General features: G+C 69.8%; 50 protein-coding genes and 1 riboswitch (2 of these 51 running past the window's edge). Of the genes, 32 read left to right on the top strand and 18 right to left on the bottom strand.

Translation table 11 applies throughout. The annotated features are described in order from the left end of the window. Positions 1–192, bottom strand: the start of a protein-coding gene (locus tag IE302_RS38270; RefSeq protein WP_191259344.1) for a TetR/AcrR family transcriptional regulator. The gene continues 507 nt to the left of window position 1, outside the view; only the first 192 of its 699 coding nucleotides appear in the window; its start codon is at positions 190–192; its stop codon lies off the left edge, out of view. A 75-nt stretch (positions 193–267) separates the two neighbouring features. On the opposite strand from IE302_RS38270, the gene IE302_RS38275 reads away from it, so the two are divergent. Beyond that, entirely contained in the window at positions 268–1,710 is a 1,443-nt protein-coding gene (locus tag IE302_RS38275; protein WP_191259345.1) for a carotenoid oxygenase family protein, read from the top strand. A 5-nt stretch (positions 1,711–1,715) separates the two neighbouring features. Here the strand turns inward: IE302_RS38275 and fdhD are convergent, their stop codons facing one another. Then, positions 1,716–2,546: a formate dehydrogenase accessory sulfurtransferase FdhD gene (gene fdhD, locus IE302_RS38280; protein WP_191259346.1), complete on the bottom strand. Its 831-nt coding sequence runs from the start codon at positions 2,544–2,546 to the stop codon at positions 1,716–1,718. A 101-nt stretch (positions 2,547–2,647) separates the two neighbouring features. Here fdhD and IE302_RS38285 point away from each other — a divergent pair, with 101 nt between their 5' ends. The 4 genes from IE302_RS38285 to IE302_RS38295 are packed head-to-tail and all read left to right on the top strand — an operon-like array spanning position 2,648 to position 6,355. Further along, entirely contained in the window at positions 2,648–4,009 is a 1,362-nt protein-coding gene (locus tag IE302_RS38285) for an L-lactate MFS transporter (RefSeq protein ID WP_191259347.1), read from the top strand. Further along, positions 4,006–4,134 carry an MFS transporter small subunit gene (locus IE302_RS43135; protein WP_005158479.1) on the top strand — a complete coding sequence of 43 codons (129 nt, stop codon included), beginning with the start codon at positions 4,006–4,008 and terminating at the stop codon, positions 4,132–4,134. Before IE302_RS38285 ends, IE302_RS43135 begins: the two co-directional genes overlap by 4 nt. 10 nt (positions 4,135–4,144) lie before the next feature. After that, positions 4,145–4,903, top strand: coding sequence for an SDR family NAD(P)-dependent oxidoreductase (locus tag IE302_RS38290; protein ID WP_191259348.1), 759 nt, complete (start codon positions 4,145–4,147; stop codon positions 4,901–4,903). Positions 4,904–4,951: 48 nt separating this feature from the next. Further along, positions 4,952–6,355, top strand: a complete 1,404-nt coding sequence (locus IE302_RS38295) for an LCP family protein (protein ID WP_191259349.1) — start codon at positions 4,952–4,954, stop codon at positions 6,353–6,355. Positions 6,356–6,361: 6 nt separating this feature from the next. Here the strand turns inward: IE302_RS38295 and IE302_RS38300 are convergent, their stop codons facing one another. Beyond that, positions 6,362–7,249, bottom strand: a complete 888-nt coding sequence (locus IE302_RS38300) for a hypothetical protein (RefSeq protein WP_191259350.1) — start codon at positions 7,247–7,249, stop codon at positions 6,362–6,364. Positions 7,250–7,450: 201 nt separating this feature from the next. Here IE302_RS38300 and IE302_RS38305 point away from each other — a divergent pair, with 201 nt between their 5' ends. Continuing rightward, positions 7,451–8,620, top strand: coding sequence for a hypothetical protein (locus tag IE302_RS38305; RefSeq protein ID WP_191259351.1), 1,170 nt, complete (start codon positions 7,451–7,453; stop codon positions 8,618–8,620). Between the two features lie 25 nt (positions 8,621–8,645). On the opposite strand, the gene IE302_RS38310 is transcribed toward IE302_RS38305, so the two are convergent. Continuing rightward, positions 8,646–10,952, bottom strand: a complete 2,307-nt coding sequence (locus tag IE302_RS38310) for an FdhF/YdeP family oxidoreductase (RefSeq protein ID WP_191259352.1) — start codon at positions 10,950–10,952, stop codon at positions 8,646–8,648. Between the two features lie 48 nt (positions 10,953–11,000). Beyond that, a complete protein-coding gene (locus tag IE302_RS38315; RefSeq protein ID WP_191259353.1) occupies positions 11,001–11,327 on the bottom strand; it encodes a hypothetical protein in 327 nt (108 codons plus the stop codon). A 134-nt stretch (positions 11,328–11,461) separates the two neighbouring features. Between IE302_RS38315 and IE302_RS38320 the strand changes: the two genes are divergently transcribed. Then, entirely contained in the window at positions 11,462–14,095 is a 2,634-nt protein-coding gene (locus IE302_RS38320) for a valine--tRNA ligase (RefSeq protein ID WP_191259354.1), read from the top strand. 70 nt (positions 14,096–14,165) lie between these two features. Here the strand turns inward: IE302_RS38320 and IE302_RS38325 are convergent, their stop codons facing one another. Together IE302_RS38325 and IE302_RS38330 are read right to left on the bottom strand one after the other, a co-directional pair. Continuing rightward, positions 14,166–15,041: an SGNH/GDSL hydrolase family protein gene (locus IE302_RS38325; protein WP_191259355.1), complete on the bottom strand. Its 876-nt coding sequence runs from the start codon at positions 15,039–15,041 to the stop codon at positions 14,166–14,168. 106 nt (positions 15,042–15,147) lie between these two features. After that, positions 15,148–15,777, bottom strand: a complete 630-nt coding sequence (locus IE302_RS38330; protein ID WP_191259356.1) for a class I SAM-dependent methyltransferase — start codon at positions 15,775–15,777, stop codon at positions 15,148–15,150. Positions 15,778–15,846: 69 nt separating this feature from the next. Here IE302_RS38330 and folC point away from each other — a divergent pair, with 69 nt between their 5' ends. From folC to IE302_RS38345, 3 genes are all read left to right on the top strand, one after another. Beyond that, positions 15,847–17,523: a bifunctional tetrahydrofolate synthase/dihydrofolate synthase gene (gene folC / locus IE302_RS38335; protein ID WP_191259357.1), complete on the top strand. Its 1,677-nt coding sequence runs from the start codon at positions 15,847–15,849 to the stop codon at positions 17,521–17,523. Further along, positions 17,520–17,918: a DUF4233 domain-containing protein gene (locus tag IE302_RS38340; RefSeq protein ID WP_191259358.1), complete on the top strand. Its 399-nt coding sequence runs from the start codon at positions 17,520–17,522 to the stop codon at positions 17,916–17,918. Before folC ends, IE302_RS38340 begins: the two co-directional genes overlap by 4 nt. A gap of 185 nt (positions 17,919–18,103) precedes the next feature. Next, on the top strand, positions 18,104–19,660 hold the full coding sequence (locus IE302_RS38345) for an alkaline phosphatase D family protein (protein ID WP_191259359.1): 1,557 nt from the start codon (positions 18,104–18,106) through the stop codon (positions 19,658–19,660). Here the strand turns inward: IE302_RS38345 and IE302_RS38350 are convergent, their stop codons facing one another. Next, positions 19,661–20,521, bottom strand: coding sequence for an NAD(P)-dependent oxidoreductase (locus IE302_RS38350; protein WP_191259360.1), 861 nt, complete (start codon positions 20,519–20,521; stop codon positions 19,661–19,663). Between the two features lie 112 nt (positions 20,522–20,633). Here IE302_RS38350 and IE302_RS38355 point away from each other — a divergent pair, with 112 nt between their 5' ends. From IE302_RS38355 to IE302_RS38370, 4 genes are all read left to right on the top strand, one after another. Further along, entirely contained in the window at positions 20,634–20,981 is a 348-nt protein-coding gene (locus tag IE302_RS38355) for a winged helix-turn-helix transcriptional regulator (protein ID WP_191259361.1), read from the top strand. A gap of 64 nt (positions 20,982–21,045) precedes the next feature. Further along, a complete protein-coding gene (gene ndk / locus IE302_RS38360) occupies positions 21,046–21,456 on the top strand; it encodes a nucleoside-diphosphate kinase (protein ID WP_005158515.1) in 411 nt (136 codons plus the stop codon). A gap of 55 nt (positions 21,457–21,511) precedes the next feature. Beyond that, positions 21,512–22,255, top strand: coding sequence for a maleylpyruvate isomerase family mycothiol-dependent enzyme (locus tag IE302_RS38365; RefSeq protein ID WP_191259362.1), 744 nt, complete (start codon positions 21,512–21,514; stop codon positions 22,253–22,255). 128 nt (positions 22,256–22,383) lie between these two features. Beyond that, complete coding sequence (locus IE302_RS38370) at positions 22,384–25,728, top strand: phosphodiester glycosidase family protein (protein WP_191259434.1); 3,345 nt, start codon at positions 22,384–22,386, stop codon at positions 25,726–25,728. Positions 25,729–25,983: 255 nt separating this feature from the next. Here the strand turns inward: IE302_RS38370 and IE302_RS38375 are convergent, their stop codons facing one another. Next, a complete protein-coding gene (locus tag IE302_RS38375) occupies positions 25,984–27,015 on the bottom strand; it encodes a M14 family zinc carboxypeptidase (protein WP_191259363.1) in 1,032 nt (343 codons plus the stop codon). Between the two features lie 118 nt (positions 27,016–27,133). Here IE302_RS38375 and IE302_RS38380 point away from each other — a divergent pair, with 118 nt between their 5' ends. Genes IE302_RS38380 through IE302_RS38390 form a run of 3 tightly spaced genes read left to right on the top strand, consistent with a single transcriptional unit; the run spans position 27,134 to position 29,695 of the window. After that, the gene (locus tag IE302_RS38380) at positions 27,134–28,048 is read left to right on the top strand and encodes an ABC transporter ATP-binding protein (RefSeq protein ID WP_191259435.1); all 915 of its coding nucleotides are present in this window, start codon (positions 27,134–27,136) and stop codon (positions 28,046–28,048) included. After that, positions 28,048–28,863 carry an ABC transporter permease gene (locus tag IE302_RS38385; protein WP_191259364.1) on the top strand — a complete coding sequence of 272 codons (816 nt, stop codon included), beginning with the start codon at positions 28,048–28,050 and terminating at the stop codon, positions 28,861–28,863. Before IE302_RS38380 ends, IE302_RS38385 begins: the two co-directional genes overlap by 1 nt. A gap of 1 nt (position 28,864) precedes the next feature. After that, positions 28,865–29,695 (top strand): ABC transporter permease, encoded by an 831-nt coding sequence (locus IE302_RS38390; protein ID WP_191259365.1) that lies wholly within the window; start codon positions 28,865–28,867, stop codon positions 29,693–29,695. A gap of 16 nt (positions 29,696–29,711) precedes the next feature. Here IE302_RS38390 and IE302_RS38395 read toward each other — a convergent pair whose 3' ends face one another. Continuing rightward, positions 29,712–31,172 carry a S8 family peptidase gene (locus IE302_RS38395; RefSeq protein ID WP_191259366.1) on the bottom strand — a complete coding sequence of 487 codons (1,461 nt, stop codon included), beginning with the start codon at positions 31,170–31,172 and terminating at the stop codon, positions 29,712–29,714. Positions 31,173–31,709: 537 nt separating this feature from the next. Here IE302_RS38395 and IE302_RS38400 point away from each other — a divergent pair. From IE302_RS38400 to proB, 5 genes are all read left to right on the top strand, one after another. Next, positions 31,710–34,841 (top strand): translation initiation factor IF-2 N-terminal domain-containing protein, encoded by a 3,132-nt coding sequence (locus IE302_RS38400; protein ID WP_191259367.1) that lies wholly within the window; start codon positions 31,710–31,712, stop codon positions 34,839–34,841. A gap of 169 nt (positions 34,842–35,010) precedes the next feature. Then, positions 35,011–35,325, top strand: a complete 315-nt coding sequence (gene rplU, locus IE302_RS38405) for a 50S ribosomal protein L21 (protein WP_005158538.1) — start codon at positions 35,011–35,013, stop codon at positions 35,323–35,325. 37 nt (positions 35,326–35,362) lie between these two features. Continuing rightward, a complete protein-coding gene (gene rpmA, locus IE302_RS38410) occupies positions 35,363–35,620 on the top strand; it encodes a 50S ribosomal protein L27 (RefSeq protein ID WP_007034782.1) in 258 nt (85 codons plus the stop codon). Between the two features lie 113 nt (positions 35,621–35,733). Beyond that, positions 35,734–37,197 carry a GTPase ObgE gene (gene obgE, locus IE302_RS38415; RefSeq protein ID WP_191259368.1) on the top strand — a complete coding sequence of 488 codons (1,464 nt, stop codon included), beginning with the start codon at positions 35,734–35,736 and terminating at the stop codon, positions 37,195–37,197. After that, positions 37,194–38,303, top strand: a complete 1,110-nt coding sequence (proB, locus tag IE302_RS38420) for a glutamate 5-kinase (protein WP_191259369.1) — start codon at positions 37,194–37,196, stop codon at positions 38,301–38,303. Before obgE ends, proB begins: the two co-directional genes overlap by 4 nt. Here proB and IE302_RS38425 read toward each other — a convergent pair. The 3 genes from IE302_RS38425 to IE302_RS38435 form a co-directional block, all read right to left on the bottom strand. Next, on the bottom strand, positions 38,300–39,085 hold the full coding sequence (locus IE302_RS38425; RefSeq protein ID WP_191259370.1) for a hypothetical protein: 786 nt from the start codon (positions 39,083–39,085) through the stop codon (positions 38,300–38,302). The two genes, proB and IE302_RS38425, sit on opposite strands and share 4 nt — an antisense overlap. 2 nt (positions 39,086–39,087) lie before the next feature. Next, the gene (locus IE302_RS38430) at positions 39,088–39,579 is read right to left on the bottom strand and encodes a SigE family RNA polymerase sigma factor (RefSeq protein WP_191259371.1); all 492 of its coding nucleotides are present in this window, start codon (positions 39,577–39,579) and stop codon (positions 39,088–39,090) included. Between the two features lie 79 nt (positions 39,580–39,658). Then, positions 39,659–40,294, bottom strand: a complete 636-nt coding sequence (locus IE302_RS38435) for a TetR/AcrR family transcriptional regulator (protein ID WP_191259372.1) — start codon at positions 40,292–40,294, stop codon at positions 39,659–39,661. Positions 40,295–40,381: 87 nt separating this feature from the next. On the opposite strand from IE302_RS38435, the gene IE302_RS38440 reads away from it, so the two are divergent. Continuing rightward, positions 40,382–41,656, top strand: a complete 1,275-nt coding sequence (locus IE302_RS38440) for an FAD-dependent oxidoreductase (protein WP_191259373.1) — start codon at positions 40,382–40,384, stop codon at positions 41,654–41,656. On the opposite strand, the gene argS is transcribed toward IE302_RS38440, so the two are convergent. The 3 genes from argS to IE302_RS38455 all read right to left on the bottom strand — a co-directional run bounded on the left by argS (position 41,651) and on the right by IE302_RS38455 (position 46,983). Next, the gene (gene argS / locus IE302_RS38445) at positions 41,651–43,375 is read right to left on the bottom strand and encodes an arginine--tRNA ligase (RefSeq protein ID WP_191259374.1); all 1,725 of its coding nucleotides are present in this window, start codon (positions 43,373–43,375) and stop codon (positions 41,651–41,653) included. The two genes, IE302_RS38440 and argS, sit on opposite strands and share 6 nt — an antisense overlap. A 71-nt stretch (positions 43,376–43,446) precedes the next feature. Then, positions 43,447–44,733 (bottom strand): MFS transporter, encoded by a 1,287-nt coding sequence (locus IE302_RS38450; RefSeq protein ID WP_191259375.1) that lies wholly within the window; start codon positions 44,731–44,733, stop codon positions 43,447–43,449. 144 nt (positions 44,734–44,877) lie between these two features. Beyond that, positions 44,878–46,983: a RecQ family ATP-dependent DNA helicase gene (locus IE302_RS38455; RefSeq protein WP_191259376.1), complete on the bottom strand. Its 2,106-nt coding sequence runs from the start codon at positions 46,981–46,983 to the stop codon at positions 44,878–44,880. A gap of 161 nt (positions 46,984–47,144) precedes the next feature. Here IE302_RS38455 and nadD point away from each other — a divergent pair, with 161 nt between their 5' ends. From nadD to IE302_RS38490, 7 genes are all read left to right on the top strand, one after another. Further along, positions 47,145–47,744 carry a nicotinate-nucleotide adenylyltransferase gene (gene nadD / locus IE302_RS38460; protein ID WP_081736408.1) on the top strand — a complete coding sequence of 200 codons (600 nt, stop codon included), beginning with the start codon at positions 47,145–47,147 and terminating at the stop codon, positions 47,742–47,744. 55 nt (positions 47,745–47,799) lie between these two features. Beyond that, positions 47,800–48,204 (top strand): ribosome silencing factor, encoded by a 405-nt coding sequence (gene rsfS / locus IE302_RS38465; protein WP_005158575.1) that lies wholly within the window; start codon positions 47,800–47,802, stop codon positions 48,202–48,204. Beyond that, positions 48,201–48,815 (top strand): histidine phosphatase family protein, encoded by a 615-nt coding sequence (locus tag IE302_RS38470; RefSeq protein WP_093937566.1) that lies wholly within the window; start codon positions 48,201–48,203, stop codon positions 48,813–48,815. Before rsfS ends, IE302_RS38470 begins: the two co-directional genes overlap by 4 nt. Before the next feature lie 3 nt (positions 48,816–48,818). Further along, on the top strand, positions 48,819–49,547 hold the full coding sequence (gene octT / locus IE302_RS38475; RefSeq protein ID WP_191259377.1) for a diglucosylglycerate octanoyltransferase: 729 nt from the start codon (positions 48,819–48,821) through the stop codon (positions 49,545–49,547). Between the two features lie 10 nt (positions 49,548–49,557). Then, the gene (locus tag IE302_RS38480) at positions 49,558–50,403 is read left to right on the top strand and encodes a DegV family protein (protein ID WP_191259378.1); all 846 of its coding nucleotides are present in this window, start codon (positions 49,558–49,560) and stop codon (positions 50,401–50,403) included. A 144-nt stretch (positions 50,404–50,547) separates the two neighbouring features. Continuing rightward, positions 50,548–51,270 (top strand): ComEA family DNA-binding protein, encoded by a 723-nt coding sequence (locus IE302_RS38485; RefSeq protein WP_191259379.1) that lies wholly within the window; start codon positions 50,548–50,550, stop codon positions 51,268–51,270. Next, positions 51,267–53,672, top strand: coding sequence for a ComEC/Rec2 family competence protein (locus IE302_RS38490; protein ID WP_191259380.1), 2,406 nt, complete (start codon positions 51,267–51,269; stop codon positions 53,670–53,672). Before IE302_RS38485 ends, IE302_RS38490 begins: the two co-directional genes overlap by 4 nt. Positions 53,673–53,689: 17 nt before the next feature. On the opposite strand, the gene thrC is transcribed toward IE302_RS38490, so the two are convergent. Then, a complete protein-coding gene (thrC, locus tag IE302_RS38495; protein WP_191259381.1) occupies positions 53,690–54,955 on the bottom strand; it encodes a threonine synthase in 1,266 nt (421 codons plus the stop codon). Positions 54,956–54,967: 12 nt separating this feature from the next. Continuing rightward, a riboswitch (SAM riboswitch) is annotated at positions 54,968–55,100 on the bottom strand. Between the two features lie 135 nt (positions 55,101–55,235). Between thrC and holA the strand changes: the two genes are divergently transcribed. Further along, complete coding sequence (holA, locus tag IE302_RS38500; RefSeq protein WP_191259382.1) at positions 55,236–56,222, top strand: DNA polymerase III subunit delta; 987 nt, start codon at positions 55,236–55,238, stop codon at positions 56,220–56,222. Positions 56,223–56,488: 266 nt separating this feature from the next. Here holA and rpsT read toward each other — a convergent pair whose 3' ends face one another. Continuing rightward, positions 56,489–56,749: a 30S ribosomal protein S20 gene (gene rpsT, locus IE302_RS38505; protein ID WP_026466629.1), complete on the bottom strand. Its 261-nt coding sequence runs from the start codon at positions 56,747–56,749 to the stop codon at positions 56,489–56,491. A gap of 333 nt (positions 56,750–57,082) precedes the next feature. On the opposite strand from rpsT, the gene IE302_RS38510 reads away from it, so the two are divergent. After that, on the top strand, positions 57,083–57,671 hold the 5' portion of the coding sequence (locus IE302_RS38510; protein WP_191259383.1) for an EamA family transporter. It continues 317 nt past the right edge of the window; the window shows 589 of its 906 coding nt (coding positions 1–589); it begins with the start codon at positions 57,083–57,085; the stop codon falls past the right edge of the window.

The following is a 57,671-nucleotide window of genomic DNA, read 5'->3' on the forward strand; positions in this document are numbered from 1 at the left end:
TCCCTCGCGCGCGACCTCGTCGACCAGGGCGCCCATCCCGCCGAAGTGGGTGTACACGGCCATGGTCGACGCGCCGATTTCGGCCGCCAGCTTGCGGGCCTGGAGTGCCTCCGGGCCGCCGTGTTCGAGCAGCCGGATCGCCGCCTCGATCAGCTTGGCCTTGACCTCGGCGGCAGCGGGTTTCGGTGACATGCTTGCCAGTGTCTCATAACCCTGTTATAAATGAATCCATAACTACGTTATTGTCATCGATCCAGGGGGCCTGTGATGGGCAACAAGTTCCTCGAGGGCAACTTCGCCCCGGTCAGCAGTGAGCACACGATCACCGAACTGCGCGTCACCGGGCACATCCCGGAGTACCTGGACGGGCGCTACCTGCGGAACGGGCCGAACCCGCTGTCCGAAGTGGACCCGGCGACCTATCACTGGTTCATGGGCGACGGCATGGTGCACGGCGTCCGGCTGCGCGACGGCCGCGCGGAGTGGTACCGCAACCGCTGGGTGCGCAACCCTCGGCTTTCGCGGGAACTCGGCGAGACCTGGGAAGGCGGCTCCGTCCCCGGCGTCGCGTCCATGGGGGCCAACACGAACGTGATCGGCCACGCAGGCAAGACCCTCGCGCTGATCGAGGGCGGCGCGACGAGCTTCGAGCTGACCGACGAACTCGACACCGTCGGCGCCTGCGACTTCGACGGCACCCTTCCCGGCGGCTACACCGCCCACCCGAAGCGTGATCCGGAGACCGGCGAACTGCACGCCGTGTCGTACTTCTTCGGCTGGGGCAACAAGGTTCAGTACTCGGTGATCGACGCGCAGGGCCGCGCCAAGCGCACGGTCGACGTCGAGGTCACCGGCTCGCCGATGATGCACGACTTCTCCCTGACCGAGAAGCACGTCGTCTTCTACGACCTCCCGGTCACGTTCGAGAGCGAGCAGGCCGTCGCCACATCGGTTCCGTCGTTCCTGCGCACCCCCGCCCGGCTGGTGGTGTCCGCGCTGGTGGGCAAGGTGAAGGTGCCGGACCCCCTCAGCGCGAAACTGCGTCAGCGGATCTCGGGCAACTCGGGCCTGCCGTACCGCTGGAACCCCCGGTACCCGGCGCGGATCGGGGTCATGCCGCGGGAGGGCGGCAACGGCGACATCCGCTGGTTCGAGGTCGAGCCGTGCTACGTGTTCCACCCGATGAACGCCTACGACGACGGCGACACCATCGTGCTGGACGTCGTCCGGCACCCGAAGATGTTCGACACCGAACTGCTGGGGCCCGCCGAGGGACCGCCGACCCTGGACCGCTGGACCGTCGACCTGGCCGCGGGCAAGGTCGTCGAGGAGCGCCTCGACGACCAGGGGCAGGAGTTCCCGCGCGTCGACGAGCGGCTGGTCGGGCGGCCGCACCGGTTCGGCTACTCGGTGTCCACAAGGGACGGATCGGCGTCCTCGGGTGCCCTGCTCAAGCACGATCTGTGGAAGCGTTCGGTCGCGTCGAGGGAGTTCGGCGCCGGCGCCCAGGTGGGGGAGTTCGTGTTCGTCCCGTCCTCAGTGGACGCGGGCGAGGACGAGGGCGTGCTGATGGGATTCGTCTACGATCCCGCGACGCAGAAGAGCGATCTGACCATTTTGGACGCGGGAACGCTGGAGACCGTCGGTGCCGTGCACCTGCCGGACCGCGTGCCGAACGGCTTCCACGGGAACTGGGTGGGCGCGGAGTAAGGGCGTCAGTCGAGGCCGAGCACCCGCTGTTCGCCGCTGTAGAGGTTCATGCTGTCGCCCCGCAGGAAACCGATGAGGGTCATGCCGTTCTCTTCGGCCAGTTCCGCGGCCAGCGACGACGGCGCGGAAACCGCCGCCAGCAGGCCGATCCCGGCCATGGCGGCCTTCTGCACCAGTTCGAACGACGCGCGGCCGGACACCAGCAGTCCGGTGTCCGCCGCGGGGATCCGGCCCTCCTGCAGGGCCCAGCCGAGGACCTTGTCGACGGCGTTGTGCCTGCCGACGTCCTCCCGCACGACGGCGAGGTTCCCCCGCGAGTCGAAGAGCGCGGCCGCGTGCAACCCGCCGGTGCTGGAGAAGACCTTCTGATGCGCGCGCAGCGTGTCCGGGAGTCCGGCCAGCACCTCGGTGCTCACCGTGAATTCGGACTTCTCCGGTGAGAACCGGCTTCGCAGCTTGACCGCGTCGAGCGCGGCCTTGCCGCAGACGCCGCACGAGGACGTGGTGTAGAAGTTCCGCTCGACACCCGTCTCCGGTGGCGCGACCCCTTCGGCCAGCGCGATGTCCAGGACGTTGTAGGTGTTGCGGCCCTGGTCGTCGACGCCGTCGCAGTACCGGGCGACCGCGACGTCCTCGCGCGAGGTGAGCACCCCTTCGGACAGCAGGAAGCCGTGCGCGAGTTCGACGTCGTTGCCGGGTGTCCGCATGGTGACCGCGAGTGCCTTGCCGCCGACGCGGATCTCCAGCGGTTCTTCGGCCGCGAGCGCGTCGGGCCGCCGCACGTCCCTGGTCGCGGAGATCTTCCGCACCGGACGGCGCACCGTCACCCTGCCCACTTGTCCACCTTTCTGGCCGGTCATTCGACAGTCGTGTACTGCAACGTCGGGAATTAAGTAATACATTCCCAGTGCACATCCTCAGAGTACGGAGGCGCCGGATGGCTGTCGGCTTCCTGGACCGTTCCCGCATCGTCGCATCACCGGGCTGGAGCCGCTGGCTGATACCACCCGCCGCGCTGGCCGTGCACCTGTCGATCGGGCAGGCGTACGCGTGGAGCGTCTTCAAACCGCCGCTGGAAAAGACCCTCGGGCTCAGCGGTACGGAGAGCGCTCTCCCGTTCCAGCTCGGCATCGTGATGCTCGGGCTGTCGGCGGCGTTCGGCGGGACGCTGGTCGAGCGCAACGGGCCGCGCTGGGCGATGTTCGTCTCGATGGTCTGCTTCAGCTCGGGCTTCCTGCTCTCCGCGCTCGGCGTGGCGACGTCGCAGTACTGGCTCGTCGTCCTCGGCTGGGGCGGGATCGGCGGCATCGGGCTCGGGATCGGCTACATCTCACCGGTGTCGACGCTGATCAAATGGTTCCCGGACCGGCCGGGCATGGCCACCGGGATCGCGATCATGGGCTTCGGCGGCGGCGCGCTGATCGCCTCGCCGTGGTCGTCGCAGATGCTGGGCACGGCGCCGTGGTCCCTCGGGACGGTCGCGACGGCGTTCCTCGTGCACGGCCTGGTCTACGCGGTCTTCATGAGCCTCGGCATCCTGCTGATCCGGGTGCCCGCCGACGGCTGGAAGCCGAAGGGCTGGGAACCGAAGGCCGACAACGGCAACGCGATGATCACCACCGCGAACGTGTCGGCGCGCAACGCCATCAAGACGCCGCAGTTCTGGCTCCTCTGGGTGGTCCTGTGCTTCAACGTGACGGCGGGCATCGGCATCCTGGAGAAGGCGGCACCGATGATCGCGGACTTCTTCCGCGAGACCTCGACACCCGTCGGCACCGCCGCCGCGGCCGGGTTCGTCGCGTTGCTGTCGCTGACCAACATGCTCGGCCGGTTCGTCTGGTCGTCCACTTCGGACCTGGTGGGGCGCAAGAACATCTACCGGCTCTACCTCGGCGCGGGCGCCCTGCTGTACCTCGTGATCGCGTTGACCACCAACGCCTCCAAGCTCGTGTTCGTCCTGTGCGCCATGCTGATCCTGTCCTTCTACGGTGGCGGCTTCGCGACCGTCCCGGCGTACCTGAAGGACCTTTTCGGCACCTACCAGGTCGGCGCGATCCACGGCAGGCTGCTGACCGCGTGGTCGATGGCGGGGGTGCTCGGGCCGCTCATCGTCAACGCCATCGCCGACGGCCAGAAATCGGCGGGCAAGGTCGGCCCCGACCTCTACACGACATCGCTGTTCATCATGATCGGCCTGCTGGTCGTCGGTTTCGTGGCCAACGAGCTGGTACGGCCGGTCAACCCGAAGTTCCACGAGCCGGCGTCGTCCGGCGAGCCCGCGAGGAGTGAGGCCCGATGACCGAACAGGCTCCCGAAAGCCGCCGCGTCGGGTTGATGGTGTTCGCCTGGCTGTGGGTCGCGCTCCCGTTCGCCTACGGCGTCTACGAGCTGTTCCGGAAAGTGGTCCAGCTCTTCGGTGGCTAAGCTCGGCTCCATGGGAGTTCTGGTGACCGGGGCGTCGCGTGGCATCGGCCGGGCGATCGCGACGGCCTTCGCGGACAAGGGCGACCGGGTCGCCGTGCACTACGCCTCGAACCGGGAGGACGCCGAGCGGACGCTCGCCGAACTGCCCGGTTCCGGGCACGGACTGGTCCAGGGCGATCTCTCGGATCCCGAAGTGGCGCAACGAGTCGCCGACGAGGCCGAGGCGGCGGTGGACGGCGTCGACGTCCTGGTGAACAACGCCGCCTTCGCGCCGTCCGCGGCGTCGGCGCACCCCGTCGCCGAGGTGTCCTATGCGGACTGGCAGCGGATCTGGCGGCGGATGGTCGACGTCAACGTGCTCGGCACGGCGAACGTGACCTACTGCGTGGCGCGGCACATGATCGAGCGCGGCGCGCCCGGCCGCGTCGTCAACATCGGCTCGCGCGGCGCCTTCAAGGGCGAGCCCGAGTTCCCCGCGTACGGCGCGAGCAAGGCCGCGCTGCACTCCCTCGGGCAGTCGCTCGCCGTCGCCCTCGCCCCGCACGGCATCGCGGTCACCTCGGTCGCACCCGGCTTCACGGCCACGGACAGAGTCGCGACGAAGCTCGAAGGCGCGAGCGGCGAGGTCCTGCGCGGGCAGAGCCCGTTCGGCCGGGTCGGCACGCCGGAGGAGGTCGCGGCCGCCGTCCTCTACCTCGCTTCCGCCGAGGCCGCCTGGGCGTCCGGCGCGATCCTCGACCTGAACGGCGCGTCGCATCTGCGGATGTGAAGTGGATCACTTATGCAGCAGTGAGCGTGTCCCGCGCGTCCTAAGAACGTGCACAAGCTGGGGAAAGTCCTGATCGCCGCGTTGGCGCTGGCGGTGTTCGGCGGGACCGCGTACGGATACTCGACGATGCAATCGCTGGACGGCGTCACCCGCGAAGACGTGATCGAGGCCCCGGATCCGGGGGAGCAGCCCGCCGACGGGTCGCTGGACATCCTGCTGGTCGGCCGCGATTCGCGGACCGACGAGCACGGCAACCCGCTGTCCCAGGAGATGCTGCGTGAGCTGCGCGTGGGCGCGAACGGCGACGACCTGACCGACACGCTGATCGTGCTCCGCATTCCCAATGGCCAGAAGGCGGTGAAGGCCTTCTCGATCCCGCGCGACTCCTGGGTCGCGGAGCCGGGGACGAAGGACAAGACCAAGATCAACGGGATCTTCGGGCACGCCAAGTTCGCTTCGGCGAGTGCGCAGCGCGAGGCGGGCAAGACCGACAAGGCCGAGATCGACAAGGTGGCGATCACGGCCGCGCGGAAGGCGACCTTGAAGGCGGTCGAGGACCTCACCGCCGTCAAGATCGATCACTTCGCCGAGGTCAACCTGCAGAGCTTCTACGACATCAGCAAGGCCGTCGGCGGGGTCGAGGTGTGCCTGAAACGGGACACCAAGGACATCAAGTCCGGGGCGAACTTCAAGGCGGGGAAGCAGACGATCCAGGGCGCGGACGCGCTGGCCTTCGTGCGCCAGCGCGAGGATCTGCCTCGCAGCGACCTCGACCGCGTCCGCCGTCAGCAGGTGTTCCTCGCCGGGCTGGCGAAGCAGGTGCTCTCCGCCGGGACGCTCGCCAACCCGGCCACCCTCTCCGAACTGATCGACGCGGTGAAACGCTCGGTCGTGCTCGACGGCTCGTGGAACCTGCTCGACTTCGTCCGGCAGATGCAGGGCGTCACCGGCGGCGGCATCGCCTTCGAAACGATCCCGGTGGTCAACCCCGACTACCGCTACAACCCCAAGCAACCGACCGCGACCGCCGTGCAGGTGGACCCCGCCCAGGTGCGGGCCTTCGCCGCGTCCCTGATCGGTGCCCAGCCCACGACCCCGCAGGCGCCCGAGGGGCCCAAGGTCGACGTCGTCAACGCGAGCGGCAAGGACGGCCTGGCCGCCCGCGTCTCGGATCTCCTGGTGGGGAAGGGATTCGGCAAGGGTGACACGACGGCCGAGACCGGACGACGGACCTCCGTCGTCCGGTTCAGCGACGCGTCCGGGCCCGCCACGGAGATCGCGAAGCTGCTCGGCGGGCTGGAAACCCAGAAGTCCGACTCCGTCGCAGCGGGCCACGTGCAGGTCGTCCTCGGACAGGTCTACAAGGGACCGGGCGTGTCCGCGGGCGGCGGGACGGCCGGCGTCCGGACCGACCAGCCCATCACCTCCGAGGACACCGAGTGCATCAACTGAGCGGGGTCAGTCCGATGGCGGGAGCTTGCCGTTCTTGGCGACCGGAAGGCCCAGCTGCGTCGGTTCGGTGAGGACGACCTGTTCACCGGGCAGATGCGCCAGCACCGGGTTCAGATGAGTCAGTTTCAGCGTGACCGGACCGATGACGCTCGGTCCCGTGGTGACGTCGTACTTCGCGAGATCCAGCCACTGGACGGTATCGAGCACCTCCCGGGTGACCTCGTCGCCGCCTTTGGTGACGGGAACGCACAACTGCCGCGCGTTGCCGACCTTCACGTCCGTCTTCGGCCGGTCGGCCAGCACCGGGTTGAGATGCCCCAGCGTCAACGGGAAAGGACGGCCGGGGATGCCGAGGACGCGCAGGGCGTAGCACTCGAGGTCGATGTGCCGCACGAACGACAGGATCTCCGGTGGCGGCAGTTCGCCGTTCTTGGCGACCGGGACGCACAACTGCTCCGGCGACAGCATGGTCACGGGGGCGTCCTGGATCCCCAGCTTCCGCACGACCGGGTTGAGCTGGCTCAGCGTCAGCGGGAAGTCCGCCGCGCGGCCTTCGATCCGGTAGCAGGACAGGTCGACCCAGCGGACGTAGTCGAGGATCCCGGGCGGCGGGATGGCGCCGTTCTTCGCCACAGGTACGCAAAGCTGCTCGCGCGCCCCCAGTTCGACCTTCTCCGGAGGCAGCTCCGCGAGCACGGGATTGAGGTGTTTCAGCGTGACCGTCGTCGGTGGCGGTTTGTAGCCTTCGGTGCGATAGCAGGACAGATCGAGCTGGGAGACGAAGGGGAGCGGCGGCGGCACGCCCGGTGCGGCGGTGGCCGCGCCGGGCAGCACGGCGACGAGCAAGAGCGAGGCGGCCGCGGCGAACCAGCGCGGGGTCGTTCTTCGTGACATGACAAGGCCTTCCGTGAGCGGTTTCTCTCACGGTGGGCGCGGAACGGCCTCGTCCGGCACCGCCAAGCGGGCAGCCTAAGGTGCGACGTTCCCCGGGACCCCGGCGGTGGTTCGACCCTTTCGGCGCTACCGGTCCGCGAGCGCCACCGGATACGTTGGGCCGACCGCGTTTGATCGACTTGAGTAACTGGGGAGTTGCCGATGTCCGCATCGATTCGTCATGCCCGAAGAACGGTCCTGGGCGCCGTGTTGCTGGCCGGAGTGGCGCTCGCGACGGCTCCGGCCGCGCAGGCGGTACCCGGGCAGGAATTCGTCACGACGCCGACCGGCGCGCTGACCTACCTCCGGTCGGTAAGCGCTTTCGCCACCACGGATTCCGGGAAAGCGTGGGCCGTCGGCTCCGGCCCGTGGTCCGCGGGGATCGCGCGGTGGGACGGCGCGGCGTGGCAGGAGGAGCAGACTCCTCAGTTCAGCGGTGGTTTCTCCGGCGCGGTCGCGGTGAACGACACGAACGTCTGGGCCGTGGGGACGAACTACGACGCCGGCAACGGCGGCAGGCCGGTGGCACTCCACGGCGACGGCACGACCTGGACCCAGACGGCGATCCCGGAGGTCCCGGAGAAGATCGCCCGCCTGAACGACGTGGCCGCGTCGGGCGCGGGCGACGTCTGGGCGGTGGGTTCGGCCGGAATCGACGGCTCCCAGCAGCCCAACCCCGATTCCCGGCCGTTCGTGGTGCGGTGGAACGGTTCCGCCTGGCAGGAGGTCGCGGTACCGGTGCCCGCCGGCACCCGGTACTCGGCGTTGTCGTCCGTCGCGGTCCGCGGCCAGGAGGTGTGGGTGTCGGGCTACGCCTACGTCCGCCTCGCCGACGGCCAGGAACGGTATCGCGCGCTCGTGGAGCGCTTCGACGGTACACAGTGGACGATCGTGCCCACGGCGCCCGAGCCCGGTGCGCCGGAGGACTTCCTGCGGTTCGCCAACCGGATCGCCGTCGGCGCGCCCGGCGAGGTGTGGCTGGCCGGGCAGGCTGACATCGACCAGCTGATCCAGCGGTGGACCGGCTCCGCCTTCGAACGCGGGCCGGAGTTGCCCGTGGACCTGCGGACGCCGACCGGGAGGCTCGGGTCGCTCAGCGCCGACGACAACGGCAAGGCGTGGGTCACCAGCGCGAAGTACGACTCCGGAGCCGGGGTCAGCAGGCCGCTGTTCGGGGTCTGGGACGGGACCGGCTGGAACGACGTCCCGGTGGCCGACCAGTCGCTCGCCGGCAACGGCGGCGTGGTCGCCACGAGCCGGTCCGGCGGGGTGATCTGGGCGTATGTCCAGACCAATGCGTCCACCCCGGTGATCCTGCGCGCCGAGGGCTAGCCGGTGGTGGTCCGGCCCGAGCCGCTCAGCTCAGCGGCTCCAGCCGGACCACGACCGCCTTCGACACCGGGGTGTTCGACTTGTCCGCCACGGAATCCAGCGGCACCAAGGCGTTCGCCTCGGGGAAGTAGGCCGCCGCGCAGCCGCGTGCCGTCGGATACGAGACGACGCGGAAGCTCGGGGCCCGGCGGTCGCCGTCGCGCCATTCCGAGACCAGGTCGACCATCGCGCCGTCGGCGAGACCGAGCGAGACGAGGTCGTCGGGGTTGACCAGCACGACGCGCCGGGCGTCCTCGATCCCGCGGTAACGGTCGGAAAGGCCGTAGATCGTGGTGTTGTACTGGTCGTGGCTGCGCATTGTCTGCAACAGCAGCCTGCCTTCGGGCACCTCGGGGTACTCGAGTCCGGAGACGGTGAAGTTGGCTTTGCCGTTGGCGGTCCCGTTGAACTGCCGGGAATCGCGCGGCGCGTTCGGGAGGACGAACCCGTCGGGCTCGCGGACCCGGGCGTTGTAGTCGTGGCAGCCGGGGACGACGCGGGCGATCCGGTCGCGGACGAGGTCGTAGTCACCGTGGAAGTCCCGCCACGGCACGGGATGCCCGGCGCCGAACAGCGCTTCCGCGAGATGGCAGATGATCGCGACCTCGGACAGCAGCCGCTCGCTGGCCGGGGCCAGCCTGCCGCGCGAGGTGTGGACCTGCGACATCGAATCCTCGACGGTGACGAACTGATCGCCCGCGGCCTGGGTGTCGCGTTCGGTGCGGCCGAGTGTCGGCAGGATCAGCGCGGTCTTGCCGGGGACGACGTGCGAGCGGTTGAGCTTCGTCGACACGTGCGCCGTCAGCGAGCACGACTTGAGCGCCTTCTCGGTCAGCTCCGTGTCCGGTGTGGCGGAAGCGAAGTTGCCGCCGACGGCGAAGAAGACCTTGCCCTTCCCGTCGCGCATCGCGCGGATCGCGGCGACGGTGTCGTAGCCGTGATCGCGCGGCACCTTGATGCCGAACTCCTTGTCGAGACTGTCCATGAAGGACTCCGGCATCTTCTCCCAGATGCCCATCGTCCGGTCGCCCTGGACGTTGGAGTGCCCGCGAACCGGGCACAATCCCGCGCCCGGTTCGCCGATCATGCCGCGCATCAGCGCCAGGTTCGCGACCTCGGAGATCGTCTGCACCGCGTGCTTGTGCTGGGTCAGGCCCATCGCCCAGCAGTAGATGGTCCGCTTCGACGTCGCGATCATCCGCGCCAGGCGCTCGATCTGCTCCCGCGGCAGCCCGGTCGCCTTGGCGACCTCGGTCCAGTCGATCTCCCGCAGATGCTTCGCGTAGTCCTCGAACCCTTCGGTGGACGACTCGACGAACGCGCCGTCGACGATCGTGCCGGGGGTCTCCTGCTCCCACTGCAGCAGGAGATGCCCGATCGCCTGGAACAGCGCGAGGTCGCCGCCGAGCCGGATCTGCGCGAACTCGTCGGCCAGCGGGGTGCCCTTGCCGACCACGCCCCGGACGTTCTGCGGGTTCTTGAACCGCATCAGCCCGGCTTCCGGCAGCGGGTTGACCGCCATGATCTTCGCGCCGTTGCCCTTGGCCTCTTCCAACGCGGACAGCATGCGCGGGTGGTTCGTGCCGGGGTTCTGGCCGACCACCACGATCAGGTCCGCCTTGTGGATGTCGGCGAGCGTCACCGAGCCCTTGCCGATCCCGGTCGTCGCCGCGAGCGCCGCCCCGGAGGACTCGTGGCACATGTTGGAGCAGTCCGGGAGATTGTTGGTGCCGTAGGAACGCACGAGGAGCTGGTAGAGGAACGCGGCCTCGTTGCTGGTGCGGCCCGAGGTGTAGAAGATCGCCTCGTTCGGGTCCTGAAGCGCGCGAAGCTCGTCCGCGACCAGGGTGAACGCGTCGTCCCAGGAGATCGGTTCGTAGTGCGACGAGCCTTCGCGCAGCACGAACGGCTCGGTGATCCGGCCCTGCTGGCCGAGCCAGTAGTCCGTCTTGTCCGCCAGCTCCTGGATGGAGTGCTCCGCGAAGAACTCGCGGCCGACCCGGCGCTTCGTGGCCTCCTCGGCGACGGCCTTCGCGCCGTTCTCGCAGAACTCCGCGAACTTGCGGTGCTCGCCGTCGACCTCGCGCGGCTCCGGCCAGGCGCACCCGGGACAGTCGAAGCCGTCGCGCTGGTTGAGCAGGCGCAGCGTCTTCACCGTGCGCGCGGCGCCCATCTGCTCCATGCCGCGCAGCAGGGAGACGGCGACCCCGGGGATCCCGGCCGCCCAGCTCTTCGGTTTCCCGACCTCGAGCTGTGTCTCGTCAACGTCGTTCGCGGGTGCTTCGCGGGTCATGACCCCATCGTGCGCCTTGCCGCTCGCGCGCGCGACCGAGGGGTGGGCTCAGGCGCCGGTGTCGAGGCGCGTGATCTGCGATTCGTCCAGCGGGAACCAGGGTGTCTCGTTGACGCCGCGCTCCTGCACCGCGTTCACCGTCACCGCGGCCACGACCAGCACGACCAGGCCGATGATCGCGGCGACACCCGGCCAGCGGCTCGACCCCGGCGAGCGGTAGCCGCCACCGGACGACGCGGCCGCCTTCTGCTGCTTGCGCCGCTTCTTCTTGAGTTCCTTCTTCGCGCCCAGCCAGGCGTCGCGTTCGGCGTGTTGCTGCCAGTCCGGATTCATCAGATCCGGGTGGGTCTCGATCCGCCGGTCCTCTTCGTCCATCTGGCTCAGATCCCCCGGGGTCTCGCGATTGGCCGCCGAATTACACCGGCCACCATACCTGGACCGCGGCGGCGTCACGGCCGGTGAGCAGTGCGGCTGAAAAGCGGGTTTCGGGGGTTCGTAGACTTGACAATGTGACCGAGAACGCCCAGCCGCAGCAGACCGACCTTCCGGGTACCTGGAACCCGGCCGACGAAGAAGCCTCGCTCTACCAGCGTTGGGTAGACGCCGGCTACTTCACGGCCGACCCCACGTCGGACAAGCCGCCGTTCACGGTAGTCATCCCGCCCCCGAACGTGACCGGTTCGCTGCACATCGGGCACGCGTTCGAGCACACCCTGATCGACGCCATCACCCGCTACCACCGCATGCTCGGCGACGAGACGCTGTACCTGCCGGGGATGGACCACGCGAGCATCGCGGTCCACGCGCTGGTCGAGAAGCAGCTCCGCGCCGAGGGCACCAGCCGCCGCGAGCTCGGCCGTGAGGCCTTCGTCGAGCGCGTCTGGCAGTGGAAGAACGAGCACGGCGGCAAGATCCTCGCCCAGATGAAGCGCCTCGGCGAGGGCGTCGACTGGACCCGCGAGCGGTTCACCATGGACGACGGCCTGTCCAAGGCCGTCAACACGATCTTCAAGAAGCTGTTCGACGACGGCCTGATCTACCGCGCCGAGCGCCTGGTCAACTGGTCGCCGGAGCTGCGGTCGGTGCTGTCCGACGCCGAGGTGAAGCACGAAGAGGTCGAAGGCGAACTCGTCTCGATGCGCTACGGCGACGGCGAGAACGCGATCGTCGTGGCCACCACCCGGATGGAGACGATGCTCGGCGACACCGCCGTCGCGGTCCACCCGGACGACGAGCGCTACACGCACCTCATCGGCACCGAGGTCGAGCTGCCGCTGACCGGGCGCAAGATCCCGATCGTCGCGGACAAGCACGTCGACCCGGAGTTCGGCACCGGCGCGGTCAAGGTGACTCCCGCGCACGATCCGAACGACTTCGAGATCGGCCAGCGGCACGACCTGCCGATGATCACGATCATGGACGAGCAGGGCCGCATCGACGGCACCGGCACCGAGTTCGACGGCATGGACCGCTTCGAGGCCAGGGTCGCGGTGCGGGAGAAGCTGCGCGAGCAGGGCCGCATCGTCGCGGAAAAGCGCCCGTACCTGCACAGCGTCGGACACTCGGAGCGTTCGAAGGAACCGATCGAGCCACGGCTGTCGCTGCAGTGGTTCGTCAAGGTCGGCCCGCTCGCGAAGGCCGCCGGCGACGCGGTGCGCGACGGCCGGGTGAACGTCCACCCGCAGGAGATGGAGAAGCGCTACTTCGACTGGGTCGACAACCTGCACGACTGGTGCATCTCGCGTCAGCTGTGGTGGGGCCACCGCATCCCGGTCTGGTACGGCCCGAACGACGAGGTCGTCTGCGTCGGACCGGACGAGGAACCGCCCTCGGGTGAGGGCTGGACCCAGGACCCGGACGTCCTCGACACCTGGTTCTCCTCCGGCCTGTGGCCGTTCTCCACCCTCGGATGGCCGGAGAAGACCCCGGACCTGAACAAGTTCTATCCGACGTCGGTGCTGGTCACCGGCTACGACATCCTGTTCTTCTGGGTCGTGCGGATGATGATGTTCGGCCTCTACGCCACCGGCGAGGCACCGTTCAAGACCATCGCGCTGCACGGCATGGTCCGCGACCAGTTCGGCAAGAAGATGTCGAAGACCGCGGGCAACGGCGTCGACCCCATCGAGTGGATGGACAAATACGGCACCGACGCGCTGCGGTTCACCCTCACGCGCGGCGCCAACCCGGGCACCGACGTGCCGATCGGCGAGGAATGGGTCGCGGGCTCCCGGAACTTCACCACGAAGCTCTGGAACGCCACCAAGTTCGCGATGATGAACGGCGCGGACGCGAACGCCCCGCTGCCCGCCGCGGCCGAGCTCACCGAGGCCGACCGCTGGATCCTCGGCAGGCTCGGCAGCGTCGTCACCGACGTCACCGCGTACCTGGCGGACTACCAGTTCGCCAAGGCCACGGACCTGCTCTACCAGTTCACCTGGACCGAGCTGTGCGACTGGTACCTGGAGCTGTCGAAGGTCCAGGTCTTCCAGGGTGACGAGGCCCGCGTGACGGCGACGCGCGCGGTGCTGGGGCACGTGTTCGACACGGTGCTGAAGCTGCTGCACCCGTTCATCCCGTTCATCACCGAGAAGCTGTGGACGGCGCTGACCGGCCGCGAGTCGCTGGTGATCGCCCCGTGGCCGGCGGCGGACGGCTCCTACGCCGACGCGGTGGCCGACAAGCGGATCGCGGACGTGCAGAAACTGGTCACCGAGGTCCGCCGGTTCCGCGCGGACCAGGGCCTCAAGCCCAGCCAGAAGGTGGCCGCGCGGCTGTCCGGCGACGGGTTCGCCGAGATCACCGGGCACGACGAGCCGATCCGTGCGCTGGTGCGGCTCACCCGGCCCGAGGACGGTTTCGCGCCGAGCGCGTCGCTGGAGGTCGGGCTGTCGGCCGGTGTCGTCACCGTCGAGCTGGACCTGTCCGGCACGATCGACGTCGCCGCCGAGCGCAAGCGTTTGCAGAAGGATCTCGGCGCGGCGGAGAAGGAACTGGCGCAGGCCGAGGCCAAGCTCGGCAACCAGGCCTTCATCGACAAGGCGCCGGAGCCGGTGATCGGCAAGATCCGGGCCCGCAAGGAGACCGCGGCCGCGGACATCGAGCGCATCAACGCCCGGTTGGCGACGCTTCCCGCCTCCTGACGACTGCAATGAAGGGGCCTTTCATAGCAAAATTTGCTATGAAAGGCCCCTTCATTGCACGCCGGGGCGCTCAGCGGAGGTGGCGCAGGATCACCCCGGCCACACCGGCCATCCCGGTGCGGTACGGGTGGTAGGCCGCCGCGGCGAGCAGTTTCGTGTGCTGCCCGTTGATCCACGCGGCACCCTTCGGCGCACAGGCGTCGTGCCCGGCGGACGGACCGAACGTGTCCACAAAGGATGAATCCCCGTCGGCGTCGACGGCCTTCTCGATGGCCGAGTTCAGCGCCTTCTCGACGTCGTTGAGCCAGGCGTAGTCACCCTCGGCGAACGGCAGGATCTTCGGGCAGTAGCCGGATTCCGGCGCGATCCGCGGGTAGCCGATGACGAGCACGTCGGCACGCGGCGCGCGGGCGTGGATGCCGGCCAGCACCTTCTCGACGTTCTTGCCGGTTTCGGCGATCTTGGCCTTGATGGTGTCGACACCGCCGACGGTGAACCTGTCCTGGCACGGATTCCCGGTGGGATCGCTCGCGCGCAGGGAAGGGCAGGTGCCGACGAGCGTGCCGAAGACGCCGTAGTCGTTGCCGCCGATGCCGACCGTCACCAGGTCGGTGTTCACGCGCAGGGCGCTGAACTGGGGCGGGTTGCTGCCGAGGGTCACGTTCTGCCGCTCCGTCATGTCGCCGGTGTCGGCGCCGCCGCAGCTGATGTCGGTGAAGGACCGGACCTTCAGCGCCGCGGCGACCATCGACGGGTAGTTCTGCGTGGATTTGCCGCAGAAGAGCGGATCGAGGCGGGGGAGCGGGATGAGCGGCCCGGAGGTGTAGGAATCACCCAGCGCGACGTAATTCCGGTAGGACCGCGTCGCGGCGGTGGCCGCCGTGGTGGAGGCGATCAGCAGGACGACGGTCGATACGGCCGCGAACAGGACGCGTCTGAAGCGCATTGGGACCCCGATCTCCGGACTGGACGGTCCCTCCAAAATGACCCGCATCCGGCCGTGCCGGCGCCGCCGATCGGGTGGTCGGCGCCGGTTTCACCCGCTTGGGGTGTCACATCGGGTGGTCGTCTTCCGGTCTCCGGTAGACGAGGAGATAGCGGTAGAAGAGCAGGTTCCGGATCTTGCTGCCCGGCAGCAGCCGGGCCGCGTCGCGCCGGATCCGGTTCATCGGCGGGAAGGTCTCGTGGACGGGCGCGGCAGGCAGCGGATCGACCCCGCCGTTGAGCCGGTCGCCCGCGTACACGACCACCCTGGCCAGCGCGTTGACCGGCGAGGCCACGAGCGCACGGGCGTAGTCGGCGGGCGTGCTGGGTCTGCCGAGGCCGAGCACGGCCAGCACCCCGCCGGGGACCAGCGCGTCCCGCAGCCTCGTGACCGTGTCGAACGGCACGTGGTGAAGCGACGCGAGGCAGGAGATGAAGTCGTACGCCCCCTCCGGCAGCTTCTCGGCGGCGACGTCGGCCTGGCGGTACGAAATCGTCCCGGGACCGGGCGATCCGGCGGCACCGGCCAGGTCGATCATCGGACCGGACCGGTCGATCGCCTCCACGTGCATCCCGGTCGCCGCGAGCCGCCGCGCGAACCGGCCGCTGCCGCAGCCCACGTCCAGCGCCACCCCCGGACCGGGAGGCAGCTGGTCGAGCAGCAGCGGGTGGTAGTGGTCGTTGTGGTTGAACCCCATGCGTCGAGAGTGCCAGCAAAAGCCGCACGTAGACTCGGTCCGACAGGAGCAAGGCTAAGAGGAGAGTTCGTGCCGCGTGGTGACGGCCGGGATCCCGAAGAATTCGCGGAATCCCCGGACCTGGCAGATCTGGACAGTTTCGCCGGTGTCGACGAATTGGGGGCACGGGCCCACGATCCGTCCGACGACACCGACCCGGATCTGGACGCACCCGACGCCGCGTACCAGGCGGGCGGCGGCGCCGGCGGCGGGATCGGCGGGATCGGGCAGCTGGGGGACAACCTCGCGCTCGGGCCCGTGCCGGACCTCGTCGCCCCCGAGGACGTCGAACTGCACGAGCTGGACGACCAGGGTGACGAGTTCGCCCCGTCCGACCCCAACGGTCAGCAGGCGCGCCGCGAACTGCTCGCCGTCGAGGCCGAGCTGAACCAGCGCTGGCCCGAGACCAAGATCGAGCCGTCCCTCGCCCGGATCGCGGCCCTGGTCAACCTCATGGGTGAACCGCATCGCGGCTACCCGGTGGTGCACGTCGCCGGGACCAACGGCAAGGGCTCGACCACCCGGATGATCGACGCGCTGCTGACCCGGATGGGCCTGCGCGTCGGCCGGTACACGAGCCCCCACCTGCAGCTGGTCACCGAGCGGATCGCGCTGGACGGCGTCCCCATCTCCGCCGCCGCGTACGTCGACCTGTACCGCGACGTCGCGCCGTACGTGACCATGGTCGACAACGCGGGCGGGCCCGACGCGGTGCCGATGAGCAAGTTCGAGGTGCTCACCGGAATGGCGTTCGCCGCCTTCGCCGACGCGCCCGTCGAGGCCGCCGTCGTCGAAACCGGTCTCGGCGGCTCGTGGGACGCCACCAACGTCGTGGACGGCGACGTCGCCGTCATCACGCCGATCGGCGTCGACCACGTCGAGTACTTCGGTGGCGATCCGGCCAAGGCCGCGGTGGAGAAGGCCGGGATCATCAAGCCCGGCGCCGTCGCGGTCATCGCCGAGCAGGACCCCGAAGTGCAGAAGATCCTGCTGGAACGCGCCGTCGAGGTCGACGCGAGCGTCGCCCGCGCGGGCAGCGAGTTCGGCGTGCTGGAACGCGAGGTCGCGGTCGGCGGGCAGATGCTGAAGCTGCAGGGCCTCGGCGGGGTCTACGACGAGATCTTCCTGCCGCTGCACGGCGCGCACCAGGCGGCCAACGCCGCGCTCGCGCTGGCCGCCGTCGAAGCCTTCTTCGGCGCGGGCAAGGACAAGCAACTGGTCGTCGAAGCCGTTCGTGAGGCCTTCGCCGAGGTGGAGACCCCCGGCAGGCTGGAGCGCGTCCGCGCCGCACCGACCGTGCTGCTCGACGCCGCCCACAACCCGCACGGCGCCAAGGCGCTCGCCACCACCGTCGCCGAGGAGTTCGCCTTCCGTCGCCTCGCCGCCGTGGTCGGTGTGATGGCCGAGAAGGACGCGCGGGGGATCCTGGACGCCCTCGAACCGGTCGTGTCCGAGATCGTCGTCACGAAGAACTCGTCCCCGCGCGCGATGCCGCTCGACGAACTCAACGACATCGCCATCTCGATCTTCGGTGAAGACCGCGTCGTGGCCGAGCCCAGCCTGGACGCCGCGATCGAAACCGCCATCGGCCTCGTCGAGCAGAGCGACGACCCGGAGGAACCCCTGGCGGGCGGAGGCGTGCTGGTCACCGGCTCGGTCGTCACCGCGGGCGAGGCCAGGACCCTGTTCGGTAAGGAGCCGGCGTGACCGACGAGACCCCGAAGCCGCCCGCCAAGGACCCGATGAAGTCCTTCCGCGGCGTGATGGCCGGCTCCCTGATCATGGAGGGCATCACCGTCGCGCTCGCGCTGCCGGTGGTGGCGAAACTCGGCGGCGGGGTCGGCTCGTTCACCGGCTGGTCGGTGATCGTGATCGCGGTCGCGCTGATCGTGCTGTGCGGGTTCCTGAAGAAGCCGTGGGCGGTGCCCGCGGTGCTCGCCCTGCAGGTGGCGCTGATCGCGTTCTTCGTCGCGCTGCCCGCCGTGGCGATCCTCGGGGTGATCTTCCTCGGGATCTGGCTGTGGCTGCTGTGGCTGCGGCGGGACGTGGCCCGGCGGATGGCGGCCGGGACCCTGCCCAGCCAGCAGCAGCAACCCCAATAGGCCTTCGCGGGTGTCATGAAAGGGGCCGTTCAGGACGAAAAATGTCCTGAACGCCCCTTTCATGACACCCGGGCCGGACTCGCCGACGAACCCGGCGAAGGGTTCAGCCGGCTACGGTCCGTTCGTTCATCACCAGGTCAACCGCCGTTGGCCCACCGGCCGTGGCCGCGGGATAGAACCGCGCCATGACCGCTTCCCACCACAACCGCCGCACGCTGCTCAAAGCCGGTCTCACCGGCGCCGGGGCCGTCGCGGGCGGCCTGCTCCTCCCCGGGACCGCGACCGCGAATCCCGTCCCGCTGATCCGCGGCGGCCGCCCGGTGCTCACCCACGGTGTCCAGTCCGGCGACGTCACCACCGGTTCCGGCATCGTCTGGTCGCGTGCCGACCGGCCTTCGCGGCTGATCGTGGAGATCTCCCGGGACCCTTCGTTCCGCTACGCGCGCCGCGTGCGCGGTCCGGTGATGAGCCCGGAGACCGGCGGGACCGGCAAGGTCCGCGTCGCCGGTCTGCTGCCGGGGACCGAGGTCCACTACCGCGTGACCGCCGAGTCCCTCGACGGCCGGACGTGCAGCGAGGCCGTCACCGGCCGGTTCGCCACGGCGCCGGTCGGCCGCTCGGACGTCCGCCTGGTCTGGTCCGGTGACGTCGCGGGCCAGAACTGGGGCATCAACCCCGAACGCGGCGGCATGACGATCTACCGCGCGATGGCCGACCGCCGTCCCGACCTGTTCCTCCACTGCGGGGACACCGTGTACGCCGACGCGCCGCTCACCGAAACCGTCGCGCTGCCCGGCGGTCGCGTGTGGCGCAACATCGTCACCCCGGAGAAGTCGAAGGTCGCCGAGACGCTCGACGAGTACCGCGGCCAGTTCGCCTACAACCTCCTCGACGACAACCTCAAGCGGTTCACCGCGAACGTGCCCGCCTACGTCCAGTGGGACGACCACGAGGTCGTGAACAACTGGTACCCGGGCGAGATCCTCAACGACCGCCCCGAATACACCGAGAAGCGCGTCGACGTGCTCGCCGCCCGCGCGTTCCAGGCGTTCCACGAATGGCATCCGATCGACCGCCGTCAGGCCGTCGACGGCCGCGTGTACCGCAACTTCCGGCACGGCTCCCGCGCCGAGGTCTTCGTGCTGGACATGCGGACCTACAAGGACGCCAACACCGCGGACCAGACCAAACCGGGCCGCATCCTCGGCGACCGGCAGGCGCGCTGGCTCGTCGACGCGCTCGACCGCAGCACCGCCACCTGGAAGATCGTCCAGGCCGACCTCCCGATCGGGCTCACCGTCCCGGACGGCAAGGGCATCGAGGGCGTCGCCAACGGCCTGCCCGGCGCGCCCGGCGGCCGCGAGACCGAACTCGCCTGGGTGCTGCGGGAGATCTCGCGGCGGCGGGTGCGCAACGTCGTCTGGCTGACCGCCGACGTGCACTACACCGCGGCGCACCACTACTCGCCGGATCGCGCTTCCTTCACCGATTTCGACCCGTTCTGGGAGTTCGTCTCCGGTCCGCTCAACGCCGGCGCGTTCGGCCCGAACACCCTCGACCCCACCTTCGGGCCGGAAGCGGTGTTCGTGCACGCCCCGCCCGCGGCGAACACCTCGCCCGCCGACGGTTTCCAGCACTTCGGCGAGGTGAACATCGACGGACGGAGCGGTGCGCTCACGGTCGACCTGAGGGACGCCACGGGCGCTTCGCTGTGGTCGAAAACCCTTCAGCCCCAGCGATGATCAAGGCCGGCTGAGCAGTTCCGTCAGGACCGCGATGCTGCGGTCGCCGTGCCCGGCCTCGGCGGCCCGCCGCACGAGGTCGTGCATCGGACGTTGCCAGTCGACGTCGACGCCTTCCTCGGCCAGTTCGAGGTCGGCCACGGCACCGGCGTGGAAGATGTCCACCGAGGCGGCCGGATCGGAGTAGTCGCGGCTGTCGATTTCCTTGGCGTACATCGGAAGCACCGAGATGATCATCTCGAACCACTTGGTCGCGTACGGCAGGAGCGTTTCGGCTTCGAGCCCGCGCGACCGCAGTGCGGCGGCACCCTGGAAGAACCCGACCAGTGCGGGCAACAGGGTGCCGCCGACGGCGATTTCGTACAGTGCCGCGAGATCGGCCTCGTCGCCGAGGTGGACGGTGTCGCCGCCCAGTACGCGCAAGGTGTCGACGTGTTCGTCGAAGACCGCCTTGTCGCCGCTGTAGTACAGCAGCGTGTCCGGCGCGCCCACGGCCGACGGGATGTTCTTGACCGCGCCGTCGAGAAACCGCGCGCCCCGGCTCGTCGCCCACTCGGCCATCCGGCGCGCCCCCGCCGGGGAACCGCTGTTCAGGGTGACCAGGGCTCGTCCGGTCAGGGAAGCCGGTTCCAAGGCCGCGCGCGTGTCTTCGTAGGTGGTCAGACAGGCGATGGTCAACGGACTCGCCCGCACCGCCTCGTCGGCCGTTCCCGCCCGGCTCGCTCCCCGTGCGACAAGGGAATCGGCCTTGGAAGCCGTCCTGTTCCACACCGTGGTCGGATGCCCGGCCGCGAGGAAGGCACCCGCCAGGGCCGAGCCCATCGAACCGAGTCCGACGACGGTCACCGGCGTATTCGTCATTTTTCGCTCCAGTCATAGAAAATCTCGGGGATGACTCCATGCTGGGCCGTCGCGTACATTCGATCAAGTACCTACTATTTTGCCGGGTACTGACAAAAAGGTAAGTGAAACGATGAGCAAGAACCGGACGTTCACCTGCGGCCTCGACGCCGCGATCGCCGTCATGGGCGGCAAATGGAAAGGGCTCATCCTGTTCGCGCTCCAGGACGGGCCCGTGCGTTTCGGGGAACTGCGGCGCGCGGTACCCGGCATCAGCGAACGGGTGCTGATCCTGCAGCTGCGCGAGATGGAGACCACCGGACTGCTGCATCGCGAGGTGTACCACCAGGTCCCGCCGAAGGTGGAGTACTCCCTGACCGAATTCGGGGACTCGCTCAACACCGCGATGGCCGCGCTGGGGGAGTGGGGCGAGGAGCACCTCGAGCGGATCGAGGCCATTCCCTGGTCCGACGTGAAGTGAGCGGTGAAGCACCCAGTAGGCTCCGGGCGAATAGCACGAAACCCACCCAAGGAGAAATACCGCCGTGACTGAACGCACGCTGGTCCTCGTCAAGCCCGATGGCGTCGCGCGCGGCCTCGTCGGCGAGGTCATCGCTCGCATCGAGCGCAAGGGCCTGAAGCTCGCCGCCCTCGAACTGCGCACCGTCGAGCGCTCGGTCGCAGAGGAGCACTACGCCGAGCACAAGGAGCGCCCGTTCTTCGGCGACCTCCTCGAGTTCATCACCTCGGGCCCGCTGGTCGCGATCGCCGTCGAGGGCCCGCGCGCCATCGCCGCCTTCCGCCAGCTCGCCGGTGGCACCGACCCGGTCGAGAAGGCCACCCCCGGCACCCTGCGCGGCGACTTCGCGCTGGAGACCCAGTACAACCTGGTGCACGGTTCGGACTCCCCGGAGTCGGCCGAGCGCGAGCTCAAGCTCTGGTTCCCCGAGGTCTGACACACTCGTGGGTGGCGCGGGAAGACCGCGTCACCCACGGATCTGGGGGTTGTCGATGACACCGGACGAGCACCTGGCCCGACTGCGGGAACTCACCACCGGTTTCGCGGGGGTGGCGCGCACCGGGGACCACGCCGCGCCCGTCCCGTGCTGCGGCGACTGGCTCCTGCGTGACCTGGTCGTCCACCTCGGCAACGTCCACCGCTGGGCGACGGAGATCGCCCGGACCGGCGAGCCCGCCCCGCAGGACTTCGGCGTCGAACCGGGCGCGGATCTCGCCGCCTGGTACGCCGAATGCGCGGACGGCCTCATCGGGGCCCTGAGCGAGGCCTCCCCGGAAGACCGCGCCTGGAACTTCACCGCCGGCGCCAAGACCAAGGCGTTCTGGTTCCGCCGCCAGGTCCACGAGACCGCGGTGCATCTGCTCGACGCGCATCGCGCGGCGGGCACCGAATACACCCTCGACCCGTCCATCGCCGCCGATGGCGTGGACGAGGTCCTCATCGGCATGCTGCCGAAGGTGAAGCGCTGGCACACCCCGCCGAACGTCACCGTTCCGTTGCTGCTGAAGACATCCGACACCGGACACGCCTGGTTGATCACACCGCCGGGTGAGAACGACGTCCCCGGTTCGCGGCGGGCCGACCCCGCCGAAGCGGCGGGCGCCGTCGTCGAAGGGCCCGCGGAAGGGCTGGACTTGCTGCTGTGGCAACGAGTCGGGCTCGACGGGGCGGGCCTGAAGATCACCGGCGACGTCGCGGCGGCCGAAACCTTCCTCGCCGGGCCGTTCACGCCCTGATCTTCGGCGCCCTACGCCGTTCGGTTCACGTTCACCTCCGGGTCTTCTCCTGGCGGTTCTCGTCCGCTGTGCTGAGCTGAGCCGTCTGTCACTCGATCGTGGGGTTTTTCGTGAGAAGATCACGCCTGTTGTTGCTCGCTGCCCTGCTGCCCGGATCGCTCGTCGCCGCACCCGTGCACGCCGATCCGCTGACCGCTCCGCTCGGCCCGGCGCCCGTCGAAGCCGCCCCCGCGGCCTCCTCGGCGAAAGAGGGCCCGTCCGCGTACGCCGTGGCCGCGCCCGACGACGGTCTCGTCACCACCAGCGCGACCTCGCGCGTGGCGCCGGGACTGAGTCTCACCGAATTCGACCGGTACGACCCCGCGGGCTGGATCCGCGGCGACACCCTCGCCGTCGACCTCACCAGCAAGACGCTCAAGCCGACGTACCTGAGCCCCGGCACGGTTTCCGAGCGGACACCGCTTTCGCAGCAGGTCGCCAGGGCGGGCGCGGTCGCCGGGGTCAACGGCGACTTCTTCGACATCAACGCCAGCGGCGCGCCGATCGGCGTCGGCGTCGACGCCGGGAAACTCCAGACGGCGCCCGCGCGCGGCCACAACCTGACCGCGTCGATCACCGAAGAAGGCAAGGCGCGCCTCGCGGAGGTGTTCCTCGACGCGTCGATCACGTTGCCCGACGGCAAGGTCGTGCCCGCGTCGAACTTCAACAGCCCCGTGCTGAGCGGAGGCGCGATCGGCGTCTACACGCCGCTGTGGGGCGCGGCTTCGCGGCGGACCTCGGTCGCGGGCGCGCAGCGTGTCGTCGAGATCGAGCTGCGGGACGGGGTCGTCACGCAGGTGCGGCCGCAGCCCGCGGACGGCCCGATCGCCGCCGGGAGCGTGGTCCTGCTCGCCCGTGACGGCGGCGTGGACACGTTGTCCGGCTTGAAGACCGGCGACCGGGTGGGCGTCGCCTACGCGCCGAAGAGCGACGCGGGCAAGCTGTCCGTCTCGGTCGGCGGCAACATCGTCCTGCTGCGCGACGGGGCGATCCAGCCGGTCGACAACGTCGCCATGCACCCCCGGACCGCGGTCGGGTTCTCCGCCGACGGCACGAAGATGTGGCTGGCCACGGTCGACGGCCGTCAGGCGGACAGCCGCGGCATGACGGAGCTGGAACTCGCCCGCCACATGAAGTCGCTCGGTGCGGACGACGCCATCAACCTCGACGGCGGCGGTTCCTCGACCATGCTCGCCCGCGAGGAGGGCGAGCAGTCGCCGCTGGTGCGCAACTCGCCGTCGGACGGCGGGGAACGCCTGGTGCCCAACGGGATCGGCGTCGCCACCGTGGCAGGCAGCGGACGCCTGACCGGGTTCTCACCGCGTCCCGCGCAGGACACCGCCGACGCGACGCGCGTGCTTTCCGGGCTGACGCGGAAACTCGTCGCCGGCGGTCACGACGAAACCGGCGCCGCCGTCGACGGCAAGGCCCAGTGGCTCACCACGAACCCGTTCCGCGGCACCGTGACCGGCGGCGTCTTCACCGCGCACGCCGACCGGTTCCGGCCGGACGCGCCCGCGAACGTCGACGTCCTGGCGAAGCGCGGCGGGGTCCTGGGCAAGACGACGCTGAACGTCCTCGGCTCGCCGGTCCGGCTGGGCACCAGCACCGAACAGGTCGCGTTGTCCGGCGAGGGCGCGAAGAGCACCTTCAAGGTCTTCGGCTACGACGCCGACGGCTACGGCACGTGGATCGAACCCGACGACGTCAAACTCTACTACGACCCCTCGGTGGTGCGGATCGAGCCGTCCGGCGACGGATTCGCGGTCACCGCGCTGAAGGCCTCGGGCGCTTCGGCGATCACCGCCACCGCGGGCGGGAAGGTGACGCATCTGGCGGCGTCCGTCGGCACGGAATCCCGCATGGCGGCGTCCTTGGACGGCCCGGCGGGCTGGTCCGCCAGCGTCTTCCCGGCCGTCGTGGGCGCCGCGCTTTCCGAGGCGCCCGGCCGTGACGGCGGCCGCGGTCTCGCGCTGGACTACCGGCTGACCGGGACCAACGCCACGCGCGCGGCCTACGTCAACTCGGCGGCGCCGATCGCGCTGCCGCCCGGTACGCAGCGCGTCGGTCTGTGGGTCAACGGCGACGCGAAGGGCGCCTGGCTGCGGGCGGAACTCCGCGACGCGGCCAACGTTCCGTCCCTTGTGGACCTTTCGTTGAGTGTCGACTGGACGGGCTGGCGTTACGTCCGCGCGGCGATCCCGGCCGGGCTTCCCGACGGGCAGCGGCTGACGAAGTTCTACGCCGTCGAGAACGTCCCGGACCAGCAGTACGAAGGACGGCTGGTCTTCGACGATCTCACCTTCGAGGTCGCGCCCGCGGCCGCCGTCCCCGCCGATCCGGCGCCGCGTGACCCGGCGCTGATCACCGACGGCGTCGCGACCGGCGGCCTGCGGATCGCCGTCGTCAGCGACGCGCAGTTCACGGCCGACGACCCGAACGGCCCGCTGGTCGCCCAGGCCCGGCGCGCGCTGCGCGAGGCGGTGGCGGCGAAACCGGATCTCGTGCTGATCAACGGCGACTTCGTCGACCGCGGCACGGCCGCCGATTTCGTGCTGGCTCGTTCGATCATCGATCAGGAACTGGTCGGCAAGGCACCCTGGTACTACGTTCCGGGCAACCACGAGGCCGACGGCGGGCACGGGATCACGGAGTTCCAGGCGGCGTTCGGGGAGACGCATCGTGTCGCCGACATCGCCGGGATCAGGCTGGTGCTGATGGACTCCTCGCGCGGTTCGCTGCGCGCGGGCGGGTTCGACCAGATCCGGATGCTGCGCGAGGCGCTGGACGGAGCCAAGACGGACAGGGGGATCCGCGGCGTGGTCGTCGCGATGCACCATCCGGTCAAGGACCCGAGCCCAACCGGGAACTCGCAACTGGCCGACCGCAAGGAAGCCGCCATGCTGACCGGCTGGCTGACCGCCTTCGAACGCGAATCGGGCAAGCAGGCGTCCGCGATCGCCTCGCACGCGGGAGTGTTCAGCCTGTCGCGCGTCGACGGCGTGCCGTACCTGGGGAACGGCAACTCCGGGAAGTCGCCCGCGGCGGCCCCCGGTGACGGCGGGTTCGTCGGCTGGACGATGGTCCGGTTCGAGCCGGGCGACCGGGCGCAGCCGGTGCGGTTCGAGACGCGGCCGAACGTCGACTCGCTGACGATCTCCGGGCCGTCGTCCCTGGCGCGCGGGGAGAAGGCGGACATCCGGGCCGTGGTGACGCAGGGAGCGCGTCAGGTGCCGGTTTCGTACCCGGTCAGCGCGGACTGGAAGGGCGGCCGGGGCACGCACGTCGCCGACGGGTTCCTGCCCGCGATGCCGTGGGACGTCGCGTCCTTCGACCCGGCGACCGGCGTGCTGACCGCGCTGCGGCCTGGGGTGGCGACCCTTTCTGTCACCGTCAACGGCGTCTCTCGGACCCTGTCGGTCATGGTGAGGTGACGGGGCCGTTCCCGCTTCGGTCGGGTGGGTCGTGAGTGGTAAGTGTCGTTAGAACGACACTTACCACTCACGACCCCCTGTACCGCGCAGGGCCTTCACGGCAACCCGCAGGGCACGTTCGCCCTATCCGTCAAGAGAACTCGACTTGCCACCCTGGTGTCCGCCAGGGCTGAAAGCGTCCTTCACCGCGTTAGACGTAAGGAAAGGGCCCTTCACCGCATCGCATGCGGTGAAGGGCCCCTTCAGCCCACCGCGTCAGGCGGCTTCGTGCGCCTCTTCCACCGTGCCCGGCAGCGCCGGACCCCGCGGCGGGATCGCGTCCGCGGCGGCCGGATCCACCTTCCGCACCGAACCGTCGGCCGCGGTCCGCGCGATCGCGAGCATCGACGCCAGCGCGTCCTGGATCTGCTGCTGCTCCCGCTCCGGGATGAGGCTCAGTTCGATCAGCACGCTGCCGTTGCCGAGCAGCCCGTATCCGTTGCGCGCGATGCCCTGGTAGTCACCGCCGGGGTACTGCGAGACGTAGCCGCCGTTGCCGTCGATCGACCGCTGCACCACGACCGCGACCTGCTTCGCGAAGTCCACATCGGACGGTTTGACGCCCGCGTTCGTCGGCCACAGCGTCGAAGCGGTGATCTCCCTGCCGTTCGCGTCCTTGTACCGGCCCTGCATGTGGTAGTCGACCATGATGTCCGGCTCGAACGACGCGTTCCGCCGCTGGATCAGGCCCGCCTCGGTGGCCGGGTTGTCCTTCGGCGCCACTGCCGGATCGTGGTAGCGGTTGATGTCGTAGCCCTTGCCCTTCTCCCCGTACTCGGGAGTGGCGTCCGGGTCGTAGTTGTAGCGCCAGTCGCGTTCGTGGCCGTCGGGGTTGGCGCGCACGACGATGTCGACGGTGACCTTCGACAGCAGTTTCCGGGCCCACGCGCTGTGTTCGACACCGACCTTGCGCAGGAATTCGAGCGCGGCGGGAGTCCCGAGCGGCTCGTCGCCGTGCTGCTGGGTGACGTACTGGATCCGCGTCTTGCCGTGGCCGACCCTGGCCGCCCACACCGGACGGCCTTCGTTGCTGCGGCCGATCTTGTCCACCCGGATCTTGCCGTGGCTCAGCAAGGCCAGCTTGTGCAGTTCGAAGGCCAGCTTGGCGGTGGAGGGCCGCGGGTCGACGGTCCGGCCGTCCACAGTGGTCTCGGCCGCGGTGCTCTCGACGGCTTGGGCGGCGGGCGCCACCAAGAGCCCGGCGCTGACAAAAACGGACAACAGGGCGATTCGGGACTTGAGACTCATGGTCGGTGAGTATCGACGAGCGGGCACCGTCCAACAAGAGGCCGGATAAACCGGTCGAATTTTGTCGGTGGCAGGTTCTAGGGTGCCTTCCGTGGGTGACTCAGAGCACGAATCGGCGATGGTCCAGGCGAAGGCGTTGGTCAAGCGTTTCGGCGACTTCGAGGCCGTACGCGGGATCGACGTCGAGGTCCGCCCGGGGGAGGCGTTCGGCTTCCTCGGGCCCAACGGCGCGGGCAAGTCCTCCACCATGCGGATGATCGCGAGCGTGTCCCCGCGCACCGAAGGCGACCTGCGGGTCCTCGGCATGGATCCGGACGTCGAGGGGCCGAAGATCCGCGCCCGGCTCGGCGTGGTGCCGCAGCAGGACAACCTGGACACCGAGCTGACCGTCCGGCAGAACCTGCAGATCTACGGCCGCTACTTCGGGCTCTCCCGCGCGCACGTGCGGAGCAAGGCCGAGGAACTGATGGAGTTCGCCCAGCTCACCGACCGCGCGAACGCCGAGGTCGATTCGCTCTCCGGCGGCATGAAGCGGCGGCTGACCATCGCGCGGTCCCTGGTCAACGATCCGGAACTGCTCCTGCTCGACGAGCCGACCACGGGGCTGGACCCGCAGGCCCGCCACCTGTTGTGGGACAGGCTGTTCCGGCTCAAAGCGGGCGGGACCACGCTGATCATCACCACGCACTACATGGACGAGGCCGAGCAGCTCTGCGACAGGCTCGTCGTGATGGACAACGGCCGCATCGCCGCCGAAGGCTCGCCCGCGGACCTGATCAGCCGGTACTCCACCCGCGAGGTCGTCGAACTGCGCTTCCCGAACGGCGAGCAGGAGGCCGCGGCGAAGCGGATCGAAGGCCTCGCCGAACGCGTCGAGGTGCTGCCGGACCGCGTCCTGCTCTACACGATGACCGGCGAGGCCACCCTCGAACAGGCGCACGCGCGCGGCCTGCGCCCGCTGTCGAGCCTGGTCCGCCGGAGTTCGCTGGAGGACGTCTTCCTCCGCCTCACCGGCCGGACGCTGGTCGACTGATGACCACGGCACAGACGAAGGCGTCGACGGGCCGCGTGGTCTCGCGCTGGGCGGGAGCCTGGTTGCGGGTCGAGGGCCATTGGATGTGGTACCGCCGGTACTGGCTGTCCACGCTGTATTCGACCGGCCTGCAACCGGTGCTGTTCCTGGCCGCGATGGGCCTCGGGTTCGGCTCGCAGGTCCAGGCGGGCGCGGCGACGGGCGGGTTCTCGTACCTGGAGTACGTCGCCCCCGCGCTGCTCGTCGCCGGCGCGGCGCAGCTGGCGGTGGGCGAGTCGAGCTATCCGGTGCTGTCGGGTTTCAAATGGCAGCAGGACTACGTCGCCGTCACCGCCACCCCGATCACACCCGGCCAGGTGCTCGGCAGCCAGATCATGTGGGTGAGCCTCCGGCTGACGCTGGCGGGCACGATCTACGCCGTCATCGCGGCGCTCTTCGGGGCCTGGACGAGTTTCGGCGTGCTCGCGGTCATCCTGATCGGGACGCTCACCGGAATCGCCTGCGGCACCCCGGTGATGGCGCTGGCCGCGACCACCTACGACGAAGGCGCCCGGTTCGGCCTGGTGTTCCGGTTCATCCTGATCCCGATGACGTTGTTCTCCGGCACGTTCTTCCCGATCGCCGAACTGCCGGCGCCGCTGATGTGGATCGCCTGGCTTTCCCCGCTGTGGCACGGGAACGAGGCCGCGAGGGCGGTCAGCCTCGGCACCGTCGGCCCGCTCGCCACGCTGGGGCACCTCGCCTTCCTGATCGTGCTGGCCGGCGCGGGCTGGGCGCTGGCGCACAAGTACTTCTACCGACGGCTGGTGGTCTGAAATGGCAGTGCTCACCGGGGATCCGAGGCGTAGTGGTGTGCTGCTGCGCGTCCTGCCGCCGTCGTTGTACAGCGGCCGGTCGAAGGCCGTGCTGGAACGCACGTTCCTGACCTACTCGCATGTGTGGATGCTCTTCATTTCCGGGGCCTTCGAGCCGCTGTTCTACCTGATGGCCTTCCAGCTGGGCTTCGGCAAACTCGTCGGCGAGGTCGTCGGCCCCGGCGGCCAGGTGATGAGCTACGTCGCGTTCGTCGCGCCCGGCCTGCTCGCGGCGTCGGCGATGAACGGCGCGATCCTCGACTCGACGTACAACCTGTTCTTCAAACTGAAGTACGCCAAGCTGTACGACGCCATGCTCGCCACCCCGATCGGGCCGCTGGACATCGCGCTCGGCGAGGTCGGCTGGTCGGTGCTGCGCGGCGGGGTCTACTCGGTGACCTTCCTCGGCGTGATGACCGCGATGGGGCTGCCCGGGTCCTGGTGGGCCGTGCTGATGATCCCGGCGGCGCTGCTGGTCGCGATGGCGTTCTCGGCCATCGGCATCGTGCTGGTGACGTTCCTGCGGTCGGTTTCGCAGTTCGACTACATCAACCTCGTGCTGATGCCGCTGTTCCTGTTCTCCACGACGTTCTACCCGCTTTCGGTCTACCCCGCGGCGATCCAGTGGATCGTGCAGATCTTCCCGCTGTACCACGGGATCGAGCTGATGCGCGGGCTCTCGGTCGGGATCCTGTCGTGGAGCATGGTCGGGAACGTGGCGTACCTGCTGGCGCTGGCGGCGGTCGGGATCTACGCGTCGTCGAAGCGGTTCGGCAAACTCCTGCTGCGCTGATCGCGGGACGCCGGGCTCACCGGGCCGGGTTCGGGCCCGTCCGCCGGGGCGCCACCGCGGCCAGCGCGTCGACCATCCCGTGCCCGTAGAAGCCGTTGAACCCGGCGTACCCGGTGCAATACGCGTCCTGGGAGCCGTCGCCGGTCAGGTCGTAGTCGGCCGGGCAGGCGATCGGGGTCGCCTGGGCGTCGAGCATCCGCCGCAGCTGGCGCGCGCCGTGGCCGGGATGCTTCGAAGCGAGCAACGCCGCCACACCGGCGACGTGCGGCGCCGCCATCGACGTCCCGCACAGTGGCGCGTATCCGCCAGGGACGGTCGAAAGCACGCACTCACCGTTCTCGCCGCCGGGAGCGGTCAAGTCGATCACGCCCAGCCCGTACGAGCTGTAGCCCGCCTTGACCCGTTCCGCGCTCACGGACGACACCGCGACGACGTCCCGAAGTCCGGCGGGCAGCGCCTGGCAGCCTTCGGGCTGGACCCGGGCACCCGAGCGCGGCGACGGGACGAGCCCGACGGCTTCGTTGGTCGCCGCCGCGACGTTGAGCGTGCCCGCCGAGGTCGCGTACTCGACGGCACGGGCCATGACCTCGTTCACGACGCCCCGTGCGTCGGCATGGGCGCACGAGAGCGACCACGGCTCGACGAAGTAGCTGCTGTTCGTCACGGCCATGCCCTGTGAAACGGCCCACATCAGCCCGCAGACGGCGGCCTCCGGGTCGGCGTACCCGCGGTCGTCGATCACCTTCACCGAGGCGATCCGCACGCCGGGCGCCACCCCGGTGACCCCTTTGCCGTCGTCGGCCGCGGCGATGATCCCCGCCACATGGGTGCCGTGCACCGACGTCGTCGCGGCCCAGTTCCGGTCGGGCACGCCGGTCAGGCAGCCCGCGGACCTGCCGGGATCGAGGGCGGCCGTCAGTTCGGGGTGGGTGGCGTCGATGCCGGAGTCGAGGACGCCGACGACGACGTCCGGGCTGCCCCGTTCGATCGCGTGCGCCTTGTCGGCGCCGATCGCGCGCATGTCCCACTGCTCGTCGGTGCGGTCGGCGGAGGGCACCTTCGCCGGATCCGTCGGTTCGAGTCCGGCACGCGCGGGCGCGGGCTTGGCGGCCGGGGTCTTGGTGGACGGGGTCTTCGAGGACGGCGCGCCGTTGGCCCGCTGCACCGCCAGCCGTTCCGCCTGCGCGCTGAACGCGGCGGCGGGCCGGATCAACTCGGCGAAGTCCCGGTCGGCCGAGGTCGCCACGGCCACCGCGATCTGCGGATAGTAGGTCGTCGTCGTGCCGCAGCCGGAGGTGATGGCCGCCCTGGCGTCGGCCTCGGAGGTGCCCCGATCGAAGGCGACGACGTAACGCAGCGCCCGTCCCGCGGGATGACACGATTGGTCCGCGTCGGCCGTCGCGGCAGCGACGACCGAGCCGCAGAGCACCAGGAAGGCGCATGCGGCCGCTCGCAGGGACCGTCCCGACAGGGACACCGGACCTCCCACCGGAGAAACAGGGGGACTACGAGGGCACCGCGGCCTGGGCCGGGCTGGAGTTCGGTACCCCCGAGCGGCACGCTAGCCACCCTCGGCCGGGTCGACAAGCTCTCCCGCGAAGTTCGCTCCGCCGGTGGGCGCGGCGCGCCCGGGAGCCAGCTCTGTGGCACCGAGTACACCGGAGTGGGGCCGGGGTGTGGGATACTCGCGGTGGCCGCTGGCCGACGGGCACACGTGAGAGGTGGCGCTCGCGGTCTTGTGGCCCGGTGGTGTGCTGCACATCCTCCACACGCGTCGCCGCTGCTTGCGGCTCGACGACGTGGCGGGCGGCCCGATGTCGCGAACGTGGCCAGCGCTCCGCCGAGCAGACCTTTTGCCGTACGCGGCGCCCGGACAATCCCGGCGCCGTCGCGGTGCCGGGCAAGGATTCCCGCTGCTGGTGACCACCACGGCGGAACGAACAGAAAGGGGCCCCTGCGCGGCCGCGTCGAGCCGGTGTGAGCCAGCCGACGCGCCCGGGGGCGGAGGAGATATATGTCGAACGCGGACTCACCCGCCGTCACCGGCGGGAATACCGCCACACCCATCGCAGGCCAGCTGGCCGAACTGCCTCCCCGGATCCGGGTGCACGCCCTGGCGAAGCTCCTGGGGTCCAACAGCCGTGAACTGATGGCCAAGCTCGGTGAGCTCGGCGAGACCGTCCGCAGCGCGCAGTCCAGCGTCACCCGGGATGTGGCCCTCAAGCTCGCCGAAGCCCTCACCGGCGGAGACGAGCCCGAAGCGGCTTCCGCGGCCGAAGCGCCCGCCGTCGAGACCCCGAAGGCCGCCGAGCCCGAGGTCAAGGCCGAGGTCAAGCCTGAGCCGAAGCCCGAGCCGGAGCCCGCTCCGCAGGTCGAGGCGCCTTCTCGGCGTGTTCCGCCCGCGCTGGCCGCCCCGGTGACCCCGGAGCCGCCGCAGCCGACGACCAGGCCCGCGAAGGCAGCCGTGCACGTCCCGGTGTTCGCCGCGCCGTCGCCGGTGTTCCTGCCGCCGGAGCCCGTCGCGGCGAAGCCCGCCCGCAAGCCGGAGCCGGCCTTCACCCAGACCGAAGAGACCGCCTCGGAAGAGGACGAGACGCAGACCGAGCAGGCCGAGGGCCACGGCACCGACGAGGACGGGGACGACGCCAACGGCCGTCGCCGTCGTCGTCGCGGCCGTCGTGGCCGCGGCCGGGGCAAGGGCGGCGACGAGAACTCGGCCGAGGCCGAGAACGAGGACGAGCAGTCCGAAGAGTCGCGGGCCCCGCGCGGCCGTCAGCGCGCGAAGGACAAGGACGCCGAAGCCGAAGAGGCCGGCACCGAGAACGCCGAAGAGGCGTCCGCCGCGGCTGATTCAGCGGAGTCCGATTCGGACAATGACGGCGATTCCGACAACGGCAGCAAGCGCCGCCGTCGCCGTCGCCGCCGTAAGGGCGGGGACGACGACAACGCCGAGGCCACCAGCGACGACCCGCCCAACACGGTCGTCCACGTGCGCCAGGCCAAGGCCGCCGAGACCGAGCGTCCCGCGCGGGACGAGGTCCGCAGCGTCCGCGGCTCGACCAGGCTCGAAGCCAAGCGTCAGCGCCGCCGGGACGGCCGCGAGGCCGGTCGCCGCCGCGCGCCGATCCTGTCCGAGGCCGAGTTCCTCGCCCGCCGCGAGTCGGTCGAGCGCACCATGGTCGTCGCAGAGAAGGGCGAGTCCACGCAGATCGGCGTGCTCGAGGACGGTGTCCTGTGCGAGCACTTCGTGACCTCGTCGGGCACCGGTTCGATCGTCGGCAACGTGTACCTCGGCCGCGTGCAGAACGTGCTGCCGTCGATGGAGGCCGCCTTCATCGACATCGGCCGCGGCCGCAACGCCGTGCTCTACGCCGGTGAGGTCGACTGGGACGCCGCCGGTCTCGAGGGCAAGGCCCGCAAGATCGAGCAGGCGCTCTCCACCGGCGACTCCGTGCTGGTCCAGGTCACCAAGGACCCGGTCGGGCACAAGGGCGCCCGGCTGACCACGCAGATCTCGCTGCCGGGCCGCTTCCTGGTCTACGTGCCCGCGGGCGGCGCCACCGGCATCTCCCGGAAGCTTCCGGAGAACGAGCGCCGCCGTCTCAAGGACATCCTCAAGCGCATCGTCCCCGAAGACGCCGGTGTGATCATCCGCACCGCGTCCGAGGGCATCAGCGAAGAGGAGCTGGACCGCGACGTCCGCCGCCTCAAGGCGCAGTGGGACGTCATCAAGGAGAAGGCCGAAGCCGGCAACGGCGGCAAGAAGAACAGCGCCCCGGTCATGCTCTACGAAGAGCCGGACCTGCTGGTCAAGGTCGTGCGCGACCTGTTCACCGAGGACTTCGCCAAGCTGGAGATCCAGGGCGACAAGGCCTGGGACACCATCTACAACTACGTGCAGCACGTGGCGCCGGACCTGGCGGACCGGGTCAAGCGGTACACGGGCACCGGTTCGGCCTTCGCCGACCACCGGATCGACGAGCAGATCACCAAGGCGCTGGACCGCAAGGTCTGGCTGCCCTCGGGTGGCTACCTGGTCATCGACCGCACCGAAGCGATGACGGTCATCGACGTCAACACCGGCAAGTTCACCGGATCGGGTGGCAACCTCGAAGAGACGGTGACCAGGAACAACCTGGAATCGGCGGAGGAGATCGTCCGCCAGCTCCGGCTCCGGGACATCGGCGGCATCATCGTCATCGACTTCATCGACATGGTGCTCGAATCCAACCGTGAGCTGGTGCTGCGCCGCCTGACCGAATGCCTCGGCCGGGACCGCACCCGCCACCAGGTCGCCGAGGTCACCTCGCTCGGCCTGGTGCAGATGACCCGCAAGAAGATCGGCACCGGGCTGCTCGAGGCGTTCTCGACGCCGTGCGAGCACTGCAAGGGCCGCGGCGTGGTCGTCTCGACCGAGCCGCAGCGCACCGGTGGCGGCGGCAACGGTCACAACCACGGTGGCGGCGGAAACGGCGGCGGTGGCGGCAAGGAGCAGGGCTCCCGCCGGTCTCGCGGCCGTGGCAAGGGCGAGGACCAGGGACAGAACGAGCCCGCCGCGGCCAAGGCCGAGGCTCCGCCCGCCTCCGGCCAGCGTGAGTCGGTGGTTTCGGCGGTCCAGGCCGTGGCCAACGCCACCAAGGCGGCCAAGGGCGAGCACTCGCACGAGGTCACCGAGAACGTCGAAGGCGCCGCGCTCAACGGTCACGCCCCGCAGGCGGCGGAGAAGCCCGCTGAGCCGGTCAAGGAGGCTTCCGAGCCTGTTGAGCCGGTCGCCGAAGCGACCGTCGAGCAGGCGGCCGAGGCGGCGTCCGAGCCGGTTTCGGAGCCGGTCGCCGAGGCACCCGCGACCGAGATCGCCGGAGAACCGGTGACGACTTCGGACGACGAGGCTCCGGCCGCGCGGGAAGAAGAGATCGCCGTCGTCGGGGAATCGGGCCCGGAGCCCGAGGCTCCCGAGGTTCCGGTGACACCTGAGGCCGTTGTGACGGAAGAGGTTTCCGAGCCCGAGGCCCCCGTGGCCGAGGAGGAGACCGAGCCCGAGGTGGACGTCCCGGCCCCGGCCGTGCGGTCCACCACCCGCCGTCGTCCGCGACGGGCGGCCTCGCGGCCGGCCGGTCCGCCGGTCAAGGCGTCGGAAAAGAGCTAGTGAACACCGTGAGGCACCCCGGTGTGATCGCATCGGGGAGCCCCACGTAACCTATAGAACGGCCCGCCACCTAGCGGCGGGCACCTTGCGCAGAACCTGGACCACCGAGACTTCCCGGTGGGCCGGTCACGCAAGCCCCCACCCGTTGTCGAGTAAGCAGGAGACTTCCGTGTCGGCGTACGCGATCGTCAAGACTGGCGGCAAGCAGTACAAGGTGGCCGTCGGCGACGTCGTCGAGGTCGAGAAGCTCGAAGGCGAGCCGGGTACCGAGCACACCTTCCCCGCGGTCCTTTTTGTGGATGGTGGCGACGTCACCACGGACGCCGACGCGCTGGCGAAGGTCTCGGTCACCGGCAAGGTCGTCGAGCAGACCAAGGGTCCGAAGATCCGGATCCACAAGTTCAAGAACAAGACCGGCTACCACAAGCGCCAGGGTCACCGGCAGAAGCTGACCCGCGTCGAGGTCACCGGCATCTCCAAGTAGGACTTCTCCGGATCTTCGTCAGAAAGAGGATTGAGCCATGGCTCACAAGAAGGGTGCGTCCAGCTCCCGCAACGGTCGCGATTCGAACGCGCAGCGTCTGGGCGTCAAGCGTTACGGCGGCCAGGAGGTGAACGCGGGCGAGATCCTGATCCGCCAGCGTGGCACCAAGTTCCACCCCGGCGTGAACGTCGGCCGTGGCGGCGACGACACGCTGTTCGCGCTGGCCGCCGGTGCGGTCCAGTTCGGCGAGAAGCGCGGCCGCAAGACGGTCAACATCGTGCCGACCGAAGCCTGAGTTTCGGCTTCGAGTTAGAACCTCTGACGAGGGGTGGGCCGGAATATCCGGGCCCACCCCTCGTTTGTTTTGTGTATCCCCTTTTTCTTTTCGCGAGTGAATAGAGGCAAGTCATGGCGTCCCGGTTCGTGGACCGCGCGGTGATCCATCTGGCCGCCGGTGACGGTGGGAACGGCTGCGCCTCGGTGCACCGCGAGAAGTTCAAGCCCCTCGGCGGCCCGGACGGCGGCAACGGCGGCAACGGCGGCGACGTCCTGCTGATCGTGGACCCGAATGTCCACACGCTGCTCGACTTCCACTTCCGCCCGCACGCCCGCGCCGGCAACGGCAAGCTGGGCCAGGGCGGCAACCGCGCCGGTGCGGCGGGGGAGACGCTGGAGATGCGCGTCCCGTCCGGCACCGTCGTGATGACCGAGGACGGCGAGATCCTGGCCGACCTGGTCGGCCCCGGCACCACCTTCGTCGCCGCGCAGGGTGGCCGCGGTGGTCTCGGAAACGCGGCACTGGCCTCGAAGGCCCGCCGGGCACCCGGCTTCGCGCTGCTGGGCGAGCCGGGGGAGACCCGCGACCTCGTCCTGGAACTGCGTTCGGTCGCCGACGTCGGCCTGCTCGGCTTCCCGTCCGCGGGCAAGTCGTCGCTGATCTCGGTGCTGTCCGCGGCCAAGCCGAAGATCGCCGACTACCCGTTCACCACGCTGGTGCCGAACCTGGGCGTGATCACCGCCGGGTCGACGGTGTTCACCATGGCCGACGTGCCGGGACTGATCCCCGGTGCCAGCGAGGGCAAGGGCCTCGGCCTCGACTTCCTGCGCCACATCGAACGCTGCGCGGTGCTGGTGCACGTCATCGACTGCGCCACCTTCGAACCCGGGCGCGACCCACTGTCCGATATGGACGCACTCGAAGAGGAACTCGCGCGCTACACCCCGAGCCTCGGCGGGGACCTCGCCGACCGGCCGCGGGTGGTGGTGCTGAACAAGATCGACATCCCGGACGCCGCCGAACTCGCCGAGTTCGTGCGCCCGGAACTGGAAGCCCGCGGGCTCAGTGTGTTCGAGATCTCCACGGCGTCGCGGCAGGGCCTGAAGGAACTGACCTACGCGCTCGCCGCCGTCGTCGAGAAGTACCGCGCCGACCAGCCCGTCCCGGAACCGGCGCAGGTCGTGCTCCGGCCGCTGGCGGTCGACGACGCCGGCTTCACCGTCGAGCTCGACCCGGAGGAGGAAGGCGCGTTCATCATCCGCGGCTCCCGTCCGGAGCGGTGGATCCGGCAGACCAACTTCGGCAACGACGAAGCGGTGGGTTACCTCGCGGACCGGCTCAACCGGCTGGGTGTCGAGGAAGTACTGGCACGCAAGGGCGCCGTACCCGGCAGCCCCGTCACCATCGGCGACGTCCAGTTCGAGTGGGAGCCCTCGACCCCGGCCGGGGTCGCGGTGCACCTGTCGGGCCGGGGCACGGACGTGCGGCTGGAGAACACCAGCCGGATCGGTGCCGCCGAACGTAAAGAAGCCCGCCGGATCCGCCGTGACGGTCCGGACGGCGTCGAAGACGAAGACGAGATGGACGACGAGTGAGTTCAACCCGGGTGGCGATCGCCGACGCGAAGCGTGTGGTCGTCAAGGTCGGTTCCTCCGCACTGACCACCGCCGGCGACGGCCTCGACGTGGCCAGGCTGGACGCGTTGGTGGACGCGATCGCCGACCGGGTCTCCCGCGGCACGCAGATCGTGCTGGTGTCCTCGGGCGCGATCGGCGCGGGACTCGCGCCGCTCTCGCTCGGCAAGCGGCCGCGTGACCTCGCCACCCAGCAGGCCGCGGCCAGTGTCGGCCAGCTGGCGCTGGCCCACGCCTATGCCGAGTCGTTCGGCCGGTTTTCCCTGACCGTGGGCCAGGTTCTGCTGACGTCGGACGACGTCGTGCGCCGGGCGCACTACCGCAACGCGCAGAACACGTTCACCCGGCTGCTGGCCCTCGGCGCGGTTCCCGTGGTCAACGAGAACGACACCGTGGCCACCGAAGAGATCCGCTTCGGCGACAACGACCGGCTGGCCGCGCTGGTGGCTCACCTGATCGGCGCCGACGCACTCGTCCTGCTGTCCGATGTGGACGGTCTGTACGACGGGGATCCCCGTGACGGCGCGACCCGCAAGATCGCCGAAGTCGCCGGGGAGTCCGATGTGGACGGCATCACGGTCGGCATGTCGAGCTCCGGGCTCGGTACCGGCGGCATGGTCTCGAAACTCGCGGCGGCCCGTACCGCCGCCGGCGCCGGGATCCCGGTCCTCCTCGCCGCCGCTTCCGAGGCCGCGCGCGCCCTCACCACCGCCGAGGTCGGCACCGCGTTCGCCGCCGCGGACTCCCGTCTTTCGGCCCGCCGCTTCTGGCTGGGCTACGCCGCGGGCGCGTCCGGGAAACTGCACCTCGACGATGGTGCGGTCGCGGCCGTCGTCCGTCGTCGCCGCTCCCTGCTCGCCGCCGGGATCACCGGCGTCGACGGTGACTTCCAGGCGGGCGACGTCGTCGACCTGGTCGACCTCCGGCAGCGGACCGTGGCGCGCGGCGTCGTGGCCTTCGACTCGGGTGAACTGCCCGACCTCATCGGGCGCTCCAGCCACGACCTCCCCGCGGAGCAGCGGCGCGAGGTCGTCCATGCGGACGACCTCGTCCCGCTTCGCCGTTAGGGCACCAACCCTGGATTGACCGCGATTTCCTGGAGCTGAGCCGAGGTCAGCGTCGGTTCGGCACGCTGCACCGGCAAGTCGGCGCCTTCGCCGGAGTCAAGGGCGCCGCTGTTGTTCGTGCTGATGGTGATGGTGGCGCTCGGCCGGTAGAGCCGGGTCGTATGGGTGGTCAGGCCCGCGTGGTTCTGAGAACCCAGCTCGATCAGGCCACCCTCGGCGATCTGCCGCTGGGAACAGGCGTCGCTCTTGGGCAGGTCACGGGCCGCGCAATTCGCCATCCCGTAGCCGGGCGGCGGGCCTATCCGGACGTAAACCGCGCCCGTGCCGCGCTCATCGCTCACTCGCACGCCGAGGAAGTAGAACATGGGCGCGCCCTCGGTCTCCCCGGCCCGGATGAAGTTCAGCAGGAACGGATCCGCCGGCGGGGTCTCACCGGGGATGGTGATCCTTTCGATCCGCACCCCGGGCGCGAGCCGGGACCGCACCGCGGCACTGACGACGCAGCTCAACCGGGTGCGTACCTGCTGCTCGGTCTCGTCGGAGGTTTTCGTTCCGCAGTGGTCTCCCGCGACGGGCTCGTCGGACCGCGGTGGCGCGATCACCATGAAGGCCGCCCCGAGGATCGCCACCACGGCGAGCGCGGCACCCGCGATCCCGGCCGAGAGGCGGCGTCGGCGTGACCGCCGGCCCGCGGCGAGAACACCGTCTTCGGTGAGCCCGATCGGGGGCTCGGCTTCCGTCACGTACTCCGTCAGCGCGGAGCGGACATCGAGGTCGTCCATGACTACTCCTTGCTCGTCGAAGAGGGAAGTACCGCGCGCAGTGCCTCGACTCCGCGGGCGGTTTGGCTCTTGACCGTCCCTTCGGCGACGCCAAGCAGCGAAGCCACTTCAGCGACCGAAAGGTCTTCGAGGAAGCGAAGAACGACCATCGCGCGCTGGCGCGGCGTCAGGCCGCTGAGTACTCGTTCGAGGTCGATCCGGTCGTGGCTGTCGTGACCCGGTGGCGCGGCTCGTTCGGGCGGCGACGAGGTCACCACTTCGCGGCCGTGCCTGCGCCGCCCCTTGAGGAAGGCGTTCAGCAGGATCCGGCGCGCGTAGGCGTCGACGGTGTCCGGCCGCACCCGTCGCCAGCGCCGGTACAACTGGATGAACGTGGCCTGCACCAGGTCCTCGGCGCCGTGCCAGTCGCCGCACATGCCGAACGCCAGTCGTCGGAACCGCTGTACGCGGGCCTGGAAATACTCGCTGAAGTCGGCGTCTCTCGCTTGTCCCACCGGCCACCCCCTCTTCTGTCCCTGCACTCTCTAGTCCGGCGGGGGCCCGAAAGGTTCAAGCGACAGCAGGGGACCTTTGCTATCGCTTCCCCGCGTCGGAGAGGTGACCGACGAGGCGTGCCAGCTGGTCGCCGTAGGCCTCGGCGAACTCGGCCGAGTCGGGCGCCTGGCCCGAGACCGCCCGGACGATGCGGGGGAGCGCCAGCGCGGCGCTGGACGCGGCCATGAAGATCACCAGCAGGAACGCCGGATCGAGATCGGCGGGCAGTTCACCCGCGGCCTGACGGGCCCGGACGTACTCCACCTGGTTCTGGAGGAAACCGCGCTGATCCTCGACGCCTATCGCGTCGGGAGCGCCGTCGGTCAGGTTCTCCCAGAGGAACAGCCTGGCGAGATCGTGGTCCCTGACGCCCGACTGGACGAAGAACCGGACCACTTCGGCGAACGGCTTGTCGTGGTCGGCAACAGCGGCGTAGTCGTCGTACATCGTCGCGGTCAGCGCGGTGTACAGCCCTTCCTTGCCGCCGAAGTAGTACGAGATCAACTGCTTGTTCACGCCCGCTCTCGCGGCGATCTCGCTGACACGCGCCGCCGCGTAGCCCTTCGCGCCGAACTCGGCCTTCGCGGCCTCCAAGAGCTGCGCCTTGGTGCGCTCGGGATCGCGCTGGCGTTCGACGGGGGCGCGGCGAGGGCTGCGCGAGGCGGCTTCGGACATGAGATCACCTTAGTCGCTGACTCTTTCAAACGTTTGGTTGACTTTATTATCCGTCTGGTTGATAGTAGGTCGAGGAGAGGAGATCTCATGACCACGAGAATCGCGATCATCGGTGGCGGCACGGGTGGGCTCTGCTTGGCGCAAGGGCTGCGCAAGGCGGGAATCGACGTGTCAGTCCACGAACGCAGCCGTACCCGGACCGAACGCCTGCAGGGCTATCGCGTGCACATCAACCCGCACGGCTCGGCCGCACTGCACGAATGCCTGCCGCCCGGACTCTGGCAACGGTTCCTGGCCACCACCGGCACCACGAGCGGCCCGTTCACGTTCGTGACGGAGCGGCTGCGGGACCTGATGGTGATCGACAGTGAACTGACGTCGAGCCCTGATCCCGCGTCGGACCACCACTCGGTCAGCCGGATCAGCCTGCATCAGGTGCTGTCCGACGGGCTCGACGGAGTTCTGCACCACGGCAAGGAGTTCGTCGGCTACCGCCGTGAGGGGGAGGTGGTCGTCTGCGAGTTCGCCGACGGCAGCACCGTCGAGGCCGACCTGGTCATCGGAGCCGATGGTGCCAACTCCCGGGTGCGCAAACAGTTCCTGCCCGAAGCCGGCCGGGTCGACACCGGGATCATCGCGATCGCGGGCAAACACCCGCTGACCGAAGAGACCCGCAAGCGCTTGCCCGCCCGGCTCACCGACGGCCCGAGCCTGGTGATGCCGCGTACCGGCGCCGGCCTGTTCACCGCGCCGCACGAGCTGACCGGCGCTTCGTCGGTCAACGACGAGACCCTCGGCTACGACCCCGTCCTGTTCGACAACACCGCGAGCTACGTCATGTGGGCGTTCGCGGCGGACAACCGGCGCTACCCGGACAATGTGTCCTCATTGGACGGTGAAGCCCTGCGGGCCTTGGTGCTGGACCTGATCGACGGCTGGGACCCCGCGTTCAAGGACCTGGTCGCCGGATCGCCCGCGGGGTCGGTGTCCCGGCTGCCGATCTTCACCTCGAAGCCCGTCGAGCCCTGGCCGACGAGCAACATCACCCTGCTCGGCGACGCGATCCACAGCATGACCCCGTTCCGCGGCATCGGCGCGAACACCGCGCTCCGGGACGCGCGACTGCTGTGCCGCAACCTCGTCGAGGCGCGGAAGACCGGCGGGACGCGCACCGCGATCGCCGACTACGAGCAACGGATGCGCGCTTACGGCTTCGCGGCGGTGCGCGAATCGGAGCGCAGCGCCCGTCAGTTCGTGTCCGAGAACCGCGCGGGCCGGACGATGGCGCGCGGGATGTTCCGCTTCTTCCAGGCCGTTCCCCCGTTGAAGCGCAAGGTCTTCAGCGACCACGGCGACTCATAGCCGGGCCGGTGTGGAGATGCCGAGCAGCGACAAACCCAGTGTCAGCGTCTTCGACGTGAGTTCGGCCAGCACCAGACGTGAGTCGCGGACACCGGGGCCTTCCGCGGCCAGCACCGGGCACTGTTCGTAGAACCGCGAGAACACGGCCGCGGTTTCGTAGAGATACGTGCACAGCTTGTGGGGGAGATGCCCGGCGGTCGCCGCGCCGACCGCCTCGGGAAAGCGGGCCAGGGCGAGTGCCAGTGCCCGCTCCGCGGGATGGCCGAGCAGCACCCGCGCGCCGGTGAGATCTTGATCCGCCTTCGCCAGTACGGAACGGATCCGCGCGTTGGCGTACTGCAGATAGACCGACGTGTTCCCGGTCTTGGAGAGCATCCGGTCCCAGGAGAAGACGTAGTCGCGTTCGCGATCGCCGGAGAGATCGGCGTACTTGATCGCACCGATCCCGATCGCCCTGGCGACCTCTTCCCTGATCCCGGGGGAGAGGTCGTCCCGGTCTTCGAGCACTTCGGCGGCGTGGGAGACCGCTTCGTCGAGCAGATCGGCGAGTCGGATCGACTCACCCGCCCGGGTCTTCATGGCGCGGCCGTCCTCGCCGAGCACGGTGCCGAACCCGAGATGCTCGGCCCGATGCTCCTCGCGCAGCCAGCCGGCGGCCCGGCAGACGGCGAACACCATCGCGAAGTGCTGCGCTTGCGGAGCACCGACGACGTAAAGAAGATCGGTGACCCCGCGTTGTTCCGTCCAGTACCGCAGTGTCGCGAGATCGGTGGCCGCGTAGCCGTAGCCACCGTCCCGTTTCCGCACGATGAGCGGCAGTGGCTCGCCGTCCCGGTTGCGGAAACCGTCGGGGAAGACGCAGACCGCGCCGTCGCTGATCTCGGTCAGCCCGGCGGACGTCAGATCGTCCACGACCGCGGCGAGAAACGGGTTGTAGAAGCTCTCACCGTAGACGTCCTCGCTCGACAGGCCGACATCGAGGAGTTCGTAGATTTCAGCGAAATGCCGTGTCGACTCGTCGACCAGGTGCCGCCACAACGACAACGTCTCCTCGTCGCCGCCTTGCAGGAGCACCACCCGCTGCCGTGATCGGGTCGCGAAGTCTTCGTCGGTGTCGAACTTCGACCGGGCGGCCCGATAGAAGTCGTTGAGGTCTCCGAGCGTGTACGGACCCGACGGGCGTTCGTCGAGCAGATGCTCGATCAGCATGCCGAACGGAGTACCCCAGTCGCCGAGATGGTTGTGCGGGATGACCTCGTGCCCGGCGAACCGCAGCAGCCGCGCGATCGCGTCACCGATGACGGTGGGCCGGAGATGTCCGGCATGCATTTCCTTCGCCACGTTCGGGCTGCTGTAGTCGATGGCGATCCGTCGCGGTCGCGTCGTCACCGCGGCGCCCAGCCGCGGGTCGTCGTTGACCGCGGTCGTCCGGTCTTCCAGCCAGGACGAGCGCAGGGTGAAGTTGAGGAAGCCCGGCCCGGCGACCTCAGGCGGCTCGGCCAGATCGGCGACGTCGAGATGCGACGCGATGTCGGCGGCGATCTCCCTCGGCGGCTTGCCGAGGGATCTGCCCAGGCTCATCGCGAGATCGCATTGATAGTCGACCCCGCTCCGCGCGGAGGCCCGCACCAGGGCGGACGGTGGCTCGATGCCGGTGACGTGGCGAAGGGCTTCCAACACGCGTCGCGCCAATTCCTCGCTTACATCGCCGAACAACACGGTGTCCCTCCTTCGCGCTCGTCGTAGGAGCGCGAGGGTAGCCACCTCGCCACATCGTCGGCGACGGAGTTTCAGCGCAGGTCGCTGCCCTTGGTCTCCGGCAGGGTCCTGATGACGAAGAAAGCGATCGCCGCTCCGGCGGCCACGTACCAGAAGAACAGTGTCGACAGCCCGGCGTCCGAGAGCGCGGTGAGCACCAGGGGAGCGGTGCCGCCGAACAGCGCGACGGTCAGGTTGTACCAGGCGCCGATGCCCAGGCCGCGCAGTTCGGTGGGGAACAGCTCGCTCATGATCGCGGGCGCGATCGACGTCATCGCCGTGTACAGGCAGAGGCCGACGCAGAACACCACCAGCAGCCCCGGCAGTCCCGGCCGGACCAAAGTGGACAGTGGGACGATGAGGATCGCGGTCGCCGCCGCCCAGACGAGCAGCTGCGGCTTGCGGCCGAAGCGGTCCGACAGGGCACCCATCGGGTATTGCAGCGCGACGAACAACGCCGTCGCGATCGACAACGCGAGGAACACGTCGACGTCGTCGGCCTTGCGCGTCTTGACCGCGAACGAGGTCAGTGCGCTGAAGAAGGTGTAGTAGCAAAGGGTCGACAGCATCGAGAAGCCCACGAGCTGCACGACGGCACGCGGGTGCTCGCGAAGAGTGGTGCGCAGCGGCCGCTCGACCCGGGTCGCGGTCGACTTCTTCTCCTCGAAGATCTCCGTCTCGGCGAGGCTGCGCCGGAGCCACAGTCCGATGATGCCGAGAACGCCGCCGAGCAGGAACGGGATCCGCCAGCCGTACGCCGTCAGGTCCGCTTTGGACATCGTTCGCGCGAGCACGAATCCGAGGATCGAGGCGAGCAGGACGGCGGATCCGGTCGAGATGTAGAAGAACGCGGAGTAGCGCCCGCGGCGGCTGGGCGGCGCGATCTCCCCCAGGTACGCCGAAGCGTTGGAGACCTCGCCGCCGAGCGACAGCCCTTGCGCCACCCTGGCCAACAGCAACAGGATCGGGGCCAGCCAGCCGACCTGATCGAACGTCGGCAGCAGGCCGATGGCCACCGAGCCGCCCGCCATCAGCACAATGGTCAGGATCATCGCCGGCTTCCGGCCCCTGATGTCGGCGAAGCGGCCGAGCAGCATCCCGCCGAGCGGCCGGAAGAAGAACGCCAAGGCGTACGTGGCGAAGGTGTTGATCAACGCCAGGGCTTCGTTGCCCTTCGGGAAGAACTCGCTGGCGAAGTAGATGCTGAAGGTGGCGTAGATGGTCCAGTCGAACCACTCCAGCGCGTTCCCGACACTGGCGGCGAACAGTTTCTTCACCGGGAGCCGATGTCCGAGCCGCTCCGTCGTTGAGTCCGCCATCGGCACCTCCGTACTCGTGCGTGGGCGGAACCTTGCCAGAAAGTCCCCATGCGGGAAAGAACCCGCCGGATGCCGAGATCAGTTCGTGGTGACCGGAGGGTGTTCGGCCGCCCACGCACTGGTCCTACGCGTACGGCTCATGGGTCACGAGGTGCTGGCGAGCGCGAACGGCAGCACGGCCCGGGCGCCTGCCTGGCGCAGCAGGCGTGCGGACAGCGTCATCGTCCATCCGGTGTCGATCAAGTCGTCGACCAGCAGGATCGGGCCTTCGACCGCGGCCACCCTGGCGGCGAGGTCGTCGGGAAGGCTGAGGCGCTTCCACAGGTCTGCCAGCCGCTGGGCACTGTTCGCCTGACGCGGAGGCGGCCCCGCCGAAGCGATGGCACCCAGATAATCCAGCCGTCCGATCGAGGCCAGCTTCGTCGCCAGGCTGTGGACCAGCTGAGGCCGCGTGGCGGACGGCACCTCCACCACCGCGACCGGGCGCTCGGTCCACTGCCAGCCCTTGAGGACCTCGATACAGGCTTGGAAGACCGGATCGGGGAGTTCGGTGTCCGCCGCGGCCGGGCCGACGAGTTCGCGCAGCCGCGTACCCCAGCCGACGTCGGTCACCCTGCCGACGACCTGGCCCGTTTCGGCCTGCTCGCCCGCCGGCAGCCGTCCGGACAGCGGGACTTCCAGCCCGGCCATCCCGGTCGGCCACATCTTCCGCGGCGCGACCTCGACCCCGGGACGGCGCAGCCGCTGCCGCGTGGCGTCGACGACGTCGTCGGAAATCGTGGTGTCCCAATGCTTTCCGGTGCAGTTGTCGCACCGGCCGCAGGGGGTCGCTTCGGGATCGTCAAGCTGCTTTCGCAGATACTCCATCCGGCAGCCGGTGGTTTCGAGGTACGCGAGCATGGCGTTCTGTTCGTTGGTCCGCGCCGCGCTCACCCGCGCGTAGCGTTCCTTGTCGTACTGCCACTCCTCGCCGGTGCCTTCCCAGCCGCCCTTCACCCGGCGGACCGCGCCGTCGACGTCCAGCACCTTGAGGACCATCTCCAGCCGGGAACGGGACAGCTCGACGAACGGCTCCAGCGCGGGTGTCGACAGTGGACGGTCCGCGTATGCCAGCGCGTTGAGGACCTGGGTCACCCGCAGCTCGTCCGGGAACGCCAGCGAGCCGAAGTACGCCCAGATGTCCTTGTCCTCGTGACCGGGCAACAGGATCACTTCGGCGCGATCGACACCACGTCCGGCACGACCGACCTGCTGGTAGTACGCGATGGGAGAGGACGGGGCGCCGAGGTGGACGACGAAGCCCAGGTCCGGCTTGTCGAATCCCATGCCCAGCGCCGAAGTGGCCACCAGCGCCTTGACGTTGTTGTTCAGCAGATCGTCTTCGGCGGCCTGCCTGTCCGCCGGATCGGTCTTCCCGGTGTAGGCGGCGACCGGATAGCCGCGCTCGGTCAGCAGTCCCGCGACGTCGTGCGCGGCCGCGACGGTGAGCGTGTAGATGATCCCGGATCCGGGAAGCTCCTCCAGGTGCTCGGCCAGCCACGCGAGCCTGGCCTGCGATGTCGGCAGTTCGGCCACCGACAGATAGAGGCTTTCGCGGTCCAGCGTGCCGCGCAGGACGAGGGTGTCGCCGCCGTTGCCGATGCCGAGTTGCTCGGCGACGTCCGTGGCCACCCGGTCGTTCGCGGTCGCGGTCGTGGCGAGCACGGGAACGCCCTCGGGCAGATCCTTCAGCAGCGTCCGCAGCCGCCGGTAGTCCGGCCGGAAGTCGTGACCCCAGTCCGAGATGCAGTGCGCCTCGTCGACCACGAGCAGGCCGGCGCTCGCGGTCAGCTTCGGCAGGACGGTGTCGCGGAAGTCCGGGTTGTTCAGCCGCTCCGGGCTGACCAGGAGGACGTCGACCTCGCCCGCCGCGATCGCGGCCTGGACCTGATCCCACTCCTGCGGGTTCGCGGAGTTCATCGTCGCCGCGTGGATGCCCGCCCTCGCCGCCGCGGAGATCTGGTTGCGCATCAGCGCCAGCAGCGGCGAGATGATCACCGTCGGGCCTTCGCCGCGTTCCCGCAGCAAGGCGGTGGCCAGGAAGTACACCGCCGACTTTCCCCAGCCGGTGCGCTGCACGACGAGCGCGCGACGGCGGTGCGCGACCAGCGCCTCGATGGCCGTCCACTGGTCGTCGCGCAGCCGGGCGCCTTCGCCCGCCAACGATTGGAGGAGGGTCTCGGCGCGGTCCCGGAGAGTCGATGTGTCCACGTCCCCACCTCTACCCCATGCCACCGACGAAGTCGCGGTCGGCACGTCGTGAACGGACCGTTCATCCATGGAACGGAGGGTAATGTGATCCAGATCACCACCTGTCGGTGGGTCCGGCGACCCGCGCGTGAAGCCACCTGCGGTGTATAGGCTCACGACCCATGTCACCACGCAGGATCGGGGTCATGGGCGGCACGTTCGACCCCGTTCACCACGGGCACCTCGTCGCGGCCAGTGAGGTCCAGTCGCGGTTCGCGCTCGACGAGGTCATCTTCGTGCCCACCGGCCAGCCGTGGCAGAAGTCCGACAGGGTGGTCACCCGCGCCGAGGACCGCTACCTGATGACGGTGATCGCGACGGCGTCCAACCCCGTGTTCTCGGTCAGCCGGGTCGACATCGACCGCGTCGGGCAGACCTACACCGTCGACACCCTGCGTGACCTGCGCGCGGAATACCCCGACGACCAGCTGTTCTTCATCACCGGCGCGGACGCGCTCGAACAGATCCTCACTTGGCGCAACGCCGACGAGCTGTTCGACCTGGCGCATTTCATCGGTGTCACCAGGCCGGGCTACCGGCTCAACTCCCAGCATCTGCCCAGCGGGAAGGTGAGCCTGGTCGAGGTGACCGCCATGGCGATCTCGTCCACCGCCTGCCGCGAGCGGGTCGAAGGCGGGGAACCCGTCTGGTACCTCGTCCCCGACGGTGTGGTGCGCTACATCGCCAAAAAGGACCTCTATCGCAAAGACCGGGGTGCCTGACCGGGTACCCTCGTCGGGCGCACCCGCGAGTAAAGCCATCTGTTTGAGGAGAACTGTGACAGCCACGTCCGAGGCACGAGAGCTGGCCGTAGCGGCCGCCCATGCGGCGGCGGACAAGAAGGCGAGCGACGTGGTCGTGCTGGACGTGTCCGACCAGCTGGTCATCACCGACGCCTTCGTCATCGCGTCCGCGCCCAACGAGCGCCAGGTCGGCGCCATCGTCGACAACGTCGAAGAGCAGCTGCGGCTGGGCGGGCACAAGCCGGTCCGCCGCGAAGGCGCCCGCGAGGGCCGCTGGGTCCTGCTGGACTACGTCGACGTCGTCATCCACGTCCAGCACCAGGAGGAGCGCTCCTTCTACGGTCTCGAGCGGCTCTGGAAGGACTGCCCGCGGATCGAGGTCGAAGGTTTGGAGACACCCGCCGAGGAGGACCCCGCCGACGCGCAAGGCGCCTCGTGAGCCCGCGGCGGCTGGTGCTCTGGCGCCACGGCGAGACCGACTACAACGCGGCGGGCCGGATGCAGGGGCATCTGGACTCCGCGTTGACGCCGGTCGGCTGGAACCAGGCCAGGTTCGCCGTGCCCGCGCTCGCCCGGTTCTCGCCGGATCTGGTGATCGCCTCGGATCTGCGTCGCGCGACCGACACGGCCACCGTGCTCACGGAGGCCATCGGTGTCCCGCTGCGGATCGACAAGCGTCTTCGGGAAACCCATCTGGGTGAATGGCAGGGCTTCACCGGCCAGCAGGTCGACGAGGCCTACCCCGGCGAACGCGCGCGCTGGCGCGTCGACGCGACCTGGGCGCCGCCCGGCGGCGAGTCGCGGGTGGACGTCGCCGAACGCGCCCTTGAGGTCGTCGAGGACCTGGACCAGCCGAATTCCGACGCCGGCGACGCCGTGCTGCTGGCGACGCACGGCGGCCTGATCATCGCGCTGACCGCGAAACTACTCGGCCTGCCGGTCACGTCCTGGCCGACCCTGGGCGGGATCGCGAACTGCCACTGGGTCGAGCTGACCCGGCGCGACGGCAACTGGCGTCTGGCCGCCTACAACGCGGGAATCACCGGCTGATCCATGGCCCCGCGCCTGCTGGTGTTCGCCGATTCCCTCAGTTTTCACGGCCCCGACGGTCCGCTCGCCGCCGACGACGCGCGACTGTGGCCCAACATCGCCGCCGAAGCGCTCGGTGGTGGCGGGGTGGACCTCGTCGCCGGGTTCGGCTGGACCGCCCGTGACGCCTGGTGGTCGCTGATCGGCGACCCGCGTGTCTGGGCCGACCTCCACCACGTCGACGCCGTCGTGCTGGCCGTCGGGAGCATGGACACGCTGCCTTCACCGCTGCCCACCTATCTGCGCACCGGCCTGCGCTACCTGCGACCGGATCCGTTGCGGCGGATGGTGCGCAAGACGTATCTCGCCGCCCAGCCGCGGCTCGCGATCGCCCTTCGGGGACGTCCGGCGGTCCTGCCGTCGAAGCTGACCGTCCACTACCTCGACACCGCGGTCGGAGCCCTGCGCGTGCTGCGACCGGAACTGCCGATCTTCGGCATGCTGCCGTCCGTCCACCGCTCCGACGCCTACGGCCGGGTGCACACCGCCCGCGCCGGTGCCGCCGCCGCCATCGGCGCCTGGGGACGGCGTGCGGATGTCCCACTCCTGGATCTCGAAGCCGTCGTCGGCGACCACGTGCTGAGCGGCCGAGGCAATCCGGACGGGATGCACTGGGGCTGGGAAGGCCATGCCTCCGTCGGCACGGAAATGGCCCGACTGATGGCCCCGGTGCTGCGCCCCGCGGCAACGTAGGCTGGCTGCCGTGTCGGTCGCCGTAGTCACGGATTCCACCGCCCACCTGCCGGAAGGCTTCGCCGAACGGAACGGGATCCGGGTGGTCCCGTTGCACGTCCTCGTCGACGGCGTCGTCTTCCTCGACGGCGTCGAGATGGGCCCGGCGGCCCTGGCCGAAGCGCTCGGCAAACGCAGCCTGGTGACGACCTCCAGACCGACGCCCGCGGAATTCGTCAAGGAGTTCCGGGCAGCGCTGGCCGAGGGCGCGGACGCCGTCGTGTCGGTCCATCTGTCCCGGGAGTTGTCCGGGACCTGGGAGGCGGCGGTGCTCGCGGCCCAGGAGGTCGGGCCGGACAAGGTGCGTGTCGTCGATTCCCGCAGCACCGCCATGGGACTGGGTTTCGCCGCTTTGCGCGCGGCGCGGGCCGCCGCGGACGGTGCCGATCCCGCCGAGGTGGAGGCGGCTGCGGTCGACGCGGTGAGCCGTTCGGAGACCCTGTTCGCAGTCGAGACCCTCGAATACCTGCGCCGCGGCGGGCGGATCGGCCCGGCGGCCGCCTTGCTCGGCACCGCGCTCGCGGTGAAACCCGTGCTGCACATGGCCGAAGGCAGGATCCAGCCGCTGGAGAAGGTGCGGACGATGAATCGCGCGGTGGCGCGGCTGGTCGAACTCGCAGTCAAGGCGGCCGAGGGCGGCCTCGCCGACATCGCCGTCCACCACCTGGCCTCACCGGAGCGCGCCGTCGAACTGGCCAACCGGCTGGAGGAGTCCATCAACTGCCCGGAGGGGTGCGTGGTCTCGGAGATCGGTGCCGTCATCGGGGCCCACACCGGCCCCGGGGTGCTCGGCGTCGTGATCCAGCGGGCTGGTTAGAAACTCGCCAGCGTCCCATACGGCACCGACGAAAACCGGTGATCCCGTCTCGGCCGGGGCCGGGTTGTCCACAACACCCCACTTGTCCACAGCTTCGGAATTCACCACTCCCGCCCGCCACCCTCGCTCCGTAGCGTCGGTCATGTGTTCGACCAAACCGCCCGTTCATCGGGTCCCTCCGTCAACGCCAGGCTGGCGTGGCTGGCAGCGCAGCTGTCGCCGCCCGCCCAGAGCCCGCCCGCGGGCAGGCTCGTACGCCGCTGGGTGCCCGCCCGGTTCACGGCGGACGGGATCCCGGTGAACCGGCGGTGGTTCGCCGTGGTGGCCGCGCTGATCGCGGTGGCCGTGATCGTGACCGGCGCGATCGCTTTGTTCGGACACCGGCCGGGGGCGGAGACCCCGCCGCCCCTGCCGTCGGCCAAGGCCGCCGGAGACGCCCCCGCCGCGGCGGCCAAGGCGCCTCTGGTGATCAGTGTCGTCGGCCGGGTGCTCAAACCGGGCCTGGTCACGATCCCTCCGGGCGCACGGGTCGCCGATGCCGTCGCGGCGGCCGGTGGGGCACAGCCCGGAACGGATCTGACCGGGTTGAACCTGGCCCGGCGGCTCGTCGACGGCGAGCAGGTGGCCGTCGGTGTCTCTGGTCCGGCCGCGGCCGGACCAGAGACACCGCCCGGGAAGCTCGACCTGAACACGGCCACGGCCGAGCAACTCGACACCCTGCCCGGGGTCGGCGAAGTGATGGCGAAACGCATCGTCGACTGGCGGTCCGGGCACGGCGGGTTCACCACGGTCGAGCAACTCCGTGACGTAGAAGGGATCGGCGAAAGCAAGTTCAAGAAAGTCCGGGAACTGGTGTCCGTCGGATGAACCCGTCCGCCGATCCGTCCGAAGTGGACACCGCGTCGTGGCGAGGGCAGGACCTGCGGCTGGTACCGGCCGCGGCGACGGCCTGGCTCGGCACTCTTTCCGGGCTGCTCGGCGGCTGGTGGATCACGATGCTCTGCGGTGCGGCCGCCGTGGTGCTCGCGATCATCGCCGGTGTCCGTGCCCGCCGGACGGCGTCCCGGTGGGTGGCGGGCCTGGGCGCGCTCGCGGTCCTCGGCGTGCTCACCGCCGGTCCGGTGGCGCTGCGGATCCGGGCCGCCGAACACGACGACCTCCGTGCCGCCGCCGCACGGGGGAGCGACGCCACCACGAGGGTGGTGGTCACCGAGCGGCCACGTCCGGTCCGCGGTGCCGGATACGCCGATCGCCGGGCAGGCACCCGCCTGGTGGTCATCGCCGCGACGGTGGACACCGTGGTGACGGGTGAGCGGGTGGTGGATTCGGCCGGCCGGATCCTCCTGCTCGCTCCCGCCGAGGGGTGGCTCGACCTGCTGCCCGGGCAGCAGGTCACCGCCTCCGGACGGCTCGCACCGTCGAAGGGGGCCGAACTGACGGTCGCGGTCCTCTCGGTGCGGGGCCCGCCGTCGGCCCTTTCGCCGGCGCCCTGGTGGCAGCGAGCCGCGGAATCGCTGCGCACCGGGCTCCGGAGCCTGTGCTCCGTCCTCCCGGAGGAGCAGGCCGGTCTCGTGCCCGGACTGGTCGTGGGGGACACGAGCACGCTCTCCCCGCGAGTCGAGCGCGAGTTCACGGACTCCGGCATGTCCCACCTGATGGCCGTGAGCGGTGGGAACGTGGCGATCGTCTGCGGCTCGATCCTTCTCCTGCTGAGAGTGCTCCGGGTCGGGCCGCGGACGTCCGCCGCCGCGGCCGCCGCGGGGCTCGCCGGGTTCGTGGTCCTCGCCGGGCCCGCGCCCAGCGTGCTCCGTGCCGGGGTGATGGGGGCGGTCGGGTTGCTGGCGCTCGCCCTGGGACGCCGGGGTTCGGCGCTGCCCGCGCTGGCCTTCGCGGTGGCGGGGCTCGTCGTGGCCGATCCCGCGATGGCCGCCGACTTCGGGTTCGCCCTTTCGGTGCTGGCCACGGCCGGGCTCGTCCTGCTCGCGCCGAGGTGGGCCGAGTGGCTGGTCGGACGCGGTGTTCCGGCCGGTTATGCCGAGGGGCTGGCCATCCCGCTGGCCGCGTTCGTGATGACGGCGCCGATCATCGCGGGCATGGCGGGGTCGGTCAGTCTCGTCTCGGTGGTGACCAACGTGCTCGCCGCGCCGGTGGTCGCCCCGGCCACCGTGTTCGGTGTGCTCGCGACCGTCGTCGGACCGTGGTGGCCGTCGGCGGGCAGGTTGCTGGTCCGGCTGACCGAACCCGAGGCGAGCTGGCTCATCACCGTGGCCCGGCACGGCGCCCGCGCGCCGGGAGCGGTGGTGGACTGGCCCGGCGGGTGGTGGGGCGGTCTTCTGGCGGCCGGGCTGCTCGTCGTGCTGCTCGCCGCCATCCGGCTGCGTCACGCCAGGATCCTGCTGGCGGTCGCGTTGGCAGGCGGGCTGCTCGTCTTCGTGCCGGTTCGCGTGCTGGCCCCGGCGTGGCCACCGGCGTCGTGGAGTGCCGTCGCGTGCGACGTCGGGCAGGGAGACGCCGTCGTTCTCGCTACGGGCGAGCAGGGGAGGGCGGTCCTGGTCGACACCGGGCCGGAACCGGGACCGGTCGACGAATGCCTGAGCAGGCTCAGCGTGGACCGGGTCCCGCTGATCGTGCTGAGTCACCTGCACGCCGACCACATCGGCGGTCTCGCCTCCGTCTTCGAGGGCCGGTCGGTCGGAGCGGTCGCCGTCGGTCCTGGCCGGGCCCCCGCGTGGGCGTGGCAGCAGGTCGCGGACGAGACAGCACGCCGCGGGATTCCTTTGCTGGAACTGGGGATCGGGCAACGGCTGGACTGGCCGGGGCTGTCGCTGGACGTTCTGGGGCCGCGTTATGTCACCCAGCGGTCGGTTCGTGAACAGGACGGCACGGTGATCAACAACGGTTCCGTCGTCCTGCGTGCCGGGACTCCGGCGGGCAGGTTACTGCTGACCGGTGACGTCGAACTCGCCGCGCAGGCCGACCTGATGGCCGAAGGCGCCGATCTCCGGGCCGAGATCTTGAAGGTCCCGCACCACGGAAGCCGTTACACGGCGCCGGATTTCCTCAACGCCGTCGCACCACGGGTCGCGTTGGTGAGTGTCGGTGCCGGGAACACCTACGGTCATCCGAACAAGTCCACTTTGGACAATCTGACGGCCGTCGGTGCCTCGGTCGCCAGGACGGACACGGACGGCGACACCGCGGTCGTCACCGACACGCGAGGCCTTGCCCTGGTACGCCGGGGTGAGCCCCGCGGCCCGCCTCGCTCTTGAGACGGGCCGGCGGGAACTCAGATGCCCAGGGCCTCGCGGACCGCGTCGGCCGAGGCGCTGACGGTGGCCTTCGGGCCGATCTTGTCCTCGACGGCGTCGAGGGTCTTGAGGCCGTCACCGGTGATCAGGAGCACGATCTCCTCGTCCGGGTTGAGCTTGCCGGTCTCGATGAGCTTCTTCGCCGTCGCGACGGTGACCCCGCCGGCGGTCTCGGTGAAGATGCCCTCGGTGCGGGCGAGCAGCCGGATGCCCTCGACGACCTCTTCGTCGGTGACGTCTTCGATCGCGCCGCCGGTGCGGTTGACCACGTCGAGGACGTAGGGGCCGTCGGCCGGGTTGCCGATCGCCAGCGACCGGGCGATCGTGTCCGGCTTGACCGGCTGGACGACGTCGTGGCCCGCGCGGAAGGCCGCCGAGACGGGGGAGCAGCCGGTCGCCTGCGCGCCGAACACCTTGTACGGCGTTTCCTCGACGAGGCCGAGCTTCCCGAACTCACGGAAACCCTTGTCCACCTTGGTGAGCTGGGAGCCGGAGGCGATCGGGACCACGATCTGCGAGGGAAGCCGCCAGCCGAGCTGCTCGGCGACCTCGAAGGCGAGGGTCTTGGAGCCTTCGGAGTAGTAGGGCCGGACGTTCACGTTGACGAACGCCCAGCTCTCCTGCTCGGCGGCGAGCTGGGTGGCGAGCCGGTTCACGTCGTCGTAGTTGCCGTCGACAGCGATCAGGTCGCCGTCGTACACGGCGGTGGTGAGGATCTTGGCCCGCTCGAGGGTCTTCGGGATCAGCACGACCGACCGCCAGCCGGCGCGGGCCGCGGCGGCGGCGACCGCGTTGGCCAGGTTGCCGGTCGACGGACAGGCGAGCACGTCGAACCCGAACTCGCGGGCGGCGGCCAGCGCGACAGCGACCACGCGGTCCTTGAACGAGTGAGTGGGGTTGCCGGTGTCGTCCTTGACCCAGACCTTCTTGACGCCCAAGGCTTTCGCGAGCCTGTCGGCCTGGATGAGCCGGGTGGCACCGGGTTCGGTGTTGGGGATTTCTTCGACGTTCGACGGAACAGGAAGGAGCTTCTTGTAGCGCCAGATGTTCTTCGGTCCGGCTTCGATGTCTTCGCGGCGCACGCGGCCGAAGTCGTAGGCGACCTCGAGCGGCGAGAAGTCCTCGGCGGAAACGAATTCGGGGGCGAGCGGCTGCCGGTGTCCCTCTTCCTTCGACACCAGTTCGACGGCCGGTCCGAGATCCGGGGTCTTGGTGGTGGAGGTCGTGCCGAGGGTTGCGGTCATCGCGAGGTTCCTTCCTCATCTGCCCCGCCATGGCGGGCCGGAATTGGCACCGTGTTCGTCAGCTACCCCGCGATCGCGGGATGACAGGCTGACGCCGGTTGCCGGGGCTTCATCGGGCCGTTCCCTCTGCCCCTCTGGATGAGCGGTATTCGATTGTCGGCACGAGCATGAGCGCGTCGCCTCGCCAACACCGTACGACATGAGCCTCAGGTGGGGCCACCGTGCCCGGAACACATCACCGGACAAAGCACACGAGAGGAGGAGTGGCAGGATCGTCACCGTGACGACGCAAGCCTCCGCCCCATCGCCGCTGGTCCTGGTCCTCGGTGAGGAAGAGCTGCTGATCGAACGCGCGGTCCGCGCCGCTTCGGACGCGGCCAAAGCGGCCGATCCGACGGCGGATCTCACCCGGATCCGGGTGTCGGACCTCACAGTCCCCGCCCTCGCGGAGATGGTCAGCCCCTCGCTGTTCGCCGAGGGCAGGGTGATCGTCCTCGAATCCGCGCACGACATCTCGCAGGAGCTCTCCGACGGGGTGATGGCCTACGTGAAGGCGCCCGCCGACGGCATCGTGCTCGTCGTCGTGCACAGCGGAGGCGGCCGGAGCAAGGCCGCGAAGGCGCTTCCCGCGGCCTTGAAGAAGGCCGGGGCGGAGATCGTCGAGTGCCCGAAGCTGACCAAGCCCGCTGAGCGGGAATCCTTTGTCCGCAACGAGGTCCGCCGGGTCGGCGGGAAGATCGACGGCGCCGCCGTGCTCGCGCTGATCGACGCCGTCGGCTCGGATCTGCGCGAGTTGTCGTCGGCCGCGACCCAGCTCGTCGCGGACGCCGGTGGCACGGTCGACGAGCAGGCGGTCCGGCGCTACCACCGGGGCCGCGCGGACGTGAACGGGTTCGCCGTCGCCGAGAAGGCCGTCGCCGGTGACAAGACGGCGGCGCTGGAGTCACTGCGCTGGGCGATGCAGCTGGGTGTTCCGCACGTGCTGGTCGCGGACGCCCTCGCCGACGCCGTCCGGACGATCGCGCGGGTGTCGGGCGCGGGCCGCGGGAACCCGAATCAGATGGCGGGCGAGCTGGGGATGCCGCCGTGGAAGGTCCGCAAGGCCCAGGGGCAGGCGCGTGGCTGGGGCCAGGACGGCCTCGCCACCGCGATGCGGGTCGTCGCCCGGCTCAACGCCGAGGTCAAAGGGGTCGCGGCCAACCCGGAGTACGCCCTGGAGCGCGCCGTCCTGGAGGTCGTCGACGCCCACGGCACCAGCAGCCGCTAACACCTACTGAGACCACGCTCACCGCTCACTGGACCGAGCCCGGCGATCAACGCGCCCATGAACCGGGACCGGCGGACTCGTCTCGCCGGAAGCGCGCCAGCGCGACGGCGAGACTTCACCGGTCGCGCGCCCTCTCTCGGGCCGAAGGCCCACGTAAACGCGATGAAGGGGCGCCTTCCCGCGTCACGTGAGTGACAAGCGGGCCGGCGCCCCTTCGGCGCGTTTACGTCAGCGCGCGATTAGATCGCGCTGCGCGCGATTAAAAATCAGAGAGAGTTCGCGCGCTTCGCCAGCGCGGACTTCTTGTTGGCGGCCTGGTTGGCGTGCAGAACGCCCTTGGTCACGGCCTTGTCCAGCTTCTTGGCCGCGTCCTTCTGCAGCTCGATCGCCTTGGCCTTGTCGCCGGCGTCGGCGGCCTCGCGGAACTTGCGGATCGCGGTCTTCACCGAGGACCGGATCGCCTGGTTGCGCTGACGCGCCTTCTCGTTGGTGGTGATGCGCTTGATCTGCGACTTGATGTTGGCCACGGGGGCGCTCCTCTTGAATCTCTCGGTGGTTTCACCGCCGCGCTGTGACCGGCCCTGCGCGCTCGTGAGAGCGGCGCGGGTTTCCTCCATGACGGAATGCCACACGGCGGTGAAGGGCAAGCTTAACAGCCGTCCCGGGCCGGATCGCGGCCGCCTCCGGGCGGGCGATTGAGGTACGGTGAAGATCGTAGTGCCTAGGGTTCCGCCGCCTGCCCGTTCAGCGAACCACACAATCAGGGCAGGTGGGACAGGTCCGAGCGGCACCATCGGCGGGGCCGGAAGCACCGCCGTTCATCTGACGGGACAAAAGCCTGGAGGACCGGTGTTTTCCGCATGCGCGGAAAACGTGAAAGGTCCGCTGTGAACGTCACCGCCCTGTCCTTCGTCATCGTCGCCGCCGTCATCCACGCGGGCTGGAACCTGGCCGCCAAGCGGATCCGCCGCGGCGGGGCCCGCTTCGTCTGGGCCTACTACAGCTTCTCCGCGATCCTGCTCGTCCCGGTCATGGCGGTCTCGCTGGCCGTGGAGCCGCAACGTCCACAGTGGACCTGGCTGCTCGCCGCCGCGGTCACCGCGGTGTTCCACGTCACCTACGGGGTCGTCCTCCAGCGGGGTTACGCCGTCGGTGACCTGTCCGTCGTATACCCCGTCGCCCGGGGTACCGGGCCGCTGATCTCGGTGCTCGCGGCCGTCGTGCTGCTCGGCGAGCGGCCGGGAGTGCTCGGCCTGGTGGGTGCGTTCCTCGTGGTCGCCGGGGTGCTGGTCATCGGTACCGGGCGGGCTCCGGCCCATGCCGACGCGACAGATCGCGAGGCTCGCCGCAAAGGCGTCGTGTACGGGCTGCTGACCGGGCTCACGATCGCCGCCTACACCCTGTGGGACGCGCATTCGGTCACCGGTCTCGGTGTCCCGCCGATCGTCT

Source organism: Amycolatopsis oliviviridis (genome assembly GCF_014654365.1).
GTDB lineage: Bacteria > Actinomycetota > Actinomycetes > Mycobacteriales > Pseudonocardiaceae > Amycolatopsis > Amycolatopsis oliviviridis.

Excerpts from the sequence above, each read along its gene's own strand:
- IE302_RS38275 (WP_191259345.1), top strand. The coding sequence starts at position 268 with ATGGGCAACAAGTTCCTCGAGGGCAACTTCGCCCCGGTCAGCAGTGAG.
- IE302_RS38440 (WP_191259373.1), top strand. The coding sequence starts at position 40,382 with ATGACCACGAGAATCGCGATCATCGGTGGCGGCACGGGTGGGCTCTGC.
- IE302_RS38315 (WP_191259353.1), bottom strand. The coding sequence starts at position 11,327 with ATGGACGAAGAGGACCGGCGGATCGAGACCCACCCGGATCTGATGAAT.
- IE302_RS38365 (WP_191259362.1), top strand. The coding sequence starts at position 21,512 with ATGACACCGGACGAGCACCTGGCCCGACTGCGGGAACTCACCACCGGT.
- IE302_RS38380 (WP_191259435.1), top strand. The coding sequence starts at position 27,134 with ATGGTCCAGGCGAAGGCGTTGGTCAAGCGTTTCGGCGACTTCGAGGCC.
- IE302_RS38450 (WP_191259375.1), bottom strand. The coding sequence starts at position 44,733 with ATGGCGGACTCAACGACGGAGCGGCTCGGACATCGGCTCCCGGTGAAG.
- IE302_RS38390 (WP_191259365.1), top strand. The coding sequence starts at position 28,865 with ATGGCAGTGCTCACCGGGGATCCGAGGCGTAGTGGTGTGCTGCTGCGC.
- IE302_RS38325 (WP_191259355.1), bottom strand. The coding sequence starts at position 15,041 with ATGCGCTTCAGACGCGTCCTGTTCGCGGCCGTATCGACCGTCGTCCTG.
- IE302_RS38285 (WP_191259347.1), top strand. The coding sequence starts at position 2,648 with ATGGCTGTCGGCTTCCTGGACCGTTCCCGCATCGTCGCATCACCGGGC.
- IE302_RS38400 (WP_191259367.1), top strand. The coding sequence starts at position 31,710 with ATGTCGAACGCGGACTCACCCGCCGTCACCGGCGGGAATACCGCCACA.
- IE302_RS38330 (WP_191259356.1), bottom strand. The coding sequence starts at position 15,777 with ATGGGGTTCAACCACAACGACCACTACCACCCGCTGCTGCTCGACCAG.
- nadD (WP_081736408.1), top strand. The coding sequence starts at position 47,145 with ATGTCACCACGCAGGATCGGGGTCATGGGCGGCACGTTCGACCCCGTT.
- thrC (WP_191259381.1), bottom strand. The coding sequence starts at position 54,955 with ATGACCGCAACCCTCGGCACGACCTCCACCACCAAGACCCCGGATCTC.
- IE302_RS38350 (WP_191259360.1), bottom strand. The coding sequence starts at position 20,521 with ATGACGAATACGCCGGTGACCGTCGTCGGACTCGGTTCGATGGGCTCG.
- IE302_RS38355 (WP_191259361.1), top strand. The coding sequence starts at position 20,634 with ATGAGCAAGAACCGGACGTTCACCTGCGGCCTCGACGCCGCGATCGCC.
- IE302_RS38385 (WP_191259364.1), top strand. The coding sequence starts at position 28,048 with ATGACCACGGCACAGACGAAGGCGTCGACGGGCCGCGTGGTCTCGCGC.
- IE302_RS43135 (WP_005158479.1), top strand. The coding sequence starts at position 4,006 with ATGACCGAACAGGCTCCCGAAAGCCGCCGCGTCGGGTTGATGGTGTTC.
- IE302_RS38490 (WP_191259380.1), top strand. The coding sequence starts at position 51,267 with ATGAACCCGTCCGCCGATCCGTCCGAAGTGGACACCGCGTCGTGGCGA.
- IE302_RS38300 (WP_191259350.1), bottom strand. The coding sequence starts at position 7,249 with ATGTCACGAAGAACGACCCCGCGCTGGTTCGCCGCGGCCGCCTCGCTC.
- IE302_RS38305 (WP_191259351.1), top strand. The coding sequence starts at position 7,451 with ATGTCCGCATCGATTCGTCATGCCCGAAGAACGGTCCTGGGCGCCGTG.
- rpmA (WP_007034782.1), top strand. The coding sequence starts at position 35,363 with ATGGCTCACAAGAAGGGTGCGTCCAGCTCCCGCAACGGTCGCGATTCG.
- IE302_RS38375 (WP_191259363.1), bottom strand. The coding sequence starts at position 27,015 with ATGAGTCTCAAGTCCCGAATCGCCCTGTTGTCCGTTTTTGTCAGCGCC.
- IE302_RS38290 (WP_191259348.1), top strand. The coding sequence starts at position 4,145 with ATGGGAGTTCTGGTGACCGGGGCGTCGCGTGGCATCGGCCGGGCGATC.
- IE302_RS38425 (WP_191259370.1), bottom strand. The coding sequence starts at position 39,085 with ATGGACGACCTCGATGTCCGCTCCGCGCTGACGGAGTACGTGACGGAA.
- octT (WP_191259377.1), top strand. The coding sequence starts at position 48,819 with ATGGCCCCGCGCCTGCTGGTGTTCGCCGATTCCCTCAGTTTTCACGGC.
- IE302_RS38435 (WP_191259372.1), bottom strand. The coding sequence starts at position 40,294 with ATGTCCGAAGCCGCCTCGCGCAGCCCTCGCCGCGCCCCCGTCGAACGC.
- obgE (WP_191259368.1), top strand. The coding sequence starts at position 35,734 with ATGGCGTCCCGGTTCGTGGACCGCGCGGTGATCCATCTGGCCGCCGGT.
- IE302_RS38345 (WP_191259359.1), top strand. The coding sequence starts at position 18,104 with ATGACCGCTTCCCACCACAACCGCCGCACGCTGCTCAAAGCCGGTCTC.
- IE302_RS38310 (WP_191259352.1), bottom strand. The coding sequence starts at position 10,952 with ATGACCCGCGAAGCACCCGCGAACGACGTTGACGAGACACAGCTCGAG.